Annotated in this window: 51 protein-coding genes, 1 tRNA gene and 1 pseudogene; 34 read left to right on the top strand and 19 right to left on the bottom strand. The window is 72.3% G+C overall.

Going from position 1 to position 46740, the window contains the following annotated elements:
- Positions 1 to 513, bottom strand: a pseudogene (locus ABD437_RS10830) (glycosyltransferase family 2 protein); the annotation flags it as partial.
- Positions 514 to 645: 132 nt separating this feature from the next.
- Between ABD437_RS10830 and ABD437_RS10825 the strand changes: the two are divergent.
- Genes ABD437_RS10825 through ABD437_RS10815 form a run of 3 tightly spaced genes read left to right on the top strand, consistent with a single transcriptional unit; the run spans position 646 to position 3823 of the window.
- A complete protein-coding gene (locus ABD437_RS10825) occupies positions 646 to 2112 on the top strand; it encodes a hypothetical protein (RefSeq protein WP_344648658.1) in 1467 nt (488 codons plus the stop codon).
- Entirely contained in the window at positions 2109 to 2798 is a 690-nt protein-coding gene (locus tag ABD437_RS10820) for a response regulator (protein ID WP_344648657.1), read from the top strand. Before ABD437_RS10825 ends, ABD437_RS10820 begins: the two co-directional genes overlap by 4 nt.
- A complete protein-coding gene (locus tag ABD437_RS10815; RefSeq protein WP_344648656.1) occupies positions 2798 to 3823 on the top strand; it encodes a sensor histidine kinase in 1026 nt (341 codons plus the stop codon). Before ABD437_RS10820 ends, ABD437_RS10815 begins: the two co-directional genes overlap by 1 nt.
- Here the strand turns inward: ABD437_RS10815 and ABD437_RS10810 are convergent.
- The 3 genes from ABD437_RS10810 to ABD437_RS10800 form a co-directional block, all read right to left on the bottom strand.
- On the bottom strand, positions 3820 to 4872 hold the full coding sequence (locus ABD437_RS10810; protein WP_344648655.1) for an NAD-dependent epimerase/dehydratase family protein: 1053 nt from the start codon (positions 4870 to 4872) through the stop codon (positions 3820 to 3822). The two genes, ABD437_RS10815 and ABD437_RS10810, sit on opposite strands and share 4 nt — an antisense overlap.
- Positions 4873 to 4946: 74 nt before the next feature.
- A complete protein-coding gene (locus tag ABD437_RS10805) occupies positions 4947 to 5294 on the bottom strand; it encodes a TraR/DksA family transcriptional regulator (protein ID WP_344648654.1) in 348 nt (115 codons plus the stop codon).
- Between the two features lie 2 nt (positions 5295 to 5296).
- Complete coding sequence (locus tag ABD437_RS10800) at positions 5297 to 5800, bottom strand: mycothiol transferase (RefSeq protein WP_344648653.1); 504 nt, start codon at positions 5798 to 5800, stop codon at positions 5297 to 5299.
- A 99-nt stretch (positions 5801 to 5899) separates the two neighbouring features.
- Between ABD437_RS10800 and ABD437_RS10795 the strand changes: the two genes are divergently transcribed.
- Positions 5900 to 6301: a DnaJ family domain-containing protein gene (locus tag ABD437_RS10795; RefSeq protein WP_344648652.1), complete on the top strand. Its 402-nt coding sequence runs from the start codon at positions 5900 to 5902 to the stop codon at positions 6299 to 6301.
- Between the two features lie 38 nt (positions 6302 to 6339).
- Here the strand turns inward: ABD437_RS10795 and htpG are convergent, their stop codons facing one another.
- The gene (gene htpG / locus ABD437_RS10790) at positions 6340 to 8151 is read right to left on the bottom strand and encodes a molecular chaperone HtpG (RefSeq protein ID WP_344648651.1); all 1812 of its coding nucleotides are present in this window, start codon (positions 8149 to 8151) and stop codon (positions 6340 to 6342) included.
- Between the two features lie 48 nt (positions 8152 to 8199).
- Here htpG and ABD437_RS10785 point away from each other — a divergent pair, with 48 nt between their 5' ends.
- From ABD437_RS10785 to ABD437_RS10765, 5 genes are all read left to right on the top strand, one after another.
- On the top strand, positions 8200 to 8853 hold the full coding sequence (locus tag ABD437_RS10785) for a TetR/AcrR family transcriptional regulator (protein ID WP_344648650.1): 654 nt from the start codon (positions 8200 to 8202) through the stop codon (positions 8851 to 8853).
- A 76-nt stretch (positions 8854 to 8929) separates the two neighbouring features.
- The gene (locus ABD437_RS10780; protein ID WP_344648649.1) at positions 8930 to 10096 is read left to right on the top strand and encodes a thiolase family protein; all 1167 of its coding nucleotides are present in this window, start codon (positions 8930 to 8932) and stop codon (positions 10094 to 10096) included.
- Between the two features lie 7 nt (positions 10097 to 10103).
- Positions 10104 to 10859 carry a 3-hydroxyacyl-CoA dehydrogenase gene (locus ABD437_RS10775; RefSeq protein ID WP_425558134.1) on the top strand — a complete coding sequence of 252 codons (756 nt, stop codon included), beginning with the start codon at positions 10104 to 10106 and terminating at the stop codon, positions 10857 to 10859.
- Positions 10856 to 11851, top strand: coding sequence for an NAD(P)H-dependent flavin oxidoreductase (locus ABD437_RS10770; protein ID WP_344648647.1), 996 nt, complete (start codon positions 10856 to 10858; stop codon positions 11849 to 11851). The genes ABD437_RS10775 and ABD437_RS10770 overlap by 4 nt, the downstream gene beginning before the upstream one ends.
- Complete coding sequence (locus ABD437_RS10765) at positions 11848 to 12621, top strand: enoyl-CoA hydratase (RefSeq protein WP_344648646.1); 774 nt, start codon at positions 11848 to 11850, stop codon at positions 12619 to 12621. The genes ABD437_RS10770 and ABD437_RS10765 overlap by 4 nt, the downstream gene beginning before the upstream one ends.
- Before the next feature lie 34 nt (positions 12622 to 12655).
- On the opposite strand, the gene ABD437_RS10760 is transcribed toward ABD437_RS10765, so the two are convergent.
- Positions 12656 to 13591, bottom strand: a complete 936-nt coding sequence (locus ABD437_RS10760; RefSeq protein WP_344648645.1) for an SMP-30/gluconolactonase/LRE family protein — start codon at positions 13589 to 13591, stop codon at positions 12656 to 12658.
- A gap of 39 nt (positions 13592 to 13630) precedes the next feature.
- Positions 13631 to 14605 (bottom strand): quinone oxidoreductase family protein, encoded by a 975-nt coding sequence (locus ABD437_RS10755; protein ID WP_344648644.1) that lies wholly within the window; start codon positions 14603 to 14605, stop codon positions 13631 to 13633.
- A gap of 87 nt (positions 14606 to 14692) precedes the next feature.
- Here ABD437_RS10755 and ABD437_RS10750 point away from each other — a divergent pair, with 87 nt between their 5' ends.
- From ABD437_RS10750 to amaB, 6 genes are all read left to right on the top strand, one after another.
- On the top strand, positions 14693 to 15274 hold the full coding sequence (locus ABD437_RS10750) for a TetR/AcrR family transcriptional regulator (protein ID WP_344648643.1): 582 nt from the start codon (positions 14693 to 14695) through the stop codon (positions 15272 to 15274).
- Between the two features lie 77 nt (positions 15275 to 15351).
- Positions 15352 to 16434 (top strand): RNA ligase RtcB family protein, encoded by a 1083-nt coding sequence (locus ABD437_RS10745; RefSeq protein WP_344648642.1) that lies wholly within the window; start codon positions 15352 to 15354, stop codon positions 16432 to 16434.
- A 26-nt stretch (positions 16435 to 16460) separates the two neighbouring features.
- Positions 16461 to 16913: an Lrp/AsnC family transcriptional regulator gene (locus tag ABD437_RS10740; RefSeq protein ID WP_344648641.1), complete on the top strand. Its 453-nt coding sequence runs from the start codon at positions 16461 to 16463 to the stop codon at positions 16911 to 16913.
- Positions 16914 to 16965: 52 nt separating this feature from the next.
- Positions 16966 to 18294: an L-lysine 6-transaminase gene (lat, locus tag ABD437_RS10735; protein ID WP_344648640.1), complete on the top strand. Its 1329-nt coding sequence runs from the start codon at positions 16966 to 16968 to the stop codon at positions 18292 to 18294.
- A complete protein-coding gene (hglS, locus tag ABD437_RS10730; protein ID WP_344648639.1) occupies positions 18294 to 19637 on the top strand; it encodes a 2-oxoadipate dioxygenase/decarboxylase in 1344 nt (447 codons plus the stop codon). The genes lat and hglS overlap by 1 nt, the downstream gene beginning before the upstream one ends.
- Positions 19634 to 21130 (top strand): L-piperidine-6-carboxylate dehydrogenase, encoded by a 1497-nt coding sequence (amaB, locus tag ABD437_RS10725; protein ID WP_344648638.1) that lies wholly within the window; start codon positions 19634 to 19636, stop codon positions 21128 to 21130. The genes hglS and amaB overlap by 4 nt, the downstream gene beginning before the upstream one ends.
- On the opposite strand, the gene ABD437_RS10720 is transcribed toward amaB, so the two are convergent.
- On the bottom strand, positions 21094 to 22185 hold the full coding sequence (locus ABD437_RS10720) for a class II histone deacetylase (protein WP_344648637.1): 1092 nt from the start codon (positions 22183 to 22185) through the stop codon (positions 21094 to 21096). The genes amaB and ABD437_RS10720 overlap by 37 nt on opposite strands.
- Before the next feature lie 71 nt (positions 22186 to 22256).
- Between ABD437_RS10720 and ABD437_RS10715 the strand changes: the two genes are divergently transcribed.
- Positions 22257 to 22631 (top strand): response regulator, encoded by a 375-nt coding sequence (locus ABD437_RS10715; RefSeq protein WP_344648636.1) that lies wholly within the window; start codon positions 22257 to 22259, stop codon positions 22629 to 22631.
- Positions 22628 to 24634, top strand: a complete 2007-nt coding sequence (locus ABD437_RS10710; RefSeq protein WP_344648635.1) for an ATP-binding protein — start codon at positions 22628 to 22630, stop codon at positions 24632 to 24634. Before ABD437_RS10715 ends, ABD437_RS10710 begins: the two co-directional genes overlap by 4 nt.
- A gap of 4 nt (positions 24635 to 24638) precedes the next feature.
- Here ABD437_RS10710 and ABD437_RS10705 read toward each other — a convergent pair whose 3' ends face one another.
- Positions 24639 to 24878: a hypothetical protein gene (locus ABD437_RS10705; RefSeq protein ID WP_344648634.1), complete on the bottom strand. Its 240-nt coding sequence runs from the start codon at positions 24876 to 24878 to the stop codon at positions 24639 to 24641.
- Between the two features lie 46 nt (positions 24879 to 24924).
- On the bottom strand, positions 24925 to 25857 hold the full coding sequence (locus ABD437_RS10700; RefSeq protein ID WP_344648633.1) for an EamA family transporter: 933 nt from the start codon (positions 25855 to 25857) through the stop codon (positions 24925 to 24927).
- A 46-nt stretch (positions 25858 to 25903) separates the two neighbouring features.
- Here ABD437_RS10700 and ABD437_RS10695 point away from each other — a divergent pair, with 46 nt between their 5' ends.
- Positions 25904 to 26395: a MarR family winged helix-turn-helix transcriptional regulator gene (locus ABD437_RS10695; RefSeq protein WP_344648632.1), complete on the top strand. Its 492-nt coding sequence runs from the start codon at positions 25904 to 25906 to the stop codon at positions 26393 to 26395.
- 39 nt (positions 26396 to 26434) lie between these two features.
- Here the strand turns inward: ABD437_RS10695 and ABD437_RS10690 are convergent, their stop codons facing one another.
- Positions 26435 to 27640, bottom strand: a complete 1206-nt coding sequence (locus ABD437_RS10690) for a glycoside hydrolase family 16 protein (RefSeq protein WP_344648631.1) — start codon at positions 27638 to 27640, stop codon at positions 26435 to 26437.
- Between the two features lie 185 nt (positions 27641 to 27825).
- Between ABD437_RS10690 and ABD437_RS10685 the strand changes: the two genes are divergently transcribed.
- Complete coding sequence (locus ABD437_RS10685) at positions 27826 to 28371, top strand: hypothetical protein (protein ID WP_344648630.1); 546 nt, start codon at positions 27826 to 27828, stop codon at positions 28369 to 28371.
- Here ABD437_RS10685 and ABD437_RS10680 read toward each other — a convergent pair.
- Together ABD437_RS10680 and ABD437_RS10675 are read right to left on the bottom strand one after the other, a co-directional pair.
- Complete coding sequence (locus tag ABD437_RS10680; RefSeq protein WP_344648629.1) at positions 28295 to 28909, bottom strand: DUF2238 domain-containing protein; 615 nt, start codon at positions 28907 to 28909, stop codon at positions 28295 to 28297. The two genes, ABD437_RS10685 and ABD437_RS10680, sit on opposite strands and share 77 nt — an antisense overlap.
- A 69-nt stretch (positions 28910 to 28978) precedes the next feature.
- Positions 28979 to 29737, bottom strand: coding sequence for an IclR family transcriptional regulator (locus tag ABD437_RS10675; protein WP_344648628.1), 759 nt, complete (start codon positions 29735 to 29737; stop codon positions 28979 to 28981).
- A 126-nt stretch (positions 29738 to 29863) separates the two neighbouring features.
- Between ABD437_RS10675 and ABD437_RS10670 the strand changes: the two genes are divergently transcribed.
- The 4 genes from ABD437_RS10670 to glpK (ABD437_RS10655) are packed head-to-tail and all read left to right on the top strand — an operon-like array spanning position 29864 to position 35538.
- A complete protein-coding gene (locus tag ABD437_RS10670; protein WP_344648627.1) occupies positions 29864 to 30709 on the top strand; it encodes an MIP/aquaporin family protein in 846 nt (281 codons plus the stop codon).
- Between the two features lie 18 nt (positions 30710 to 30727).
- Complete coding sequence (glpK, locus tag ABD437_RS10665) at positions 30728 to 32233, top strand: glycerol kinase GlpK (protein ID WP_344648626.1); 1506 nt, start codon at positions 30728 to 30730, stop codon at positions 32231 to 32233.
- A gap of 53 nt (positions 32234 to 32286) precedes the next feature.
- On the top strand, positions 32287 to 34002 hold the full coding sequence (locus ABD437_RS10660) for a glycerol-3-phosphate dehydrogenase/oxidase (protein WP_344648625.1): 1716 nt from the start codon (positions 32287 to 32289) through the stop codon (positions 34000 to 34002).
- A gap of 36 nt (positions 34003 to 34038) precedes the next feature.
- Complete coding sequence (glpK, locus tag ABD437_RS10655) at positions 34039 to 35538, top strand: glycerol kinase GlpK (protein WP_344648624.1); 1500 nt, start codon at positions 34039 to 34041, stop codon at positions 35536 to 35538.
- A 204-nt stretch (positions 35539 to 35742) separates the two neighbouring features.
- On the opposite strand, the gene ABD437_RS10645 is transcribed toward glpK (ABD437_RS10655), so the two are convergent.
- From ABD437_RS10645 to ABD437_RS10635, 3 genes are read right to left on the bottom strand one after another with little or no spacing between them, the layout of a single operon-like run.
- The gene (locus ABD437_RS10645; RefSeq protein WP_344648623.1) at positions 35743 to 36120 is read right to left on the bottom strand and encodes a carboxymuconolactone decarboxylase family protein; all 378 of its coding nucleotides are present in this window, start codon (positions 36118 to 36120) and stop codon (positions 35743 to 35745) included.
- A gap of 11 nt (positions 36121 to 36131) precedes the next feature.
- On the bottom strand, positions 36132 to 36647 hold the full coding sequence (locus ABD437_RS10640; protein WP_344648622.1) for a DUF4865 family protein: 516 nt from the start codon (positions 36645 to 36647) through the stop codon (positions 36132 to 36134).
- A complete protein-coding gene (locus tag ABD437_RS10635) occupies positions 36647 to 37207 on the bottom strand; it encodes a TetR/AcrR family transcriptional regulator (RefSeq protein ID WP_344648621.1) in 561 nt (186 codons plus the stop codon). Before ABD437_RS10635 ends, ABD437_RS10640 begins: the two co-directional genes overlap by 1 nt.
- Positions 37208 to 37260: 53 nt before the next feature.
- On the opposite strand from ABD437_RS10635, the gene ABD437_RS10630 reads away from it, so the two are divergent.
- From ABD437_RS10630 to ABD437_RS10610, 5 genes are read left to right on the top strand one after another with little or no spacing between them, the layout of a single operon-like run.
- A complete protein-coding gene (locus ABD437_RS10630; protein WP_344648620.1) occupies positions 37261 to 37572 on the top strand; it encodes a hypothetical protein in 312 nt (103 codons plus the stop codon).
- A complete protein-coding gene (locus tag ABD437_RS10625; protein WP_344648619.1) occupies positions 37554 to 38447 on the top strand; it encodes a S41 family peptidase in 894 nt (297 codons plus the stop codon). Before ABD437_RS10630 ends, ABD437_RS10625 begins: the two co-directional genes overlap by 19 nt.
- A complete protein-coding gene (locus tag ABD437_RS10620; protein ID WP_344648618.1) occupies positions 38444 to 38761 on the top strand; it encodes a hypothetical protein in 318 nt (105 codons plus the stop codon). The genes ABD437_RS10625 and ABD437_RS10620 overlap by 4 nt, the downstream gene beginning before the upstream one ends.
- 2 nt (positions 38762 to 38763) lie before the next feature.
- A complete protein-coding gene (locus tag ABD437_RS10615) occupies positions 38764 to 39144 on the top strand; it encodes an MmcQ/YjbR family DNA-binding protein (RefSeq protein WP_344648617.1) in 381 nt (126 codons plus the stop codon).
- An 18-nt stretch (positions 39145 to 39162) separates the two neighbouring features.
- Positions 39163 to 40818 (top strand): aminotransferase class V-fold PLP-dependent enzyme, encoded by a 1656-nt coding sequence (locus ABD437_RS10610; protein WP_344648616.1) that lies wholly within the window; start codon positions 39163 to 39165, stop codon positions 40816 to 40818.
- Here ABD437_RS10610 and ABD437_RS10605 read toward each other — a convergent pair.
- Complete coding sequence (locus ABD437_RS10605; protein WP_344648615.1) at positions 40815 to 41573, bottom strand: MOSC domain-containing protein; 759 nt, start codon at positions 41571 to 41573, stop codon at positions 40815 to 40817. The two genes, ABD437_RS10610 and ABD437_RS10605, sit on opposite strands and share 4 nt — an antisense overlap.
- An 18-nt stretch (positions 41574 to 41591) precedes the next feature.
- Here ABD437_RS10605 and ABD437_RS10600 point away from each other — a divergent pair, with 18 nt between their 5' ends.
- From ABD437_RS10600 to ABD437_RS10575, 6 genes are all read left to right on the top strand, one after another.
- Positions 41592 to 42416, top strand: a complete 825-nt coding sequence (locus ABD437_RS10600) for a helix-turn-helix domain-containing protein (RefSeq protein ID WP_344648614.1) — start codon at positions 41592 to 41594, stop codon at positions 42414 to 42416.
- Between the two features lie 4 nt (positions 42417 to 42420).
- The gene (locus tag ABD437_RS10595; protein WP_344648613.1) at positions 42421 to 42813 is read left to right on the top strand and encodes a VOC family protein; all 393 of its coding nucleotides are present in this window, start codon (positions 42421 to 42423) and stop codon (positions 42811 to 42813) included.
- A gap of 119 nt (positions 42814 to 42932) precedes the next feature.
- Entirely contained in the window at positions 42933 to 43205 is a 273-nt protein-coding gene (locus tag ABD437_RS10590) for a hypothetical protein (protein WP_344648612.1), read from the top strand.
- 83 nt (positions 43206 to 43288) lie between these two features.
- Entirely contained in the window at positions 43289 to 44365 is a 1077-nt protein-coding gene (locus ABD437_RS10585) for a TauD/TfdA family dioxygenase (RefSeq protein WP_344648611.1), read from the top strand.
- A gap of 390 nt (positions 44366 to 44755) precedes the next feature.
- Positions 44756 to 44828 (top strand) — tRNA-Gln (locus tag ABD437_RS10580).
- 18 nt (positions 44829 to 44846) lie between these two features.
- Complete coding sequence (locus tag ABD437_RS10575; RefSeq protein ID WP_344648610.1) at positions 44847 to 45029, top strand: hypothetical protein; 183 nt, start codon at positions 44847 to 44849, stop codon at positions 45027 to 45029.
- Between the two features lie 11 nt (positions 45030 to 45040).
- Here the strand turns inward: ABD437_RS10575 and ABD437_RS10570 are convergent, their stop codons facing one another.
- Positions 45041 to 45853, bottom strand: coding sequence for a carbohydrate ABC transporter permease (locus tag ABD437_RS10570; protein ID WP_344648609.1), 813 nt, complete (start codon positions 45851 to 45853; stop codon positions 45041 to 45043).
- Positions 45846 to 46740, bottom strand: an 895-nt coding sequence (locus tag ABD437_RS10565) for a carbohydrate ABC transporter permease (RefSeq protein WP_344648608.1), incomplete at its 5' end; no start/stop codon positions are given. The genes ABD437_RS10570 and ABD437_RS10565, both read right to left, overlap by 8 nt.

Here is a 46740-nt window from a genome sequence, read left to right as displayed (position 1 = left end):
CCGCGGGTCGGCCAGGTCCAGCGCGCGCAGCGCCGCCCGGCGTCCGGCCCGCATCGGGCCCAGGTCGTGCAGGCGCAGGCCGGTCCGCCGCCGCAGCCGCGCGGCCAGCGCCGCGTTGGCCCACCGGGCGTGCGCCGGCCACGCACCGCGCGCGGTGGGGCGGCGGCGCCCGAGCACCAGGTCGGCCTCGTCGCGCGCCACCGGGTCGGCGACCCGGGGCAGCTCGGCCGGGTCCAGCGAGCCGTCGGCGTCGCAGAAGCACACCACGTCCGCGGTGGACGCCACGAGCCCGGCGTGCGCGGCGGCGCCGTAGCCGCGGACGGGCACCGCGAGCACTGTCGCGCCGAGCGCGCGGGCCAGGTCGGCGGAACCGTCGGTGGAACCGTTGTCGGCCACGATCGCGCGGTAGCCGTCCGGGAGCCGCCCGAGCAGCCAGGGCAGCGAGAGCGCTTCGTTCAGGCAGGGGAAAACCACGTCGACCGCGACCGGCCGAGGAGTCCTTGGCTTCGACATCTGCCGACCGTAAAACCGCTCCGGCCTGCGAAGACCTTACGATCCGCGAACGTCGGCCGCAGTTCTTACGGTTCTCGAACGGGTGACGCGCTGCGCCCGGAACCGGCCCGGCGGCGGCCTAACGTCCGGTAGATGACCGTCTCCCTGCGCCGACCTCCACCGTCTCCCGACCGGCCCCGGGACCGTCACGACGACGGCGCCGAGCGGTCCGGGCCGGTCGCGATCGGCGCGGTCGTCGGCGCGGCGGTGGTGGTGGCCGGCGTCGCGCTCCGGGGCGCCTGGCTGAGTGCCCGCGGCGTCGACCTGCACCTCTCCGGTGGGCAGCCGCTGACCGGCCGGCTCGACGTCCGGTTGCCCCCGGCGCTGCTGCTGCCGGTGGTGGTCGGGGTCGGGTTGATCGTCGTCGGGCCGGTCGCCGCGGCCCGGTGGCGCTGGCCGGTCCTGCTGGCCGGTACCTGGGTCGCCGGTGCGGCCTGGGCGGTGTCGCTGGCGCTCGTCGACGGCGTCCGGGCGCTCGGGGCTCCGCTCACCACCCGCTGGGAGTACCTGCACGACGTCGACCGGGTGGGTGCGGTGCCGGAGTTCCTGCGCACGTTCACCGACCACGTCCTCGGCGGGTCGCCCGGCTTCCAGTGGGTGACGCACGTGTCCGGGCACCCGCCGGGCGCGCTGCTCGTGTTCGCCGGGCTCGACCGGCTCGGGCTGTCCGGCGCCGGCTGGGCGGGTGCGCTGTGCATCGCGGCCGGTGCGTCGGCCGCCCCGGCGGTGCTGGTGACCGTCCGGCACCTGGCCGACGGGGACGTCGCGCGCCGGGTCGCGCCGTTCGTCGTGCTCGCGCCGGCCGCGCTGTGGATCGCCACCTCGGCCGACGCGTTGTTCTGCGGCGTCACCAGCTGGGGGGTCGCGGCGCTGGCGAGCGCGGCGTCCGGTCGGGGGCGGGGCGCCGACCTCCGGGCGGCGGCCGGTGGGCTCGCGCTCGGGGTCGCGCTGTTCCTCTCCTACGGCCTCGTGCTGATCGGGGTGCTCGCGGTGGTCGTGGTCGTCGTGCGGCGGCGGGTGCGTCCGCTGGTGGTGGGCGGAACGGTCGTGGTGGCGGTCGTGGCCTCGTTCGCCGCGCTGGGGTTCTGGTGGTGGGACGGGTTCCTCACGGCCGCGGAGCGGGTCCGTGAAGGCTCGGCCTGGATCGACCGGCCCGCCGGCTACTTCGTCGCGGTGAACGTGGCCGCGGTCGCCGTGTGCGTCGGCCCCGCCACCGTCGCCGGTCTCGCGCTCCTGACCCGGAACGGTCTCGCGCGGGGGGTTTCGGCGCGGGGTGGTCCGGCGCCGGGTGGTCCGGCGCCGGGCAGGCTGCTGCGGAACGGTCTCGCGCGGGGGGTGCTGGCGCGGGCCGTGGTGTTGCCGGTGACCGCGGGTGGGCTGGTGCTGGCGGCCACCGCGAGCGGTCTCGCCAAAGGTGAGGTGGAGCGGATCTTCCTGCCGTTCGCGGTCTGGCTGCTGGTCGCGGCCGGTGCGCTGGCCCCGCGCGAACAGCGGCGCTGGCTGGCGGCCCAGGCCGCGGTCGCGCTCGTCGTCCAGCTGGGGTGGATGCTGAAGTGGTGAGCCGGGTTCTGGTGGTGGACGACGATCCGACGGTCAGCGAAGTCGTCGGGCGTTACCTGCGACGGGCCGGGTTCGTCGTCGACCTGGTCGGCGACGGCCCGGCGGCGCTGCGTGCGGCGGCCGCGGCGGCGCCGGACCTGGTGGTGCTGGACCTGATGCTCCCCGGCATGTCGGGGCTGGAGGTGTGCCGTCGCCTCCGGGCCGACGGGGACGTGCCGATCGTGATGCTCACCGCGCTCGGCGACGAGGCCGACCGCGTGGTGGGCCTCGAGACCGGCGCCGACGACTACGTCACGAAGCCGTTCTCGCCCCGCGAGCTGGCGCTGCGGGTGCAGTCGGTGCTGCGGCGCACCGGCGGCACCCGGGCCGGTGCGCCCGCACCGGAGCTCGAGGACGGCGACCTGCGCGTGAACCCGGCCGCGTACCTGGCGTTCCGCAACAACACGCAGCTGCCGCTGACCGTCCGCGAGTTCGACCTGCTGGTGCACTTCCTGCGCCACCCCGGCCGGGTGTTCACCCGCGCCGACCTGCTCGAGCAGGTCTGGGGCTGGACGGTCGGCGACCAGGCGACGGTCACCGTCCACGTCCGCAGGCTGCGCGAGAAGATCGAGGACGACCCGGCCCGTCCGGTCCGGATCGTCACCGCGTGGGGCGTCGGTTACCGCTACGACCGAACGGACCGCTGATGCGAGACGTCGTGATCATCTGTGTGCTGGCGCTGGGATCGTCCGGCGCGGTCGCGCTGTTCGGGCTGGCCGGGCTGCGTGTCCTCCGCGGCCGCTCGGTCACCGCGCACCTGGGTGTGCTGCTCGCGGTGACGGTGGCGTCGGTCGTCACCGGGGTCGTGGTCGTGGCCGACGCGATGTTCCTGAGCGCCCACGACCTCGGCGTGATGGGGATGGTGCTGACCGTGTCCGGGGTGGTCAGCCTCGGCTTCGCGCTGATCGCGGGGCGCCGGCTCGCCCGGGCCAGCGTCTGGGCGGCCGAGGCACGGGCACGGGAACAGGCGCTCGAACGCAGCCGCCGGGAGGTCGTCGCGTGGGTCTCGCACGACCTCCGCACCCCGCTGGCCGGGCTGCGCGCGATGGCCGAGGCGCTGGAGGACGGGATGGTCGAGCCCGAGGGGGTGCCCGGGTACCACCGGCGCATCCGGTTGGAGGCCGACCGGATCACCGCACTCGTCGACGATCTGTTCGAGCTGTCCCGGATCAACGCCGGAGCACTGCGGCTGACGCTCGACGCCGTGCCGCTCGGCGAGGTGGTCTCGGACGCCGTCGCGAGCGCGACCCCGGTGGCGCGGGCGAAGGGCGTGCGGCTGGTGGCCGACCACTCGTCCTACGGCGTGGTGCGGGGCAGCGAGCCGGAACTGGGGCGGGTGCTGGGCAACCTGCTGGTCAACGCGATCCGGCACACCCCGCAGGAAGGGATCGTGACCGTGGTGGGCGGGTCCGACGAGGGAACGGGCTGGGTCGCGGTGAGCGACGAGTGCGGCGGCATCCCGGCCGCGGACCTGCCCCGCGTGTTCGACACCGCGTTCCGGGGCGAGAGCGCGCGCACGCCGTCCGCGGCCGGGGATCCGCTGGGGTCGGGCGGCGGGCTGGGGCTCGCCATCGCCCGGGGGCTGGTCGAGGTCCACGGCGGACTGATCGCGGTCGACAACACCTCCAGCGGCTGTCAGTTCACCGTCCGCCTCCCGGCCGCCGCCGGCTAACCACGCAGCGGGGCCCGGGCGAAGCGGGTGACGCCCTCGGTGAACGGCACGGTGGCGACGAAGCCCAGCCGGGCGGCGGCGCGCGCGGGCGAGGCCAGCACGTGCCGGACGTCGCCGAGGCGGTAGTCGCCGGTCACCACCGGAGCGGGCCCGCCGAACGCGGTGGCCAGCGTGCGCGCCATGTCCCCGATCGACCGCGGCTCACCCGAGGCGACGTTGCACGGCAGTACCGTGCCGTCGGGAAGCGTCGAGAGCGCACGCAGCGCCGCGAGGTTCGCGGCGGCCACGTCGGTGACGTGCACGAAGTCGCGGAGCTGGGCGCCGTCCTCGAAGACGCGCGGCGCCTCGCCGCGTTCGAGCGCGGAGCGGAACAGCGACGCCACGCCGGCGTACGGGGTGTCCCGGGGCATCCGCGGGCCGTAGACGTTGTGGTAGCGCAGCGCCACGACCCGGGCCCCGGTGTCGCGGGCCCACGCGGCCGCGAGGTGCTCCTGCGCGACCTTCGTCGCCGCGTACACGCTGCGTGGATCCAGCCGGGCGTCCTCGTCCACCCGACCGGGTTCCAGCGCCTGCCCGCAGCGCGGACACGTCGGCTCGAAGCGGCCGGCCGACAGGTCGGACGCCGCCCGGGGCCCCGGTGCCGTCGTACCGTGCCGGGCGCAGCGGTAGCTGCCTTCCCCGTACACCACCATCGAGCTGGCCAGGACCAGCCGGCGCACGCCGTGCGCGGCCGCCGACGCCAGCACGACCGCCGTCCCGAGGTCGTTGTCGGCCGCGTACGCGGGCAGGTCGGCGACGTTCAGGCCCAGGCCGACCCGCGCGGCCTGGTGGACGACCGCGTCGACTCCGCGGAACGCCGCGGACATCGCGTCGGCGTCGCGGACGTCGGCCCGGACGACCTCGTAGCCGTCGAGCACCGCGGGCGCCCCGGCCGGATGCAGGTCCGGCGCGAGCGAGTCGACGACGACCGGGTCGTGCCCCGCCCGCGCCAGAGCTTCGACGACGTGTGATCCGATGAAACCGGCGCCGCCGGTGACGAGCACTCGCATGGCTCCGACCGTAGGACCCGTGTCCGCCCGCTCCGGCCGTCGGCGCCGGGCCGTAAGGGAACCGTGAGATCTGCTCAGCGCCCCGCCGCGGTGGCGCACGCGATGCAGAACGCGGTGGAGGGCCGGGCGGCCAGCCGCTCCGGGGCGATCGGGCCGCCGCAGGACTCGCAGCGGCCGTAGTCGCCGGCCGCGTGCCGGGCGAGGGCGCGGTCCAGCTCGTCGAGGCGGGAGCGCGCGGACGACAGCAGCGCGGCGGTGTGCGCGCGCTCGTACGCGATCGTGGCGCCTTCCGGGTCGTGCTCGTCGTCGGTGTTGCTCATCGCGGCGGCCTCGATGATGCCGTCCAGGTCGGCGCGGAGCGCGCTGATCTGGGCCGCGGTGTCCGCGCGCTCGTCGTTGAGCGCGCGGTGCACGTCGTCCACGGCTAGGGGAGCAGCCCGCGCACGTAGGCGGCCTGACCCACGTGCTGGGTGTCGTCGTCGTACACGCTCGCCAGGCGCACGCCGAGCGTGACCGGTGGGTCCCAGCGCTCGTCGACGACCCGGTCGAGGTCGGACTCCGCGAGCCCGCGCAGGTACTCGACGGTGCGGGCGTGCACCGCGTCGTAGTACTCGATCAGGGCCCGGTCGTTCTCCGGGCGCACGCCGGCCACCTGGGCGGCGGTGTGCGCGTAGCCGGTGTCGGACGGGTCGGACTTCACCCCGAACCGGGCGCCCCAGTTGCCGGTGACGTACACCTGGTCGCCGTCGAGCAGCTCGGACACGTGATGGTCCTGCACGCGGGTCAGGTGCCAGATCAGCCAGCCGATCGAGTTCGCTCCCTCGGCCGGTGCCCAGCGCAGCTGCTCGGCGGACAGGCCCTCGGCGGCTCCACGCACCAGCTCGGGCAGGCGGCCGAAGGACTCGATGAGAACCTCGTTGACGTTCATCAGATCGCGTGTTCCCCCCGTGCGGTTCGACTAATCGCCTCGGGTCGCCACGCGGGGCGGCCCGCGCGAGTGCGCCTGAGCCGCGGGCACACTGGAGGCATGTCACAACCCACGGGACCCATCGAGTCGTGGGTCGAGCGTCAGATCAGCGCCGCGATCGAGCGCGGCGAGTTCGACGACCTGCGCGGCGCGGGCAAACCGATCCCGGGCATCGACGATCCGCCCGACCCGCTGTGGTGGATCAAGCGCAAGATGAAGCGCGAGGGGCTGTCGGTCGTGCCGCCGTCGCTGGCGCTGCGCAAAGAGGTCGAGGACGCGCTGGACAAGGCGTACGCGGCCCGGAAGGAACAGGACATCTGGGACCTGCTGGAGCCGATCAACAAGAAGATCCGCGCCGCGATCCGGGTCGCGCCGGTCGGTCCCCCGCTCAACCTCATGCCGATCGACATCGACCGGGTGGTCCGCCGCTGGCAGGCGAGGGGCGACCACGAAGTGGGGTGATTCCCGCCGGAAATCACCCCACTTCGTTGGTGGTTCGCCTACAGCGTCTTCGTGAGCCGCTCCGCGAGCAGACGCGAGAAGCGCGCGGGATCCGAGAGCTCCCCGCCCTCCGCGAGCAGCGCCATCCCGTAGATCAGCTCGGCCGCCTCGGCGTCCCGGGTGCCGTCCGCGAACGCGTTCCGCAACCCCGTGACCAGCGGGTGGCCCGGGTTGAGCTCCAGGATCCGCTTCACCGACGGCAGCGGCTGCCCCATCGCGCGGAACATCTTCTCCAGCTGCGGCGTGAGGTCGTCCGAGTCACCGACCACGCACGCGGGGGAGTCCACCAGCCGGGTGGAGAGCCGCACCTCCTTGACCGACTCGGACAGCGCCGACGACATCCAGGTCAGGAAGTCCTCGAACTCCGCCGGGGTCTCCGCGGGCGCGTTCCCGAGATCCACCTGCCCCTTCGCCACCGACTTCAGCGGGATGCCGTCGTACTCGGTGATCTGGTCGACCCACACCTCGTCGACCGGGTCGGTGAGCACCAGCACCTCGTAGCCCTTGGCGCGGAACGCCTCCAGGTGCGGCGAGTTCTCGATCGTCGCCCGCGAGTCACCGGTGAGGTAGTAGATCTCGGTCTGCCCCTCCGGCCGCCGCTCGACGTACTCCCGCAGCGTCGTCAGCTTCTCCGGATCGGCGGTCGACGAGAACGACAGCAGGTCGAGGATGATCTCGCGGTTCGCCGCGTCCTCGATCAGGCCCTCCTTGAGCGCCCGCCCGAACTCGGCCCAGAACGTCGCGTACTTCTCCGGCGACAGCTCCTTGATCGTGCTCAGCACCTTGCGCACCAGGCGACGGCGCACGGCCTGGATCTGCCGGTCCTGCTGCAGGATCTCCCGCGAGACGTTCAGCGAGAGGTCGGCCGCGTCCACCACGCCCTTGACGAAGCGCAGGTAGGACGGCACCAGCGCTTCGCAGTCGGCCATGATGAACACGCGCTTGACGTAGAGCTGGACACCGCGCTGGGCGTCGCGCGAGTACAGGTCGAACGGCGCCCGGGACGGCAGGAACAGCAGCGCGTCGTACTCGAACGTGCCCTCGGCCTTCATGTGGATGGTCTCGAGGGGGTCGGTCCAGTCGTGGCTGACGTGCTTGTAGAACTCGCTGTACTCCTCGGCGGTGACCTCGCTGCGCGGCCGGGCCCAGAGCGCCTTCTGCGAGTTGACGGCCTCCCCGTCGAGGCGGATGGGCCACGCGATGAAGTCCGAGTACTTCTTCACGATCGAGCGCAGCACCGCCGGGTCGGCGTAGTCGTGCAGCTGGTCCTCGGTGTCGGCCGGTTTGAGGTGCAGCGTGACCGCGGTGCCCTGGGGGGCGTCGTCGACGTCGTCGATCGTGTAGGTGCCCTCGCCGGTCGACTCCCACCGGGTGCCGGTGGACTCGCCGGCCTTGCGGGTGACGAGCGTGACCCGGTCGGCCACCATGAACGACGAGTAGAACCCGACGCCGAACTGCCCGATCAGGTCCGCGGACTCCGAGGAGGACTCCCGCAGCTTGCGCAGCAGCTCCGCGGTGCCCGACTTCGCGATCGTGCCGATCAGCGACACGACCTCGTCGCGCGTCATGCCGATGCCGTTGTCGGTCACGGTCAGCGTCCGTGCGTCGGCGTCCGGGGTGAGCGTGACGTGCAGGTCGGAACGATCGACGTCGAGGTCGGAGTTGACCAGGCTCTCGATCCGGAGTTTGTCCAGCGCATCGGAGCCGTTCGAAATGAGTTCGCGCAGGAAGATGTCCTTGTTCGAGTAGATCGAATGGATCATCAGCTGCATGAGCTGCCGGGTCTCGGCTTGGAACTCGAGCGTCTCCACTACTTTCCCTTTCTCGTCGGGGTCGGACGGAATCGTATGCTCGACCGCATGTCCAGCACGCCGGATGCACCGCCGTCCTCCGCCAGCGCGGCGCGGCGACCGCAGGCCGAGCGCAGTCAGGAGACCCGCACGCGGATCCTCGACGCCGCGGTCGAGCTGCTCGTCGAGGAGGGCTACGCCCGCGCCAACACGCTGGCGATCCAGGCCAAGGCCGGGGTGTCCCGCGGCCGGTTGCTGCACCAGTTCCCCTCCAAGGAGGAGCTGCTGGTGGCCGCGGCGCACCACGTCTGGCAGAAGCGACGCTCGGCGTCGGCGTCGGGTGAGGCGCTGCCCGACGACCCGGAGGCACGCATCGACGTGGTCGTCGAGGGGCTCTGGCTGTCGTTCAACGAGCCCCAGTTCTGGGCCGCCACCGAGCTCTGGGTCGCCGCCCGCACCGAACCGGCGCTCGCGGACGTCATCCGCCCGGCCGAGCGTCGGCTGGGCCGGGAGATCTGGGCGTCGATGGACGGGCTGTTCGGGCCCGCGCTGACCGCGCACCCGATGTACCAGGTCGTGCGCCACACGCTGTTCACGAGCATGCGTGGCGTCGCGCTGACGTACGCGTTCGACAAGCGTGACCCGTCGACCGAGCCGAGCCTGGCCAACTGGAAGCAGCTCGCGAAGGCGATCCTGCTGAGCGACGTGGATCACTCCGCCTAATTTCCGGTCTACCTTGACTGTTTCTGTGCGCCGCGACGAAACTCGGTGGGAACGGAGCAGGCCAAAGGAGGCATCTGTGCGCGACGCGGTGATCGTGGAAGCTGTCCGAACCCCGTCCGGCAAGGGCAAGCCCGGGGGCGCGCTCTCCGGCATCCACCCGGTCGACCTGCTCTCCGGCGCGCTCACCGCGCTGCTCGAGCGCACCGGCATCGACCCCACCCAGATCGACGACGTGATCGGCGGCTGCGTCGGCCAGGCCGGCGAGCAGGCGCTGAACATCACCCGCAACGCGGTGCTCGGCGCCGGTCTGCCGGAGTCGATCCCGGCGACCACCATCGACCGGCAGTGCGGTTCCAGCCAGCAGGCCGCGCACTTCGCCGCGCAGGGCGTTCTCGCCGGCGCGTACGACGTGGTGATCGCCTGCGGCGTCGAGTCGATGAGCCGGGTGCCGATGGGCACGTCGGCGGCCGGGCAGAACCCGTTCGGCACCGGCGTGCCGAAGCGCTACCCCGAGGGCCTGGTCAACCAGGGCGTCTCGGCCGAGATCATCGCCGGCCGCTGGAAGTTCAGCCGCGAGCAGCTCGACGAGTACTCGGCGCAGTCGCACGCCCGGGCGGCGGCCGCAACTGCGGCCGGCGCGTTCGACCGGGAGATCATCCCGGTGGGCGAGTTCACCACCGACGAGACCGTGCGGGCTTCGACGACAGCGGAGAAGCTGGCCGGCCTCAAACCCAGCTTCTACCACGAGAAGCTCGCCGAGCGTTTCCCGGAGATCGGCTGGCACATCACGCCGGGCAACTCGTCGCCGCTCACCGACGGCGCGTCGGCCGTCCTCATCATGTCGGCCGAGAAGGCCGCGGAGCTCGGTCTCACGCCCCGCGCCCGGTTCCACTCGTTCGCCGTCGTCGGCGACGACCCGCTGCTGATGCTCACCGGCCCGATCCCGGCCACCAAGAAGATCCTGGCGAAGTCCGGGCTGAGCATCGACGACCTCGACGCCTACGAGGTCAACGAGGCGTTCGCGCCGGTGCCGCTGGCCTGGGCGCAGGAGCTCGGCGCCGACCCGGCGAAGCTGAACCCGCGCGGCGGGGCGATCGCGCTCGGCCACGCGCTCGGTTCGTCCGGCACCCGGTTGCTGACCACGCTGGTCAACCACCTGGAGGACACCGGCGGCCGGTACGGCCTGCAGACGATGTGCGAGGGCGGCGGCATGGCCAACGCGACGATCATCGAGCGGATCTGACGTGCGGCTGACCGGATCCGACGTCGCGCTGATCACCGGGGGTGCGTCCGGGCTGGGGCTCGCGACCGCCGAGAAGCTGGTCGCCGACGGGGCCAGGGTCGTGATCCTCGACCTGCCCGGCTCGGACGGGGCCGCGGTGGCCGAGAAGCTCGGCGGGGTCTTCGCGCCGGGTGACGTCACGTCCGAGTCGGACGTGGCCGGCGCCGTGCACGCGGCGGCCGAGATCGGCACGCTGCGTGCCGCGATCAACTGCGCCGGCATCGGCACCGCGATCAAGACCGTGGGCAAGGAGTACAAGCCCTTCCCGCTCGACGCGTTCCAGCGGGTCGTCCAGGTCAACCTGATCGGCACGTTCAACGTGATCCGGCTGGCCGCGGCGCGGATCGCGCAGGCCGAGGAAGTCGACGGCGAGCGCGGGGTCATCGTCAACACCGCCTCGGTCGCGGCGTTCGAGGGGCAGATCGGGCAGGCCGCGTACTCGGCGTCGAAGGGCGGCATCGTCGGCATGACGTTGCCGATCGCGCGTGACCTCGCGTCGCTCAAGATCCGGGTCAACACGATCGCCCCGGGTCTGTTCGACACCCCGCTGCTGGGCAGCCTGCCCGACACCGTGCGCGACGCGCTGGGCGCCCAGGTGCCGCACCCGTCGCGGCTCGGCTCCCCGGTCGAGTACGGGCTGCTCGCGTCGCAGATCATCGCGAACCCGATGCTCAACGGCGAGGTCATCCGCCTCGACGGGGCGATCCGGATGTCGCCCCGATGAGCGTGCTGACGACCCGCTTCACCGAGCTGTTCGGCGTCGAACACCCGGTGGTGCAGGGCGGGATGCAGTGGGTGGGGCGGGCCGAGCTCGCGGCCGCGGTGTCCGAGGCCGGCGGGCTCGGGCTCATCACCGCGCTCACCCAGCCGACGCCGGCCGACCTCGCCACCGAGATCGAGAAGGCGCGGGCGCTCACCGACAAGCCGTTCGGCGTCAACCTGACGATCCTGCCGACGATCACGCCACCGCCGTACGACGAGTACCGGCGGGTGATCGTGGACGCCGGCATCACGGTCGTCGAGACGGCGGGGTCCAATCCCGAGCCGCACATGGACCTGTTCAAAGAGCACGGCGTCAAGGTCCTGCACAAGTGCACGAGCGTGCGTCACGCGCTCAAAGCCCAGCGGATCGGTGTGGACGCGGTCTCGATCGACGGGTTCGAGTGCGCCGGTCACCCGGGTGAGGACGACATCCCGGGCCTGGTGCTGATCCCGGCCGCGGCCGACAAGCTGACGATCCCGTTCATCGCGTCCGGCGGGTTCGGCGACGCCCGGGGCCTGGTCGCCGCGCTGGCACTGGGCGCCGACGGCATCAACATGGGCAGCCGGTTCATGTGCACGGTCGAGTCACCGATCGACCAGGCCGTCAAACAGGCCATCGTCGACGCCGACGAGCGCGACACCGAGCTGATCTTCCGGCCGCTGCGCAACACCGCGCGGGTCGCGAGGAACGCGGTGAGCGTCGAGGTGGTCCGCATCCTGAACGAGGGCGGTCAGTTCGCCGACGTCCAGCACCTGGTGTCCGGCGCGCGCGGCCGGACCGTCTACGAGAACGGCGACGTCGAGGCCGGGATCTGGTCGGTCGGGATGGTGCAGGGCCTCATCCACGACATCCCGACCGCGGGTGACCTGGTCCGTCGTATCGTCACCGAGGCGGCCGAGATCATCCGGGGCCGTCTGGCATCACTCGTAACTCTCACCGGAGTGGCCTCATGAGTGACATCACGGTGAACCGCGACGGCGCAGTGCTGACCATCGCGATCAACCGCCCCGAGCGGTTGAACTCGGTGACCACCGACGTCCTGAACGACCTCGCCGACCTGATCCTCGAGGCCGGCGCGGATCCGGACGTGCGTGTCATCACGCTGACCGGCACCGGGCGCGCGTTCAGCGCCGGCGCGGACCTCAAGTCGGGCGCGACCGCGACCGGCAGGCCCGGCACCGACACGATCATGGCCGCCAACCGGCTGATCCGGGCCGTGCGTGACGCCCGTCAGCCGACCGTCGCGGTGGTCAACGGCCCGGCGGTCGGGGTCGGGTGTTCGCTCGCGCTCGCCGCGGACCTGGTGCTGGCCTCGTCGAACGCGTACTTCCTGCTGTCGTTCACGAGCATCGGCCTGATGCCCGACGGCGGCGCGACCGCGCTGGTGCCCACCGCGATCGGCCGGGCCAGGGCGATGGCGATGGCGCTGGTCCCGGAGCGGATCCCGGCGGCCGAGGCGGTCGCCTGGGGGCTGATCTACCAGGCCGTGGACGCCGAGGAGCTGGACGCGGCGGCCAAGGCGCTGACCGATCGGCTGTCGACCGGGGCGCCGCTGGCCCTCGCGGCGACCAAGAAGGCGGTCAACGCGGCGACGCTGACGTCGCTCGAGGGTGCGCTCGGGCGTGAGCTCGAGGGCCAGGGCCACCTGCTGCAGACGGCCGACCTCGCCGAAGCCGTCGTCGCGTTCGGAGAGAAACGCCCGCCGAAGTTCACCGGAGCGTGAGATCCGGGGCCGCCCGCGGGCGGCCCCGGATCGTTCACGGCAGGGGGACGCTGACCGCGGTGTACGGCGTGGCCGGGGTGGGCGTGGTGGTGAAGCGTGCGTTCGGGGTGTAGAGCCGGCCCCGGTAGAGCGCGAGCGTCGTCGGCACGTCGAAACGGGAGTCGGTGATCGCGCCGACCACCGTGCCGCGCGTTCCGTCCAGGTTCACCACCGCGATCGAGTTGTTCCGGTTCTGGACGACGAACAACGTCTGTCCGAGCGTCAGCAGACCGTCCCCGTTGGTCAGCGGGAACTCCTTGCCGTCCTTGGTCACCGCGATCTTCGTGGTCTTGCCGCTCGCGGCGTCGACGTGGAACAGCCCGCCGGTGTTCGACTGGACGACGATCAGGCCCCGCCCGTCCGGCGTCCGCGTGATGCCGTTGGCGTTGTTGCCCTCGCCGTAGACGATGTCGCCGGTCAGCGGGATCGTGCTGACGTCGGACCGGGTGGGCACGCCGCTGCGCGGGATCGCCACCCGGTAGAGCTGCTTCTGTCGCGAGTCGGTGAAGTACGCCGCCGTGCGGGTGAGCACCACGTCGTTGACGAACGTGTCGGTGGCGGTGGTCAGCCGCAGGTTCGCGAGCGTCTTCCCGGACTTCGTGTCGACGACCCGGGCCGTGCCGGCGGACTGCCCGGCGACGAACAGGCGGCCGCGCTGGTCGAGCTTGAGGCCGACCGACGCCGTGCCCGGGCCCTGCGCGATCACCGTCGAGCGACCGGTGCGCAGGTCGACGCGCAGGATGTCACCGTCGGCCAGCGAGCCGAGGTAGGCCACCGGTTCGCGCCCGATCGTGATGCCCTCGGGGCGGAAACCGGCCGGGAGCTGATAGGTGGTGGGGGAGGGGCTCGCGGGGGTCGCGGCCACCGGAGAAGCGGTGAGCGTGGCGGCCGTGACGCCGGTGAGCAGAGCTGCGGCGAGTTTGGCTTTCATGGGGCCACCTTAGCTACTACAAAGGTGTGTAGTAAGCGTTCACGGCACCAGCAGCACCCGCCCGAGCTGTCCCCGATCGTCGAGGATCCGATGCGCTCGCGCGGCGTCGGCGAGCGGCAACCGCGCATGCACGGCCGCGCGCAGGGCGTTGTCCTCGGCGAGTCGCGTCAGCTCGGCGATCGCGGCGCGCACCTGCTCGGGAGCCGCGGCCCACCAGGCCAGGTAGGAGAACCCGAGCACCGCTTTCAGGCCGAACAACGACCGGACCGGGACGTCGATCAGCTCGCCGCCGGCCGCGCCGTACACGACCGCCCGTCCGAACGGGGCCAGCACGTCGACGCTGTGCCGCAGGACGTCGCCGCCGATCGCGTCGACGACGAGGTCCACGCCGGTGGGGGCGGCGGCACGCACCTGCTCCGGCCAGCCGGGGTCGGTGTAGTCGACGCCGACGTGCGCCCCGAACGCCGTCGCGAAGTCCAGTTTGGAGGCGGTGCTCGCGGTGGCGATCACGGTGGCGCCCTGCCGCCGGGCCAGCTGCACGACGAGGTGCCCGATGCCGCCGGCCGCCGAGTGCACGAGCACGGTCTCGTGCGCGGCCAGCCGGCCGAGGCGGAGCACCCCGAGGGCCACCGGCGCGGTGCCGGCCAGCGTGGTCGCGGTCGCGTCGTCGACCCCGTCGGGGATCGGGACCAGCCGGCTCGCGTCGGCGAGCGTGTACTCGGCGTAGGCGTCCTCGGCGACCAGCGCCCCGACCCGCCGGCCCCCGAGTGACGGGTCGACGCCGGGGCCGACCGCGTCGACCACGCCGACGACGTCGCCGGTGGGGCGGCCGGGCAGCGGGCGGGCGAAGAGCGGGCCGCTGCTCGGACCGGCGCGGAACCGGGTGTCGACGAAGTTCGCGCCGATGACCTCGGCGCGTAGCCGGACCTGGCCCGCGGCCGGTTCCGGGACGGCGGCGTCTTCCAGGCGCAGCACCTCGGGGCCGCCGTGCTCGTAGTAGCGGACACGACGCATGGGGGCCTCCGAGGTAATCTGGACCGGCGGTCAAGTTCTTTGGACCGTACTGGACCGGCGGTCCAGTTGTCATTCGAGTGGAGGCGCATGGAACGGCGTGAACGGGCCGACGCGGCACGCAACCGGCGCGCGATCCTGACCGCGACCGAGGCGTTGCTCGCCCGTCAGCGGCCCGAGACGATCTCGATGGAGCTCGTCGCGGCCGAGGCCGGCGTCGGGAAAGGCACGGTGTTCCACCGGTTCGGCAGCCGGATGGGGCTGATGGTCGCGCTCGTGCAGGAGCGTGCGCTCGGGCTGCGGGAGGCGGTCGAGAACGGTCCGCCGCCGCTGGGCCCCGGTGCGCCGCCGGCCGAACGCCTACCGGCCTTTCTCGACGCCGTGGTCGACGTCGTCGTGCGCAACAAGAACCTGCTGGCCGCGCTGGGCCACGCCGAGGCGTCCGCGCCGCACGACCACGGTGACCTCGCCGAGCACCCGGTGTACCGGTTCTGGCACGCCCACGTGGCGTCGCTGCTGACCGGTGACGACCCCCGGACGCTGGCGCACGTGCTGCTGGCCGGGCTACGCAGCGGGCCGCTGGTCGCGATGATCGATCGGGGTGAGGAGGAGCGCGTGAAGCGTGCCCTGCGGGCGACCGCGTCGGCGCTGCTCGAGAAAACCGGTTGCTGACCTCTGCGAGCCTGGGGGCATGACGTACTGACGAACTTCCCCAGCGCCTCCGTCACCTCTTCCGGGAAGAACTCGTCGTGCCCACCACCGTCACCATTCTCGACTCCCCGCTCAGCTGGATCGAGTCCGACGCCCGCGCCCAGTGCGCGCAGGTCGCCGCGCTCGACGGCATGATCCACGTCGCCGGGATGCCGGACCTGCACCCCGGCAAGGGCGCCCCGATCGGCGCCGCGATGACGTCCTCGGTGCTCTACCCGTTCCTGGTCGGCTCTGACATCGGCTGCGGCATCGCGGTGTTCCCGCTGCGCCTCAAGCGCGCCGACCCGGAGAAGCTGGCCGCCCGCTTCCCCGACCTCGACCGCCCGGTCGAACCCGACGAGCCTCCACCGGGCGGCTGGACGGACGGGCTGGGAACGGTGGGGCGGGGTAACCACTTCGTCGAGCTGGCCGAGGTCGACGACGTGCTCGACGCCGAGCGCGCCGCCGCCTGCGGCCTGGGGAAGGGCAGCCACGTCCTGATCGTCCACAGCGGCTCCCGCGGCCTGGGCGAAGCCATCCTCCGCGCCCACACCGAGGTCCACGGCGCCGGGCCGGCCGCCGACCCGGCGGCCTACCTCGCCGCCCACGACGACGCCGTGCGGTGGGGTTCGCTCAACCGCCGGGTGCTCGCGGCCCGCGTCGCCGACGCGATCGGCGCCTCGCTCACCGAGCCGATCGTCGACGTCTGCCACAACTCGGTGGAGGTCCGCGACGGGCACTACCTGCACCGCAAGGGCGCCGCCCCCGGAGACGACCGCGACGTGCTGATCGCCGGCACCCGCGGCACGCACTCGTACCTGGTGGCCGCGCACGCCGGCCCGGACGCCGGGTACTCGGTCGCGCACGGCGCGGGCCGCAAGATGTCCCGCGCCGACGCCCTGCGCCGCGGCAAGGCCAAGCACACGGTGGAGGAGCTGCGCCGCCCGCGGAAGGGGTCGATAGTGGTGTGCGGCGACCGCCAGCTCCTCTTCGAGGAGGCGCCGAGCGCGTACAAGCGGATCGACCGCGTGGTCGGCGACCTCGTCGAGCACGGCCTGGCCACGCCGATCCTGACCACGCTGCCCGTCGTCACCTACAAGACCGCGGACGCCGCTCCCCGTCGGCGCACACCGCGCCGGTGAGCGTCGCACCCGGTACCGTCCGACCGGTGACCTCGCCACTCGAAGACGACGTCGACCGCACGCTGGTGGCCATGCTGGCCGCCGACGGTCGTGCCACGCTCTCGACGCTCGCGGCCGCGGCCGGGCTGTCGGTCTCGGCCACCCAGTCACGCGTGCGCCGGCTCGAACAGCGGGGGGTGATCCGCGGGTACGCCGCCGACGTCGACCCCGACGCGCTGGGCCTGCCGCTCGCGGCGTTCGTCAGCATCACGCCGCTCGACCCGGCCCAGCCCGACGAGGCGCCCACCCAGCTCGCCGCGCTCGACGCGGTGGAGGCGTGCTACTCGGTGGCCGGCGAGGCGAGCTACCTCCTGCTCGTCCGGGTGCCGTCGCCCCGGGCGCTGGAGGAGCTGCTCCGGGAGATCCGGATCGTCGCCAACGTCCGGACGCACACCACCGTCGTCCTACAAACGTTCTACGAAAGGCGCCCTCGCCCGTAAAATTTACGGTCCGGCCGTTGTGAAACCGTAAAGATCGTCTTAGCGTTGGCTCATGACCCAGATCGTGGACGCCCCCGGGACGGTCCGGCCGGGCACCGTACATGCCGTCATCGCCGAGCATCTCCTCGCCGACGGTTTCGACTTCGTACTCGACCTCGAGGCCTCGCACGGCTCCACGCTCGTGGACGCCCGCGACGGCCACGAGTACCTCGACCTGTTCACATTCTTCGCCTCGTCGGCGCTGGGGATGAACCACCCCGCGCTCGCCGACCCGGCCTTCCGCGCCGAACTGCTCCGCGCCGCCACCAACAAGCCGAGCAACTCCGACGTCTACACCGTCGAGATGGCGCAGTTCGTCGACACGTTCGCCGAGGTGCTCGGCGACGACCGGCTGCCGCACCTGTTCTTCATCGAGGGCGGCGGCCTCGCGGTCGAGAACGCGCTCAAGGTCGCGTTCGACTGGAAGAGCCGCTGGAACGAGGCGCACGGAATCGACCCCGCGCTCGGCACCCGCGTGCTGCACCTGGAACACGCGTTCCACGGCCGCACCGGCTACACGATGTCGCTGACGAACACCGACCCGAACAAGGTCGCGCGCTTCCCGAAGTTCGACTGGCCGCGGATCCCGGCGCCGTACGTCCGCGAGGACGCGGATCTGGACGCGCTCGAGGCGCAGTCGCTGGCCGCCGCGCGCGCCGCGTTCGAGGCCCACCCGCACGACATCGCCGCCGCGATCATGGAGCCGATCCAGGGCGAGGGCGGCGACCACCATTTCCGCCCGTCGTTCCTGCGGGCGCTGCGGGAGCTCTGCCACGAGTTCGACGCGCTGTTCATCCTCGACGAGGTGCAGACCGGCGTCGGCCTCACCGGCACCACGTGGGCGTTCCAGCAGCTCGACGTCGTCCCGGACATCGTGGCGTTCGGCAAGAAGACCCAGGTCTGCGGCATCATGGCCGGCGGCCGGGTGGACGAGGTCGCCGACAACGTGTTCGCGGTGAGCTCGCGCCTCAACTCCACCTGGGGCGGCAACCTCACCGACATGGTGCGGTCCCGCCGCATCCTCGAGGTCATCCGCGACGAGAAGCTCGTCGACCGGTCCGCGTCGCTCGGCGCGAGCCTGCTGGAGAAGCTCCGGGCGCTCGGTGAGAAGCACGCGTCGGTGAGCAACGTCCGCGGCCGGGGCCTGATGTGCGCCTTCACGCTGTCCGACGCGTCACTGCGCGACGCGTTGCTCGACGGCTTGCAGAAGGACGAGAGCGTGATGATGCTCGGGTGTGGCGCGCGGAGCGTCCGCTTCCGGCCCGCCCTCACGATCAGCGAGGCCGAGCTGGACGCCGGCGTCGCGGCGATCGACCGGGTGTTGGCACGTCTGGAGGCCTAGTGCGTCAGTGGGAGTTGCGGGCCGCGTTCGCCCGGTCGCTGTCGGAGATGTACGGCACCGAGGTGCCGGCCTACACCACGCTGCTGCGGGTGTCGTCCGAGGTCAACGCCGACGTGCTGGCGAAACGCGGCGCCGACGCCCAGCGGCTGGGCAGCATCGAACGGGTCACCGCCGAGCGGCACGGCGCGATCCGGGTCGGCACCGCGCGTGAGCTGCGTCAGGTCGGTCAGCTCTTCGCCGGGTTCGGGATGCACCCGGTCGGGTTCTACGACCTGCGGAACGCGTCGTCGTCGTCGGTGCCGGTGGTGTCGACCGCGTTCCGGCCGCTTCCGGCCGACGAGCTGGCCCGCAACCCGTTCCGGGTCTTCACGTCGGTGCTGGTCACCGACGACCGGCGGTTCTTCGACGCCGACCTGCAGTCGCGGCTGGAGACGTTCCTGGGGCGCCGGGAGCTGTTCCCGCCCCGGGTGCTCGAGCTCGCGGCGAGGGCCGAGTCCGACGGCGAACTGCCCGACGCGGAGGCCGCGGAACTGCTGGCCGGCGCCACCGCCTGTTTCGCCCTGTCCCCGGACCCGATCGACCGGGCCTGGTACGACGAGCTCGCGCGGATCTCCGCGGTGGCCGCCGACATCGGCGGGGTGACCTCCACCCACATCAACCACCTCACCCCGCGCGTGCTCGACATCGACGAGCTCTACCGCCGGATGAGCGACCTGGGCATCACGATGATCGACGAGATCCAGGGGCCACCGGCCTGGGACGGCCCGGACGTGCTGCTGCGCCAGACGTCGTTCCGTGCGCTCGCCGAGCCCCGGCGGTTCACCGACGGCCCGGGCGAACTGCGGGTCCGGTTCGGCGAGGTCGAGGCCCGCGGCATCGCGCTCACCGCCGCCGGGCGGGCACTCTACGACCGGCTCCTGGCCGAGGTGGACACCCGCCGCGCGTCGAGCGGCCGCCCGCGCACGGAGGTGGCGGCCGAGGTCTGGCGTGAGCACCTCCCGGCGACCGAGGAGGGCTTGGACCGGGCCGGGCTCGGCGCGTTCACCTACCGCGCGGTGCCCGGAGCGCCCCGCCCCGACAGCTCCGACGTCCACGAGTGGGTGCGTGCCGGCGCGGCCGTGCGTGAACCGATCGTCTACGAGGATTTCCTGCCCCGCTCGGCCGCCGGAATCTTCCAGTCCAACCTCACCGACGCCGGCCGGCGGGACGACGCCCACACCGGCGCCGCCCGCGACGCCGGCTGGATGAGCGACGCGCTCGGCCGCGACGTCGCCGATCCGATCGTCCGCAACGAAGAACTGACGCGCGCCTCGCTGCAGGCGCTCAACCTGGAGATCCCATGATCGACCTGCGCGAGAGCGCTCGGAACGCGTTGAAGGCCTGCGGCGTCGAGGACGCCGCCCTGACCGGCGGGCTGACCGTCCGCACCCCGCTCACCGGCGCCGAGCTGGCGAGCGTGCGCGAGAGCACCGACGTCGACGCGGCCGTCGCCGCCGCCCACGCCGCCTACCAGCAGTGGCGCACGGTGCCCGCGCCGGTGCGCGGTGCCCTGGTCAAGCGGCTCGGTCAGCTGATCGACGAGCACAAGGACGACCTGGCCACCCTGGTGACGCTGGAGGCGGGCAAGATCCGCTCCGAGGCGCTCGGCGAGGTGCAGGAGATGATCGACATCTGCGACTTCGCGGTCGGCCTGTCCCGGCAGCTCTACGGCCGGACGATGCCCTCCGAGCGCCCCGGCCACCGGCTCATGGAGACCTGGCACCCGCTCGGCGTCGTCGGCGTGATCTCGGCGTTCAACTTCCCGGTCGCGGTCTGGTCGTGGAACACCGCGGTGGCGCTGGTCTGCGGCGACGCGGTCGTCTGGAAGCCGTCGGAGAAGACGCCGCTGACCGCGCTGGCCTGTTCGGCGCTGCTCGACCGGGCCATCGCCGAGGCCGCCGCACCGGCCGACCTGCACCGGGTCGTCATCGGTGGCCGCGAGGTCGGCGAGGCCCTCGTCGACTCGCCGCTGGTGCCGCTGGTGAGCGCCACCGGATCCACCCGGATGGGCCGTGAGGTCGGCCCGCGGGTGGCCGCCCGGTTCGGCCGCACGCTGCTCGAGCTCGGCGGCAACAACGCCGCGGTCGTGACGCCGTCGGCCGACCTCGACCTCGCCACCCGCGCGATCGTGTTCGCCGCCGCCGGCACCGCCGGGCAGCGCTGCACGACGCTGCGCCGCCTGATCGTCCACGCGTCCGTGGCCGACGAGCTCGTCGGCAAGCTGACCACCGCGTACGCGAAGCTCCCGATCGGCAGCCCGCTCGACTCCGGCACGCTGGTCGGACCGCTCGTCGACCGGGCCGCGTTCGACGCGATGGCCGCCGCGCTCGACCAGGCCCGCGCCGACGGCGGCGAGGTGCTCGTCGGCGGCGGCCGGCGCGAGGTCGACGGCGACGGCTACTACGCCGAGCCGGCCGTCGTCCGCATGCCGTCCCAGACCGACATCGTACGCACCGAGACGTTCGCGCCGATCCTGTACGTGCTCACCTACGAGACGCTCGACGAGGCGATCGCGCTGCACAACGACGTGCCGCAGGGGCTGTCGTCCGGCATCTTCACCCGCGACCAGCAGGAGGCCGAGCGCTTCCTGGCCGCGGACGGCTCCGACTGCGGCATCGTGAACGTCAACATCGGTACGTCCGGTGCGGAGATCGGCGGCGCGTTCGGCGGCGAGAAGGAGACCGGCGGCGGCCGCGAGTCCGGCTCCGACGCCTGGCGCGCGTACATGCGCCGGGCCACCAACACGGTGAACGCGTCCGGTCAGCTGCTGCTGGCCCAGGACGTGTCGTTCCTCTGAGCCTTCGCGACCGCGTCGGCTTGATGGGGGAGCAGCCGCCCGCCGCCGTAGTTCTCGACGATCGGTAGGTACGGGTCTTCGACCCCGGTGCGGAGACCGCTGAGTTCCTCCACGACGGCCAACCCGCAGAACGGCACCGCGAACGGCGAGTACCCACCCTCGTGGACGAGTACCAGTCGCCCGTCGCAGTGCCGTTCCGCGGCGGCCCGCACCCGCCCGGTCATCCACCGGAACGACTCCGAACTCAGCATCTGACGCGCCAGCGGATCGAAGCCGTTCGCGTCGAACCCGCAGGCCACCAGGATCAGGTCGGGGGCGAACCGGTCCAGCGCCGGCTCGACGACGTCGGCGAACGCGGCCCGGTACGCGCCCTCCCCGGACCCGGCCGGCAGTGGCACGTTGACGATCGTGCCGACGTCGCTCACCGCCCCGGACCCCGGTGGGTACACGCCGTCCTGGTGGATCGAGATCGCCAGCACCGACTCGTCGTCGGCGAACGTGTCCTGGGTTCCGTTGCCGTGGTGCACGTCCCAGTCGACGATCGCGACCCGGCCGACGCCCAGCGCCGCCTGCGCGTGCCGTGCCGCGACCGCGATGTTGTTGAACAGGCAGAATCCCCGCCCGTGCTCCGGGGTGGCGTGGTGGCCGGGCGGCCGCACCAGCGCGTACGCGTTGTCCACGGTGCCACCGACGACCGCCTCGACCGCGGTGATCGCCCCACCGGCGGCCAGCAGCGCGATCTCGTAGGAGAACTCGCCGAACGGCGTCCCGCCGCCGAGGTTCCCGCCGCCGGACGCGGCCTGCCGCTCGATCCCGGCCACGTACGAGCGCCGGTGGACGCGGGTGAGCTCGGCGACGGTCGCCGGGCGCGGCGCGAGCACCGTCAGCTGTTCGAGCAGCCCCGACGCCGCGACCAGGTTCGCGAACCGGCGTTTCGTGTCGGGGCTCTCCACGTGCGTCATCGGCTCCACCCAGCGGCTCACCGGTAACGGCCCACCCGCCGTCCCGGTGTCGTGCCACATGTATCTCTCGCTCCACACCCACCCGGTCGCCATGACCCCAGCTTTGCTCAGGGCGTCCCGCGGGCGGCCGATGGGGGAGTGGGAACTGACGAGGGGCGGCGGGGATGGCGCGGTTGCTGGTGGTGGAGGACGAGCCGGACCTGCGCGACCTGCTCGTCCAGCGTTTCGAGGCCGCCGGCCACGAGGTCGTCCCGGTCGCCACCTGCGCGGCCGCCCTGCGCACCGTCGAGGCCGACGGCCCACCGGACGCCGCCGTGCTCGACGTCGACCTGCCCGGCCGGGACGGCGTCGACCTCCTCGGTGACCTGCGCGAACGCCACCCGGCGCTGCCCGCGCTGTTCATCACCGTGCTCTGGTCGGGTGAGCTGCTCGCCCGCATGAAAGCCACCGGCTGCCCCTACCTCACCAAACCCTTCGCCGCGCGCGACCTCCGCGCCGCCGTCGACGATCTGCTCAGCGGCGGAAACCCGCCCGGATGAGCTCGGCGCTCCGCTCGGTCGCGTTCGCGGCTCTGTTCGGGCTCGCCGCCGTCGCCGGGCGGCTCACGATCGTCGACGGCACGAGCCTGAGCCTGGTCTGGCCGGCCGCCGGCGTCTCGATCGTCTGGTTCGTGGCCCGCCGCGCGACCGCGCTGGACTGGGCCCTGCTCGTCGGCGTCACGCTCGCGGTCAACCTGTCCACGGGCGCCCCACCGGTGCTGGCGGCGGGGTTCGCGCTGGCCAACGTCGTCCAGATCGGTGTGTTTCTCGCGGTGTTCGGCCGGCTCCATCCGGACTGGCGCCGTGGCGGGGCCGATCCGCTGGCCACGCTGGCGGACCTGTGGCGCCTGATCGCGGCGGCGGTCACCGGCACGCTCGCCGGTGCGCTGGTCGGTCCCACGCTGGTCAGCTGGTACGCCGGGTCCTGGGACCGGCTCGGCGCACTCGTCTGGCTCAGCCGCAACGTCTCCAGCGTCCTGGCGATCGGCATCCTCGGGCTGCTGTTCCTCGGCCGACGCACCGACGAGCGGCTCAGCGCGTGGCGGTACGGGGAACTGGTGGCGCTCGCGGCCGGTTCGGCCGCCGCCTACGTGCTCGCGTTCGCGCAGTCGCACGGGCTCCCGCTCGCGTTCCCGCTGCTCCTGGTGACGGTGTGGGCCGGGAGCCGGTTCCCGGCGACGCTGGTGGCGCTGCACGGCGTCGCGGTGGGCACGGTGGCGGTTCTGTTCACCCTGCACGGGCAGGGTCCGTTCGCCACGATCGAGTCGTACCCGGTGCGGGCGCTGGTGACGCAGTCGTTCGTCGCGATGGTGGCGATGCTCGGAACGGTGCTGGCCCTCGGGCGCCACGAGCGCCGGGCGCTCACCCGCGAACTGGCCGAGACAGCCGCGGCCAGCGCGGCGCAGGCCAAGCTGCTCACCACGATCGTCGACTCGATCAGCGACGCGTTGATGGTCGTCGGCGCCGACGGCCGGATCCTGCTGCGCAACCCGGCCGCGCTGGAACTGTTCACCGGGTTGAGCCGCCGCGCGGAGTACGTGGGCGACAGCGACGAACTGGTGCTCACCGAACCCGGCGGTGGCCCGCTCGAGGTCTCCGACCTGCCGCACGCGCACGCGCTGGCCGGCCAGACCGTCGTCGGGCGGGACATCGGGGTGCGCCAGGTCTCCACCGGCGTCGAGCGCGTCCTCCAGGTCTCCGCCGCGCCGCTGCCGGACGAGGGCGCCGGCCGCCGAGCGGTGGTGGTCTACCACGACGTCACGGTGGACCGCAGGCACCGCGACGAGCTCACCGCGTTCGCCGGGGTCGTCGCGCACGACCTGCTCAACCCGCTCACCACCGTGGAAGGCTGGACCGAGGCGCTGGCCGACACGCTCGGCGACCACCCCGAGGCCCGCGACTGCATCACCCGCATCCGCCGCGGCTCCACCCGGATGCGTCACCTCATCAACGATCTGCTCGCCTACGCCACCGCCCGCGACGGCGCGCTCACCCCGACCCGGGTGTCGCTGGCCGACCTCGTCGCGGAGATCGCGTCCGCCCGCGCCGACCAGGCCACCGCCGCGGCCGCGCTGCCCCCGCGGTTCACCGTGGGTGCGCTGGACGACGTCGAGGCCGACCCGGTGCTGATCCGGCAGCTGCTGGAGAACCTGCTCGGCAACGCGGTCAAGTACACCGCGCCCGGCGTCGTGCCGCACGTGGAGGTCACCACCGACCGCGTCGGCGACCGGGTCCGGCTCACGATCTCCGACAACGGCATCGGCGTGCCGCCCGGCCAGCACGAGGCGATCTTCGGGAACTTCCACCGCGCGCACCGCGACGCCGGCTACACCGGCACCGGCCTGGGTCTGGCGATCTGCGCCCGGATCGTCGAGCGCCACGGCGGCACGATCGCCGCGTCCGACAATCCCGGCGGGGTGGGCACCCGGTTCGTCCTGACTCTCCCCGCGGCGGTGTCGGCCGCCGTCGACGTCCTGGTCGGGCCGAGCCGGGCGCGACCGTAGGACGTCAGCCGCGGGTGCGCCGGACCTTCACCGGAGCCTCGTCGTCGTCCGGGGTCTCCGTCGGCGCGGTGCGGTGTTCCTCGGCGAGGATCTCGAGCCGGGATTCGTGCGCGGAGGGGCGGTACATCTGATCGAACACGTCGAGAAGGGGTGCGCTGATGCCGCGCCTGCGGACCCGGGCGGCGAGCACGACGAGGCCGGCGATCACGCCGACGTAGCCCGCGGCGACCACGAGTGCTCCCACACCGGCTTCTGACGATCGAGCGCCCGCCGCGGTTCCCGAACCGTCGCTACCGCCGGGCGCTCGCGACGGTCACGGCCGCTGCGGCCGGCGGGGGCAGTGTCGCCGGCCGGGCGGCCGCTGGGGTGGGGCGGATCGCGGTGAGGACGGCGGCGAGGACGGTGACCACGCCCAGGGCCTGGACGGCGGTGAGCGCCTGCCCGAGGAGGAGCCAGCCGGCGAGCACCGCGACCACCGGGCTCAGCAGGCTGAGGAAGGACGTCGCACCGGCCGGAAGGGCCGCGAGGCCACGGAACCAGAGCCCGTACGCGAGCGCCGTACCGACCACCGCGAGGTAGGTGTACCCGCCGACCGCGGCCGCGTCCAGGGTGGGTGGTGCCCCCTCGACCGCGAACGCGACCGGAGCCAGCACCAGCCCTCCGGCGACGAGCTGCCACGCCGTACCGACCAGCGGGGGAGGCGCTTCCGCGCCCGTTCCCGACCAGCGCTTGGTGAGGACCAGGCCCAGTGCCATCGAGGCGGCGCCGCCCAGAGCGGCGGCCAGGCCCAGGGCGTCCAGGCGGGCCTGGGCGGTGAGGACCACCAGGGCCACCCCGGCGACGCCCGCCGCGCCGGCGGCGATCGTGCGGGGGCGGAGGCGTTCGCCCAGTGCGGGGACCGCGAGTGCGGCCACCAGCAGCGGCTGGACCGCACCGGCGATCGCGGCGACCCCGCCGGGCAGGCGGTACGCGGCGACGAACAGCAGGGCGAAGAACGCGCCGATGTTCAGGGTGCCCAGCACGATCGAGCGCCACCACCAGGAGCCTCGGGGCAGTACGCGGACGATCGCGAGCAGCAGCAGGCCCGCCGGGAGGGCACGGAGCACGCCGGCGAGCAGGGGACGACCGGCCGGGAGGAACTCGGTCGTGACCAGGTACGTGGTGCCCCAGGTCGCCGGGGCGGCGGCGGTCGCGATCAGCACGCGAGCTTGATTGCTAAGCACTTAGCAATAATAGCTAAGTGCTTAGGTAAATGGCTAGGGTGTGGGGGTGACCGATCATGTGGACCGGATCCTCGCGCAGTGGCGGCGCGAACGTCCCGACCTGGACGTGTCGCCGATGGCGGTGATCGGGCGGCTGAGCCGCGCGGCGGCGGCGGTGCACGGGCGGCTGGATCGCACGTTCGCCGCGCACGATCTGGACCGGGGCTCGTTCGACGTGCTCGCCACGCTGCTGCGTAACGGCCCTCCGCACCGGCTCACCCCGGCCCAGCTCGCGGCCGACGCGATGATCACGTCCGCCGCGGTGGCGCAGCGGTTGAATCGGCTGGAGTCGCGCGGTCTCGTCACGCGCGCCCCGAACCCCGACGACGGGCGGGGGAGTCTGGTCTCGCTCACCGCGGCCGGGAAGGCCGCGGTGGAGGCCACGTTGCCCGCGCATCTGGCGACCGAGCAGGAGTTGCTGGCCGACCTGTCGCCCGAGGAGCGCGAGACCTTGGCCGCCCTCCTCGCCCGCGTGTTCCACTCCGCCGACCCGAACTGACCCCCACCCGCCGGTCCCGCCCCGGACCGGCGGGTGGGGTCAGGGGGTTGGGCCGCCTGCCGGGTAGCGGAAGACTCGGATCCAGTCGATCAAGGCCGTGGCGGGCAGCTGGGGGGCCGGGCCCTCGATCGTCAGTTCCAGGGCCAACGTGTGGGGGCGGCGGAACGAGGCCCAGGCGGCGCCGGCCTCGGTGGCCCGGAGTTCCTGGGTGACCACGCCGTCCACGGACCAGCGTAGGTGGCCGTTCTCGCCGGGTTTCCAGTCCAGGGCGTAGACGTGCCAGTCGGTGGCGGTGCCGTTCGCGGGCAACGCCTGGGCTCGGCCGTACGCCAGGTCGGGCCGGCCGCCGTGGGCGAACTGGCGCACCAGCCCCGGTCGTTCGCCGGCCACCTCGGCGATGTCGATGCCGCCCGACTCGGGCCAGGCGACGCTCGCGGCGTCCGCGCCGATCGTGCGGAACGCCGGGCGCAGGCCCTGGCCCACGGGCAGTTTCATCCGGGCGGAGAAGTAGCCGCCCTGTTGCGACCAGGCGGCGGCGCCGTCGTTGCCCGACCGGTCGAGCATGCTGAGCCGGGTGGAGACCGGGCCGGGGGCCGCGGTCAGGGCCAGGCGGCCGAGGCCGTCGAGGCGGGCCTGGTCGAGGGAGTATCCGGGGTCGCCTCGGGAGTCGTCGAACCACATCGCGGTGGCGAGGCCGTAGTTGGGGCCGGCGCCGGCCGGGCCGCTGAACTCCTGGCGGAAGGTCACCGGGTTGGTCCGGACGGTCAGGTACCTCGGTGGGGTGAGTGCCGTCCAGTGGCCGGCGATCCGGACCGCGGCGGCGATCAGGTAGTCGCCCGGTGGGAACGTGCGTGGGCCGGTGGTGACGGTGTATCCGCTGGTCGGGATCGTGGCCGGTCGGGCTCCGGGGAAGTCGAAGTGTGCGCCGTCGGAGTCGCGGACCGCGACCGTCAGCGCCTCGACCGTGACCGGTGCCGACGAGGCGTGCAGGCGCACGGTGGCCGCGACCGCCTGGCCCGATTCCGCGGTCGCCGGCACGTCCAGCCGGTCCAGCGTCAGCCCGGTCGACGCCGCCGTCCGCGCCGACCACTCCGGGAACGCCCGGCTCCCACGCAGCTCATCACGCGACCCGCCCGCAGCCACCGCCGAGGCCGCTTCGTGCGTGCCGGCCGCCGCCGGTGGGGAAGTCAGCGCGGCCAGGGCCAGCCCCACCGCGGTGACCGCGCCGATGCCTCGTCGGTTCATCCCGGCACTCCCTCTCCGAACGACCTGCTGGTGGCAAGCAGCGTCATACCGCACTGAAAGGGGGTAATTCGCGCGGCGCGCGCGAGCTGGGAGAATGCTGCGAACTTTATGCTGGTTCACTCAATTACCCGGTAAATCTGGCGTGTCGATCGCTCGCTGCAACAAGAGCGACTTTGAGTGTCGTCATGCGTCTTCATCACCGAACGGGCATCATCGGCGCGCTCGTCGTCGGGCTCCTGCTCCCCGCCGTGCCGAGCGAGGCGATCGACCGCCCGGCGTTCAACCGGTACTCCGCCGCCCAGCTCGCACAGCAGATCCTCGCGCTGCGGTCCGCGGGCCGGATCCGCATCCACGACTACTCCGCGAACAAGGCCGCCGACCGCCGGGACCGGTCGCTGGCCAGCCAGCAGCTGGCCGACATCGCCGCGGGCAAGCGGGCGAACCTGTCCCGGCGCTGCCACCGCGGTCGCCTGATTCGGATCCGCCCCGACATCCGGATCCTGCGCTTCCTCGCCGACCTGGGGACGAGCTCCGGCGGTTACACGATCAACGTCCTGTTCGGGCAGTGCCACTCGCGCCGTTCGCTGCACTACCTCGGGCGCGCGGTCGACCTGCGGTGCGGCCTGCGGGTCACCAGGGCCGACGTCACAGCGGTCACGTGGGGAGTGAAGCGAAACCTGGAGACGTGTCGTCGGAACGCGCACTGGCACTACTCCGTCGGAGGACGATGAGCACCAGCACCGCCACCCCCGCGCCACACGTCCCCAGCGTCATGTCGCCGAGCGTGTCCTCGTAGGCGGTGTCGAGCTCGGTGCCGTGCCGGATGAACGCGTACCACTCACCGAGCTCCCAGAGCAGCGCGAGCAGCGCCCCGCCGCCGATCACGACCACGGCCCTGGCCCAGGCCGGGCGCAGCGCGTCCACCTCCAGGACCAGGGCGAGGCCCAGGCACAGCAGGAACCAGTTGACGAAGTGGTTCGCGTCGTCCCACCACGAGATCGAGTCGTAGAGGTCGAGCGTGTTGCCGGTGACGTCGATCAGGAACGGGGTCATCGTCAACGTGAAGCCGGCGATCGGGGGACGCGTGCCCCGTTTCGCCAACCACCACCACACCGGGACGACGAGCATCATCAGCGGGTAGAGCACGAGGCGGGCGCCGAAGCCCTTGCCGGCGAACTGCGGCAGGTCACTGGCCACGCTCGCGACGACCAGCTGCGCGATGGTGGCGACCAGCACCACCACGGGCCCGGCCCACTTCTTCAGGTGCATTGCGGCAGTGTGCACGACCGGGCGGAGAGGCGGCCGGGCACCCTCCCGGTTCGCCGCAGAGCGTAGGAATCAGTCGTTCGCGAGGTCGCGGGAGACCGCGCGGGCCGCGTCTCGCACGCGGTTGACCAGGGTGTTCCTCGGCCGGAGGCCGGGGTCGCAGACGCCGTCGACGGCGCCGCTGACGCCGATCGCGCCGACCACCAGACCGCCGTGCCCGCGGATCGGCACCGCGATGCCGGCCTGGCCGACGGTCATCTCCTCGACCTCGGCGGCCCAGCCGCGGCGGCGGACCTGGTCGAGCGTGGCGCGCAGGACGTCCGGGTCGGTGATCGTGCGGTGCGAGTACGGCGGCAGGCCCTGGGCCAGCACCACCGACGCGGTCGGCGCGTAGGCGAGCAGCGCCTTGCCCAGCGCGGTGGCGTGCGCGGGGAGGGAGGAGCCGACGTCGAGCCGCTGCTGGGTGTCGTCGGGCCGGAACACGTGGTGGACGACGACGACCGCGCCGGCCTGCAGCGCCCCGATGCGGACCGCGAAACCGGTGCGCGCGGCCAGCGGATCGGCCCAGTTGATCGCGTGCGAACGCAGCTCGTTGAGGTCGAGCGGGCCGCCGCCGAGGTCGAGCAGCGAGCTGCCGACGCGGTACTTGCCGCCGGAGCCGTCCTGGTCGACGAAACCGACCCGGTGCAGTGTCCGTAACAAACCGTGCGTCGTGCCCTTGGCCAGGCCGAGCGCCTCGGCGATCTCGGTGACGCCCAGCGGGCCGGGCGCGCCGCCCAGGAGGCGCAGGATCGCCGCGGCCCGCTCGATGGACTGCACGGAGCCGGGCACGTCCCCAAAAGTATCGGTTCGACAATGTCGAACACACGCCATTGAGACCGATAGCGGTGCTTTCTAACTTCGGGAATGCGCCGGGACGGCCACTGTCGGCTCCCGGCCCCAGCCCCGGGAGGTCCCATGGCGGAACGGTTGAAGATCCCGAAGGTTCCCGGCACGGTCGGCGAGATGGCGGCGGAGTTCGCCGGAACGTTGATCCTGATTCTGTTCGGATGTGGTGTGGTCGCTCAGGTGGTGGCCGGCGAGCTCGGCGACCACGACAGCATCGCCTGGGCGTGGGGGTTCGGCGTGACGCTCGGCGTGTTCGTGGCCGGGCGGATCAGCGGCGCCCACCTGAACCCGGCGGTGACGATCGCGCTCGCGGTGTTCAAGGGCTTCTCCTGGCGCAAGGTGCCGGCGTTCATCGCCGCGCAGACGCTCGGCGCGTTCGTCGCCGCGCTGCTCGTGCGCTGGAACTACAGCGAGGTGCTGGCGAAGGTCGACCCGGGCAACACGATCAAGACCCAGGGCGTGTTCTCGACGCTGCCGGGCAACGGCGCGCTGCCGGTGTCGGAGTGGGGCGCGTTCCGTGACCAGGTCATCGGCACCGCGATCCTGCTGTTCGTCATCCTCGCGCTGACCGACCTGCGCAACAACCCGCCGCTGGCGAACCTGACGCCGTTGATCATCGGGTTCCTCGTGGTCGCGATCGGCATGGCCTGGGGCACCGACGCCGGGTACGCGATCAACCCGGCCCGTGACTTCGGCCCGCGTCTGGCCTCGTACCTGACGGGGTACGAAACAGCGTGGAGCGATCAGTACGGAAATCTGTATTTCTGGGTGCCGATCATCGCCCCGATCATCGGTGCTCTTGTCGGTGCCGCACTCTACGGTCTGCTCATCGGTCGGTTCCTGCCGTCGGACGAGCCCCAGGAGCCCGGTGAGCTGCCGTCGGCCGACGCCCGCGCCACCGAGAAGATTGCTTGATTCCGAGGAGAGAAACGCATGCCTGATTTCGTCGGCGCAGTCGATCAGGGCACGACCAGCACCCGGTTCATGGTCTTCGACCACGGTGGCAACGAGGTCGGCCGTCACCAGCTCGAGCACGAGCAGATCCTGCCGCAGGCCGGCTGGGTCGAGCACAACCCGGTGGAGATCTGGGAGCGCACCGCCTCGGTCATCCGGACCGCGATGAACAACCTCAACCTGTCCGCGTCCGACCTGGCCGCGCTCGGCATCACCAACCAGCGCGAGACCACCGTCGTCTGGGACAAGCGCACCGGCCGTCCGTACTACAACGCGATCGTCTGGCAGGACACCCGCACCGACCGCATCGCGTCGGCGCTCGACCGCGACGAGCGGGGCCAGACCATCCGGCAGAAGGCCGGCCTGCCCCCGGCCACGTACTTCTCCGGCGGCAAGATCCAGTGGATCCTGGAGAACGTCGAGGGGGTCCGCGAGGCCGCCGAGGCCGGCCACGCGATCTTCGGCAACACCGACACGTGGTTGATCTGGAACCTCACCGGCGGAGCGCACGTCACCGACGTGACGAACGCGAGCCGCACGATGCTGATGAACCTCGAGACGCTCGACTGGGACGACGAACTGCTGTCGTTCTTCGACATCCCGCGCTCGATGCTGCCGGAGATCCGGCCCTCGTCGGACCCGAACGGCTACGGTTCGCTGGAGGCCGGCGGCCCGTTCCGGGGTGACGTCCCGCTCACCGGTGACCTCGGCGACCAGCAGGCGGCCACCGTCGGGCAGGTGTGTTTCGCGCCCGGCGAGGCCAAGAACACCTACGGCACCGGCAACTTCCTGCTGCTCAACACCGGCACCGAGCTGGTGCGTTCGGAGCACGGGCTGTTGACGACGGTCTGCTACAAGTTCGGCGACCAGGCCCCGGTCTACGCGCTGGAGGGCTCGATCGCGGTCACCGGCTCGGCCGTGCAGTGGCTGCGTGACCAGCTCGGCATCATCAGCGGCGCGTCGCAGAGCGAGGCGCTGGCCCGTCAGGTCGACGACAACGGCGGCGTGTACTTCGTGCCGGCGTTCTCCGGACTGTTCGCACCGTACTGGCGGTCGGACGCGCGGGGCGCGATCGTCGGGCTCTCGCGGTACAACACCAACGCGCACCTGGCCCGGGCCACGCTCGAGTCGATCTGCTACCAGAGCCGCGACGTCTCCGAGGCGATGGCGCAGGACTCCGGCGTCACGCTGGACGTGTTGAAAGTGGACGGTGGGGTAACCGCCAACAGCCTGTGCATGCAGCTGCAGGCCGACATCCTCGGCGTGCCGGTCAGCCGCCCGGTGGTGGCCGAGACCACCGCGCTCGGTGCGGCCTACGCGGCCGGGCTCGCGGTCGGGTTCTGGAAGAACACCGACGAGCTGCGTGAGAACTGGAACGAGTCGGAGCGCTGGCAGCCGAGCTGGAGCGAGGAACGGCGCACCGAGGGGTACGCGAAGTGGCGCAAGGCGGTCGAGCGGACGCTCGACTGGGTGGACGTCGACTGACGGTTTTTCTCGGCGGGGCGGCGTTCGCCGCCCCGCCCACGGACGGAGGACGTATGGACACCGGGCGGCTTTCACCGGAGGCTCGGGAGGCGGCGCTGAGCGCGCTCGCCGACGGTGACGAACTGGACGTCGTCGTGGTCGGGGGTGGCGTGGTGGGAGCCGGGGCCGCGCTCGACGCGGTGACCCGTGGCCTCTCGGTGGCACTCGTCGAGGCACGTGACTTCGCGAGCGGAACGTCCAGCCGGTCGAGCAAACTGATCCACGGTGGCCTGCGCTACCTGGAGATGCTCGACTTCGGGCTGGTGCGCGAGGCGTTACACGAGCGCGGTCTGCTGGTGCAGCGCCTGGCGCCGCACCTGGTGCGGCCGGTGCGGTTCCTCTACCCGCTCAAGCACCGCGGGTGGGAGCGGCTCTACGCCGGCAGCGGGGTGGCGCTCTACGACGTGCTCAGCATGTCCAGCGCCGGGCGGGGGTTGCCGCACCACCGGCACCTGACCCGTCGCGGCGCGCTGCGGGTCGCGCCGTCGCTGCGCAAGGACGCGCTGGTCGGGGCGTTGCAGTACTACGACGCCCAGGTCGACGACGCGCGCCATACGATGTTCCTGGCCCGCACCGCGGCGGCGTACGGGGCGAAGGTGCTCTCGCGCGCCCGGGTCGTTGGTTTCCTGCGCGAGTCCGAGCGGGTCACCGGCGTGACGGTGCGCGACCTGGAACACGACCGGGAGTTCACGATCCGGGCCAAGCAGGTCATCAACGCGACCGGCGTCTGGACCGACGACACCCAGGCGATGGTGGGGGAGCGCGGCCAGTTCCACGTCCGCGCGTCCAAGGGCATCCACCTGCTGGTGCCGCGCGACCGCATCCAGTCCTCCACCGGGTTGATCCTGCGTACCGCGTCGTCGGTGCTGTTCGTCATCCCGTGGGGCCGGCACTGGATCATCGGCACCACCGACACCGACTGGGCGCTGGACAAGGCCCACCCGGCGGCGTCCAGCCGTGACATCGAGTACCTGCTCGACGAGGTCAACAAGGTGCTGGTCACGCCGCTGACCAAGCAGGACGTGGTCGGCGTCTACGCGGGGCTGCGTCCGCTGCTGGCCGGGGAGTCCGAGTCGACCTCGCAGCTCTCCCGGGAACACACGGTGGCCTCGCCGCAGCCGGGGCTGGTCGTGGTGGCCGGCGGCAAGTACACGACGTACCGGGTGATGGCCCGCGACGCCGTCGACGCGGCCGTGCACGCGCTGGACCGGGGTGCGCCGAAGTCGTGCACCGACACGGTGCCGCTGCTCGGGGCCGAGGGGTTCCGCGCGCTGCGTAATCAGCGGGCGACGCTCGCGGCCCGGTCCGGGCTCCACGTGGCCCGCATCGAGCACCTGCTCAGCCGGTACGGGTCGCTGTTGAACGAGCTGCTGGAGCTGATGGCCGAGGACCCGTCGCTGCGCTCGCCGCTGGAGGGCGCCGAGGACTACCTGCGGGTCGAGATCGCGTACGCGGCGTCGCACGAGGGTGCGCGGCACCTGGAGGACGCGCTGACCCGCCGCACCCGCATCTCGATCGAGGTGCCCGACCGCGGGGTGGCCGCGGCCCGGCCGGCGGCGGAGCTGATGGCCGCGGTGCTCGGGTGGAGCGCCGAACAGGTCGATCGTGAGGTAGAGCATTATTTGCGACGTGTCGAGGCTGAACGTGCGTCGCAGGACCAACCGGACGACGAGACCGCCGATGCGAAGCGGCTGGGGGCCGAAGACGTGGTTCCCCTGATCACCGGGTAATAGGATCGTCACTGCGGCGACCGGGAGGAGGCCGACATGGTTTCGCGGTACGTGATCGCGATCGACCAGGGGACGACCTCCACCCGCTGCATCGTGTTCGACCAGGCCGGGCGGCTGGTGTCGGTGTCCCAGCGCGAGCACCGCCAGCTCTACCCCAAGCCCGGCTGGGTCGAGCACGACGCGGCGGAGATCTGGCGCAACGTGCAGCGCATCGTGCCCCGGGCGGTGGCCGAGGCCGGTATCGACGCCTCACAGGTCGTCGGCATCGGCATCGCCAACCAGCGGGAGACCTGCGTGCTCTGGGAGCGCTCCTCGGGGCGCCCCATCGGGCAGGCGCTCGTCTGGCAGGACACCCGGGCCGACGGGCTGGTGGACGAGCTGGCGTCGCACGCCGACGCGAAGGACGTCGAGGCGCGGTGCGGGTTACCGCTCGCCACGTACTTCTCGGCCCCGAAACTGCGCTGGCAGCTCGACCACGTGCCCGGTCTGCGGGAGCGGGCCGAGCGCGGCGAGGTGCTGTTCGGCACGATGGAGACCTGGCTGATCTGGAACCTCACCGGCGGGGTGCACGTCACCGACGTCACCAACGCCAGCCGCACGATGCTGATGGACCTGCGGACGCTGCAGTGGAGCCCCGCGCAGCTCGAGTTCTTCGACATCCCCGCGGCGATGCTGCCGGAGATCCGGTCGTCGGCCGAGGTCTACGGGGTGTGCACGTCGGTGCTGCCCGGGGTGTCGATCACCGCCGCGCTGGGCGATCAGCAGGCCGCGTTGTTCGGGCAGGTGTGCTTCGCGCCCGGCGACGCGAAGTGCACCTACGGCACGGGTTCGTTCCTGCTGCTCAACACCGGGGCCGAGGTGGTGCAGTCCACCCACGGCCTGCTCTCGACGGTCGGCTACCAGATCGGCGGTTCGCCGGCGACGTACGCGCTCGAAGGCTCGATCGCGATCACCGGGTCGCTGGTGCAGTGGTTCCGCGACTCGCTCGGGTTGATCAGCACCGCACCGGAGATCGAGACGCTGGCGCGCACGGTCGAGGACAACGGCGGCTGCTACATCGTGCCGGCGTTCTCGGGCCTGTTCGCGCCGTACTGGCGAAGCGAGGCCCGGGGCGTGATCGTCGGGCTGACCTCGTACATCACGAAGGGGCACCTGGCCCGGGCGGTGCTCGAGGCCACCGGCTGGCAGACCCGCGAGGTCGTCGACGCGATGAACGCCGACTCCGGGCTCCACCTGCGCACGCTGCGCGTCGACGGTGGGATGACGTCGGACAACCTGCTGATGCAGTTCCTCGCCGACGTGCTCGACGTGCCGGTCGTGCGGCCGATGGTGGCCGAGACCGTGTCGCTGGGGGCGGCCTACGCGGCCGGCCTGGCCGTCGGGTACTGGGCCGACCTGGCGACGCTGCGTCAGAACTGGCACCGCGCGGCCGAGTGGCGCCCGGCGATGGCCGCCGACCGCCGGGCCGAGGAGTACGACAACTGGCAGCGCGCCGTCGAGCGCACGTTCGGCTGGATCAAACCGCACGCCAGCTGAGTGCGCGGGCCGGGTTGGTGACGGTGATAGCGTCGGCCACCGCGCCGCCCGCCTCGTGGTGCACCGCGATCGGGGCCCCCGGTGGCGGAGTGGGCGTGTGCCGCCGCCACCAGCGTCCGGTGGGAGTGCGCGTCGACCCGGTGGTAGCCACTGGCCACCTTGACCAGTCGCCGGGGTCGACGTCGCCGAGGACGGTGCGGACCGTCACCGGTCGAGCACCGGCGCCGCGGCACGCAGGCCGGCCAGTGCCTTCGGCACCCCGACGTACGGCGCGAGGTGGACGAACACCTCGACGATCTCGGCCGGGGTCATGCCGATCCGCAGGCTGGTCTCGACGTGGCCGGCCAGCTGCGGCTCCACGCCGCCGAGCGCGGTCAGCGCGGCGAGGTTGGCGACCTGCCGGTCACGCAGGCTCAGCCCGGGGCGCTGGTACGTTCCTCCGAACAGGACGGTGACCAGCCAGTCCGGGAAGCCGGGTGCGCGTTTCTCCAGGCCCTCGAGCAGCTCGGTGCGGTACCGCTCGTCCTGCAGTTCGGCGAGCAGCGCGTAGCCGGCGTCGCGATCGAGGATGGCGTCTTCCATGGTGTTCGCTCCTAGGAGATCTCGTCGAGACCGGGTGTGCTCAGGTGGAGCACCTCGTAGCGGGTGCCGGGGTGGGTGCCGCCGAGCGTGAAGTGCGTCAGCACCCAGTTGTGGGTGTCGATGACCAGGGCGGCCGAGTGGACGTCCGGACCGGGGACGAGCTCGTCGATCGCGCGCCGGATCACGTCCGAGGGGTCGCCGTCGGGCAGGTGGACGTCCAGCCGGGTGGCGGTCCGCGCCTCGGCCGCGGGACCGCGTGCGAACGCGAGGCCGGTCCACTGCCGCACCGGGGGCCGCCCGAAGTCGCGGATGATGTTCGCGAAGCCACCGTCCCAGAGGAACCGGTTCATCCCCGCCACGTCGTTCCAGAGGTAGAACGGCGCGTAGGCGTGCTCGCGGATCAGGTAGGCCTTGAGGCCCAGGCCGGGGAAGTGGTCGAGCGCGGAGCCGCGGGTGGCCACCCGGTGGCGGATGATGCCCATGTCGTAGTCGGTGGGCAGCGGTATCTCGTACTGCATCGCGTGCATCAGCGCCGCCCTCCGAGCAGCGTCAGCGCGCCCTCGACGGCGCGGGTGAACAGCGCCGGATCGTCGGCGGACCGGGCCAGCACGTAGCCGCCCTGCACCACGGCCACCAGGGCGGCCGCGACGTCGTCGGGAACCAGCTCGGGCCTGAACTCGCCGGCCGCGACGCCCTCGGCGATCAGCCCGCTGATGCGGCCGCGGAGCCAGCTCAGGGTCTCCTCGAGCGGCTCGCGCAGCTCCGGGTTCGCGACGACGTCCGGATCCTGGGTGAGGCGGCCGACCCGGCACCCGCGCAGCACGTCCCGGTCGCGCCGCAGGTACGCGGCGATCCGGTCGTACGCCGACCCCGGGCCGGCGAACTTCTCCTCGGCCAGCGCCCGGAGCTCGGTGGCGCTGCGGTCGATCGCGGCCCGCGCGAGGTCGGGTTTTCCGGTGAAGTGGTGGTACATGCTGCCCTGCCCGGCCCCGGCCCGCTGCTGGATCGCTTTCGGACTGGTGCCGACGTAGCCCCGCTCCCAGAGCAGCTCCTGCGTACTGGTGATCAGGCGTTCCGCGGCGTCCATGCGGTCACCGTACATACTAGTAGGTACAGAGTGCAGGCGAATACGATGGGGCGGTGACGATTCCCACGGACCGGCTGTTCGACGGGTGGTGCCCGGATCCGGCGCACCCGCGGCTCGAGGAGTCGATCAACCCGGTCAGCGAACGGGACGCCGGCTGGTGCGCGGAGTGCCAGGCCTGGTGGGCGCCGGACCCGTCGTGGGCGCTGGGGATCGAGTCGGTCGACCTCACCGTGCCCGGTCGCGGCGGCGACTTCACGCTCTGGCGCGTCGACGCGGGGGAGCTGAACGCCAGCCGGGGCGGGGTTCCGGCGGTGCTCGCGCGCTACCGCGACCAGACGCTGACCGGGTGGGGCGAGACCGAGTGACGGTCGTCGAGCAGGTGGCCGCGCTGGTCGACGACCACTACGTGTTTCCCGACGTCGCAGCGGAGATCAGCGCGGTACTGCGCCGCCGTCTCGACGAGGGCGCCTACGCCGGCCCGGAGCTCGCGGAGCTGGCCGCGCGGGTGACCGCGGACCTGCAGTCGGTCAACGGCGACCGGCACACCCGGCTGGTGTTCCACGCCGACGAGCTCCCGGCCGACCACGGGGACGACGCGGCGGACGCGGTACGCCGCGGCGCGCTCGCGGCGGAGTGGGCCGGGGGTGTCACCCGCGCCGAACGGCTCGACGGGAACGTCGCCGTGGTGGAGCTCGCGCCGATCCTGTTCGCGCCCGGCGCGGCCGGTGAGATCGTGGGGGCCGCGCTGACCTGGGCGCAGCACGCGTCCGCGCTGATCCTCGATCTGCGTCGCTGCCGGGGCGGTGACCCGTGGATGGTCGCGCTGCTCTGCGGTTACCTGTTCGACGACGAACCCGTGCACGTCAACAGCCAGCGTGACCGGTACGGGGCCGTCACCCAGTTCTGGACCAGCCCGGCGTTACCGGGGCGGCGCTTCGGCCGGAGCCGGCCGGTGGCCGTGCTCACCGGTGCCGACACGTTCTCGTCGGCCGAGGAGCTGGCCTACGACCTGCAGCAGCTGGGCCGCGCCGAGGTGATCGGGGAGCGCACACCCGGCGGCGCCCACAACCGGCGGGCGTTCCGGGTGCACCCGCACCTGGAGGCCACGATCTCGGTGTCGGCGTCGGTCAACCCGGTGACCGGCACGAACTGGGAGGGCGTCGGGGTGGTGCCCGACGTCGAGGTGACGGCGTCCGACGCGCTCGACGTCGCCCACCGGCGCCTTAGGGTGGCGCCATGACGCCGGACGAGTGCTTCGACGACATCCTCGACGAACTGGCCCCCGAGGGGGTGCACACCGCCGCGATGTTCGGGAGCCGGGCGCTCAAGCGGGAGACGAAGGTCTTCGCGGTGGTGCACACCGAGGACGCGGTGTTCCGGCTGGGGCGCGGCACCCCGACCCACGCCGACGCGCTCGCGCTCGACGGGGCCGAGCTGTTCGACCCGTCCGGGCGGGGCCGCCCGATGAAGGACTGGGTGCGCGTGCCGGCCGAGCACACCGACCACTGGCTGCCGTTCGCCCGGGCCGCGCTGGCGTACCTGCGCGGAGCCTGACCGTGGCCACCTGGGACGACGTGCGCCGGATCGCGCTCGCGCTGCCGGAGAGCAGCGAGGCGACCTCCTACGGTCAGCCGGCCTGGAAGGTGCGCGGCAAGACGTTCGTCTGGGACCGGTCGGAGCGCACCGACGACCCGTCGCCGGTCCTCGGCGCGCGGGTCGCCGACGAGGGGGCCAAGGCCGCCCTGATCGCCGACGACCCGGGCGTCTACTTCACGATTCCGCACTTCGACGGCTACGCGGCCGTGCTCGTCCGGCTCGACGCGATCCCGCTCGACGAGCTGACCGAGCTGATCACCGAGGCCTGGCTCCTCCGCGCCCCGAAGCGCGTGGCCGCCGCCTACGCTTGCGCGCACGGGATAGAAAGGAGTCCTACTTAATTACGGAGAAGAGTTCGAATGCGCGCGCCGGCGGCTCCTGCCCTGTCCGATGTCCCTACTCGACGGTCCGGGAACCTCCTGGAGCGCATCCGGACCGGCCGCATCGGAACCGGCCAGACGATCGACGGCCCGTTCGGCCCGCGCCGCATCACCTATGCCGACGACACCGCCACCGGCCAGGCGCTGGACTTCGTCGAGGACTTCATCCGGGACCAGGTGCTGGTGCGCTACGCGAACACGCACAGCGAGGCGTCCGCCACCGGGGCGCAGACCACCGCGCTGCGTAACGAGGCCCGGTCGATCATCCACCGCGGCGTCGGCGCCGGGCGTGAGCACGTGGTGCTCTTCTGCGGGTCCGGGGTCACGGCCGCGGTGGCCAAGCTCGTTGGGATACTCGGGTTGCGCGTCCCGTCGCACCCGCGCCCGGTGGTGTTCGTCGGGCCGTACGAGCACCACTCCAACGAGCTGCCGTGGCGCGAATCGATCGCCGACGTCGTTCCGATCGCGCCGGACCGCACCGGACACATCGACCTCGACGCGCTGCGCGACGCGCTGGCCGCCCACGCCGACCGTCCGCTGCGGATCGGGAGCTTCTCCGCGGCCTCGAACGTCACCGGGCTGCGTACCGACACCGCGGCGGTCTCGGCGCTGCTGCGGAAGTACGGCGCCCTGTCGGTGTGGGACTACGCGACGGCCGGCCCGTACCTGCCGATCTCGATGCACGACAAGGACGCCGTCTTCCTCTCGCCGCACAAGTTCGTCGGCGGACCGCAGACCCCCGGGGTGCTCGTCGTCGACACGCGGTTGATCACCGCACCGGCGCCGGTCGACCCGGGCGGTGGCACCGTGCTGTACGTGACCCCGACCGACCACCGGTACGTGTCCGATCCGGTCGCCCGGGAAGAAGGGGGCACACCGGCGATCGTCGAATCGATCCGGGCCGGGCTCGTCTTCGCGGTCAAGGACGCCGTCGGCACGGACGTCATCGAGGAGCGCGAGCGGGAGCTCTGGCAGCGGGTGCGGCGGCGCTGGTCGGCCGAGGAGCGCGTCGAGCTGCTCGGCGACCCGGACGCCGACCGGCTGCCGATCGTCTCGTTCCAGCTCCGGACCGACACCGGCCGGTACCTGCACCACGGGTTCGTCGCGGTCCTGCTCAACGACCTGTTCGGCATCCAGGCCCGCAGCGGTTGCTCCTGCGCGGGCCCGTACGGACATCGCCTGCTGGGCATCGACGACGCGCTGTCGCGCCGGTTCACCGAGCAGCTCGCCGCGGGCTGGGAGGGCATCAAGCCCGGCTGGACCCGGCTGAACTTCCACTACGCCGCCTCGGACGACGACGTCGACTACCTGATCGAGGCGGTGCTGCTGGTGGCCCGCCACGGAGCGCGGCTGCTGGCCGAGTACCGCTTCGACGCCCGGACCGGTCACTGGGCCCACCGGGGGCACGCGCCGTCCCGGGTGCGCCTGGCCGACCTGCGGTTCGGCGCGGACGGCCGGATCACGGCGCCACCGGCCCCGCCGACGACGCCGGAGAGCGCGCGCCCCGGCTACCTGGAGCAGGCCCGCCGCATCCTGACCACGCACCCGGAGCCCACCGACGGGCCCGTCCCCGACCTCCCGGCGGCCTTCGAGGAGCTGCGCTGGTTCCTGCTCCCGGCCGCCTGCGTGCGCTAGGTGTACTCGGCCGGGACCAGCTCGTCGCCGACGCTGATCTCGCCGGGCTCCACCACGTCGGCGTACACCCCGAAGTGGATGCCGCGCCCGAGCTCGCCCGTCGTCACCCCGCGGTAGCCCTTGATCAGGTGCAACGTCTTCAGGTCGGTGGCGCCGCCGTCGGGGTGGCGGGTCGTGGCCGCGCACCGGGGCACCGGCCCGCCGACCCGCAGCACCACCGACCCGGCCCGGAACGCGGCACCGGACCAGCCGTCCTCGGCGTGCGGCGCGCCCCCGGCGAACTCCACCGACATCCGGAAACGCCGCGAATCCACCGACGCCACCCCGGCCCGGGAGGCCAGCTCACCCACCGACGCGTCGCCGAGCAGCGTCAGCGCGTGCACGTCGCAGCCGCCGTTCGGCTCGTCGGCGTGCACCAGCCGCACGGGCTGACCGGCCAGGCCGCTGAAGTAGGCCGACCACGGCCCGAGCACCTCGTGCGCCGCGACCTGCTTGAGGCCGTAGAAGTCGGCGTCCACCGCCGGCCCGAGCTCGATCGGCGCGCGCACCCCGGACACGTCCAGGACCCCGGGCGACCAGGACGCCCGCGCCCCGAGGAACGCCCCGGTGCGCGAGGCCGAGAACAGCTTGTCGGCCGCGTCGACCAGGAAGAACTGCCGGTCACCGACGATGCCGGTGGGCGTCACCGCGACCGTGGCCGGGTGCGTCGCGCGCAGGCCTTTCACCGGGACGACGGTTAGCCGGTTCACGTGCACGGGCTTAGCGTAGTCAGCATGATCGACGAGGCGGTGCAAGCCCGACCCGCCCCGGCGTTGCGGCCCTACGTCGCCTGGTACTCCGGGTACCGGCAGGTCGGCATCGCCCCGGGGCGCCACCGCGGCCTGCCCTCGCCCTACCTCACGCTCGTCGTGACGATCGACGAGCCGCTCGTCGTCGAGGCCCACCCCGACCCGGCCCAGCCCGGCGGCGAGTACACGACGCTCCTCGGCGGGCTGCACACCGTGCCGGCGCTGATCACGCACGGCGGACGGCAGTCGGGGGTGCAGCTCGCGCTCCGGCCGCTGGGGGCGCGTGCGCTGCTCGGGCTGCCGGCCGGCGAGCTCGGCCACCTCGACGTCCGCGGCGAGGACGTGCTCGGCCCGGTCGCCACCGAGCTGCACGAACGCCTCCGGGCCGCCCCGACCTGGCCGGCGCGATTCGCCGCGGTCGACGCCGTCTTCCTGAGACTCTGCCGGCCCGGGAACGCGCCGCTCCCCGAGATCGGCGCGGCCTGGCGTCTGCTCACCGGCGGCGCGCACACGGTCGCCGCGGCCGCGGACGCCGTCGGCTGGAGCGTCCGGCGCCTCTCCGACCGTTTCGGCACCGAACTCGGCGTCTCGCCGAAAACCGCGGCGAAGATCGCCCGCTTCGACCGCGCGCGTCGCGCCCTGCTGACGACCGGCCACGGCCTCGCCGACGTGGCCGTCGCCCACGGCTACTACGACCAGGCGCACCTGGCGCGCGACTTCCGCGACCTCGCCGGGGCGCCCCCCAGCCAGTGGCTGGCCGAGGAGCGCCGATTCGTCCAAGCCCACCCGGACGACGACGGGGAAAGCTGACGTCATGACCCAGACCGTGTGGCCCACCCTCCGCGCTCGCGACGCCCGAGCGCTCATCGACTTCCTGGTCAGCGCCTTCGGCTTCGAGGAGGTGGTGGCGTACGCCGGCGACGACGGCGTCATTCAGCACGCCGAGCTGGCCTGGCCCGGCGGCGGCGGAATCATGCTCGGCCAGGAGCGGGACGACCCGGACAACCCGTGGAAGCTCCCACCGGGCACGTTCGGCGCGTACGTGGTGACGAGCACCCCCGACGCGGTGCACGAGCGGGCCGCCGCGGCCGGCGCCGAGATCGTGAAGAAGCCGTACGACACCGATCACGGTTCCCGTGACTTCGCCGCCCGCGACCCCGAGGGCAACCTCTGGTCGTTCGGCACCTACCCCGGCCACCCGCACTGAGGCCGAGTCGGCGGCGCATCCGGCGCCGCCGACTCAAACTCCGATGTATTGACTTGTCACCATTAGGTCGTTCTTACTCAGCGTGGGGATGCCGTATTCACGGTCCGCTGGGGGACGGCGTGAGAATACTTCTGGGGCTCAGTGTGCTCGTCGTGGCGGCGGTGGCGGCCGACCGCGTACTCGCGGTGACCGGGATGCCGTTACCGGTCTACCTGGCGATCGTTCTCGGGCTCGCGCTCGTCGCCCCGTTCGGCGTCCGGCGCTGGCACCTGCGCCATCCCGACCGCTGCGAGTACTGCCGCGGCCGCGGTTCGACGACGTTCGTCGCCGCGCGCCGCTTACGCACGCGGATGTGCTCGTTCTGTCACGGCAGCGGCCGCGTGAGTATCTGACGCGGCATTTTGTTTCCCCCGCACATTTACGTGCTGTCCATCCCACTCATACCCTGACGTCCGGTCGGCGGAAGGGAAACGACATGACTTCGACGACGCTCTCCCCGGTTACCGGACCGTCCGCGTGGCGCGGTGACCAGTTACAACACGACCGCAGCTGGATCTACCACCTCAACGAGGCCGAGATCGCCGAGCTCGAGGCGGTCGGACGCCGGTTCGTCCTCGACGACCCCGACCTCCGCACCGTGACTCGGGAGGACTACCCGCTGCCGGTGTGCGCGCCGGCGATCGAGCAGTGGGGGCACGACATGTCGCGCGGGCGCGGCTTCGTGCTCATTCGCGGACTGCAGACCGAGCTCTACTCCGACGCCCTGAGCGGCGCGATCTTCTACCTGACCGGGCTGCACCTCGGTTCGCCGATGCAGCAGAACGGCATGGGCGACCTGATCGACCACGTGGTCGCCACCTCGGACAAGACGATGGACGACCCGACGGCCAAATCCTCCCGGGTCCGCGACAAGCTGGTGTTCCACTCCGACAGCTCGGACGCGGTGGCGCTGTTCTGCCTGCGGCCGGCCAAGCAGGGCGGGGCCTCGAGCCTGGTGTCGGGCGCGCAGATCTACAACGAGATCGTGGCGCGGCGCCCCGACCTCGCGCCGCTGCTGCTCGAGCCGGTGCACTGGGACTGGCGCCGGCAGGACGCCAACGCGCCGTCGAACACGTACGTGTCGCCGATCGTCAGCATCGTGGACGGTGTGTGCAGCATCTACGCCGGTTCGACGTACATCCTGACCGCGCAGGACTATCCCGGGGTTCCTCCGCTGACTCCCGCGCACCTCGAAGTCATCGAGATGTTCGACGCGATCACCTACGAGCCCGGGATGGCGCTGGACATGGACTTCCAGCCCGGGGACATCCAGTGGGTGTCGAACTTCGCGGCGCTGCACTCGCGGACCGAGTTCACCGACTACCCGGAGTGGCAGCGGCGCCGTCACCTGCTGCGGCTGTGGGACGAGCGTGACCGGGACCGACCCCGGGTGCCGAACTTCGGCAAGCCGGTCGTGGCCCGGGACTCCAAGCGTGCCGACGACCTCGCCACGATTCCCGACGTCGGCCAGTTCTCGGTGAGGACCGCGGTGATCCCGCGCCCCGTCGCCTGATCCCGGCCCCGTCCGCGGCGCCCCGGAAATTCACTTTCCGGGGCGTCGTCGTGTTCGTACTCTGGTCCTCGTGATGATTCAGGTGTTGCCGCAAGGACAGTGGCGGGAGTAGCGCGCGGGTAGCCGCGTCAGAGCCTCCTCGCCGCCCTCCGGAGTTCCCCGGAACGGGCGGTTTTTTGATTCTCGAGAGGCCGTCGCGGGCCGCGCGATCGCGCGAGCGACGGCCCCCACCAGCGCGTGGCCCCGGGCTCATCACCCGGAGAGCGCCGCCGGGCTCGTTGCGCCTCGGCCGCGCCACCCGCGCTGGTGCCGGCCGGCGGGCCCGCTACCCCGCCGGCCGGCCCGACCTCGGCCGCCGTCGCTCCGCCGAAGCGACGGCGATCCGGACCGTGCGGGCTGGTGTAACCAGGCAGCACGACCGGCTCTGAACCGGTCAGTGGAGGTTCGAATCCTCCGCCCGCAGCAGCGCTAGGGTCGAGCGGTGACCACCGATGCCGAGTTGGCGGCCACCGCGACGCGGGTCGACAGGGGCGGCGGCGATGTCGCCACCGAGGCCGACCTCCTCGGCCGGGCCGCCGGCTGCGTGGTCACCGGCCTGCGGGGCGAACCACGGTACGAGGGGTCCGGCGGCCTCGTGGCCATGATCGGCGGCCGAGCCGGCTGAACAGCGGTGCGTCAGCCCTTGGTGCCGGTCAGGGCGATGCCCTCGACGAACTGACGTTGCAGAACGACGAACACCGCGATCACCGGCAGGGACGCCAGCAGGGAACCGGCCATCAGCAGGGGGTAGTCGGTCAGGAACTGGCCCTGCATCGAGGCCAGCCCGGCGGACAGCGTCATCTTCTCGGGGTCGTTGTTGACCACCAGGGGCCAGAAGAAGTCGTTCCAGGACCAGATCGTCGTGAGGATGCCGAGCGCGATCATGCCCGGCCGGGCCAGCGGCACCATCACCGACCACCAGATGCGTAGCGGGTTCGCGCCGTCGAGGCGGGCGGCCTCGTCCAGCTCGGCGGGCAGGCCGAGGAAGAACTGACGCAGCAGGAACGTGCCGAACGCGCTGAACAGGCCGGGCACGATCAGCGCCGGCAGGCTGTTGAGCCAGCCCAGGTCGGCGATGATCTCGTACTGCGGAATGATGAACAGCTGCGGCGGCACCATCAGCACCGACAGGAACAGTCCGAACAGCACGGTGCGCCCCGGGAAACGCAGTCGCGCGAACGCGTACGCGGCGAGCGAGCACATCAGCACCTGCCCGAGCGCGCGGGCCGCGACCATCACGACCGTGTTCAGGAACTGGGACCCGAACGGCACCAGGTCGAACACCTTCGTGTAGTTGCTCCACTGCCCGTCGGGCACGATCGTCGGCGGCACCGACGTGGCGTGCTCCAGCGTCTTGAGGGACGTCAGGAACTGCCAGACGAACGGCGCGACCATCGCCAACGCGCCGATCGTCAACAGGAAATGGACCAACCCGAGCTTCTTAGTCATACGTCACCCACCGCTTCTGCAGGCGGAACTGCACCGCGGTCAGCGCGACGATCAGCGCGAGCAGGATCATCGCGATCGCGGCGCCGTAACCCTTGTCGTTGTTCTGGAACGCCTCGGCGTAGAAGAGGTAGACGATCGTCTCCATGCTCTCGAAGGCCGGGTTCGCGCGCGACGCCTGGTTCGAGCCGCCGGCGAGCACGTAGACCAGGTCGAACAGCTGCAGCGACCCGATCACCGACACCACCGAGACGAAGAAGATCGTCGGGGAGAGCAGCGGCACCGTGATGCGGAAGAACTGCTGGATCGGCCCGGCGCCGTCGATCTCCGCGGCTTCGTAGTAATGCCGGGGGATACCGCGAACCGCGGCGATGAAGATGACCAGGTTGTAGCCCAGCCCCATCCAGATCCCGACGATCACCATCGCGATCAGCGCGGTGCGCGAATCGGCGATCCAGTGCGGACCCTCGATGCCCACCAGCGACAGCAGGTAGTTCAGGATCCCGAAGTCGCCGCTGTAGATCCAGCGCCAGATCATCGCGACCGCGACCGGCGTCGTCACGACCGGCAGGAAGAAGAACGTGCGGTAGATCGCGACGCCACGTAACCCGGGGCGGGACAGCAGCGCGGCGATCACGACCGCGATCGGGATGCCGATCAGCCCCAGCGCGGTGTACGCGAGCGTGTTGACCAGCGACCGGCCCACCTCCGGGTCGCTGATCAGCTCCCGGTAGTTCTCCAGGCCCACCCACTCCGACGGGCCACCGAACGGGCCGGCCTCGGTGAACGAGAGGTACGCGGTCTGCAGCACCGGCCACAGGTAGAACACCGCCAGGCCGAGGCCGGTCGGGGCGATCAGCGCGTACCCCCAGAGCGCCTCCCGCCAGTCC

Origin of the sequence: Cryptosporangium japonicum (genome assembly GCF_039524755.1) — a bacterium.
Lineage (GTDB): Bacteria > Actinomycetota > Actinomycetes > Mycobacteriales > Cryptosporangiaceae > Cryptosporangium > Cryptosporangium japonicum.
The sequence above is the reverse complement of the archived record's forward strand: the minus strand, read 5'-3'. Positions and strand labels throughout refer to the sequence as shown.

Coding starts and splice junctions, on each gene's coding strand:
- amaB (WP_344648638.1), top strand. CDS start 19,634: ATGATCGACCTGCGCGAGAGCGCTCGGAACGCGTTGAAGGCCTGCGGC.
- ABD437_RS10825 (WP_344648658.1), top strand. CDS start 646: ATGACCGTCTCCCTGCGCCGACCTCCACCGTCTCCCGACCGGCCCCGG.
- ABD437_RS10585 (WP_344648611.1), top strand. CDS start 43,289: ATGACTTCGACGACGCTCTCCCCGGTTACCGGACCGTCCGCGTGGCGC.
- ABD437_RS10755 (WP_344648644.1), bottom strand. CDS start 14,605: ATGCGTCGTGTCCGCTACTACGAGCACGGCGGCCCCGAGGTGCTGCGC.
- ABD437_RS10715 (WP_344648636.1), top strand. CDS start 22,257: ATGGCGCGGTTGCTGGTGGTGGAGGACGAGCCGGACCTGCGCGACCTG.
- ABD437_RS10610 (WP_344648616.1), top strand. CDS start 39,163: ATGCGCGCGCCGGCGGCTCCTGCCCTGTCCGATGTCCCTACTCGACGG.
- lat (WP_344648640.1), top strand. CDS start 16,966: ATGACCCAGATCGTGGACGCCCCCGGGACGGTCCGGCCGGGCACCGTA.
- ABD437_RS10710 (WP_344648635.1), top strand. CDS start 22,628: ATGAGCTCGGCGCTCCGCTCGGTCGCGTTCGCGGCTCTGTTCGGGCTC.
- ABD437_RS10670 (WP_344648627.1), top strand. CDS start 29,864: ATGGCGGAACGGTTGAAGATCCCGAAGGTTCCCGGCACGGTCGGCGAG.
- ABD437_RS10635 (WP_344648621.1), bottom strand. CDS start 37,207: ATGGACGCCGCGGAACGCCTGATCACCAGTACGCAGGAGCTGCTCTGG.
- ABD437_RS10690 (WP_344648631.1), bottom strand. CDS start 27,640: ATGAACCGACGAGGCATCGGCGCGGTCACCGCGGTGGGGCTGGCCCTG.
- ABD437_RS10720 (WP_344648637.1), bottom strand. CDS start 22,185: ATGGCGACCGGGTGGGTGTGGAGCGAGAGATACATGTGGCACGACACC.
- ABD437_RS10660 (WP_344648625.1), top strand. CDS start 32,287: ATGGACACCGGGCGGCTTTCACCGGAGGCTCGGGAGGCGGCGCTGAGC.
- ABD437_RS10795 (WP_344648652.1), top strand. CDS start 5,900: ATGTCACAACCCACGGGACCCATCGAGTCGTGGGTCGAGCGTCAGATC.
- ABD437_RS10640 (WP_344648622.1), bottom strand. CDS start 36,647: ATGCACGCGATGCAGTACGAGATACCGCTGCCCACCGACTACGACATG.
- ABD437_RS10800 (WP_344648653.1), bottom strand. CDS start 5,800: ATGAACGTCAACGAGGTTCTCATCGAGTCCTTCGGCCGCCTGCCCGAG.
- ABD437_RS10685 (WP_344648630.1), top strand. CDS start 27,826: ATGCGTCTTCATCACCGAACGGGCATCATCGGCGCGCTCGTCGTCGGG.
- ABD437_RS10680 (WP_344648629.1), bottom strand. CDS start 28,909: ATGCACCTGAAGAAGTGGGCCGGGCCCGTGGTGGTGCTGGTCGCCACC.
- ABD437_RS10595 (WP_344648613.1), top strand. CDS start 42,421: ATGACCCAGACCGTGTGGCCCACCCTCCGCGCTCGCGACGCCCGAGCG.
- ABD437_RS10600 (WP_344648614.1), top strand. CDS start 41,592: ATGATCGACGAGGCGGTGCAAGCCCGACCCGCCCCGGCGTTGCGGCCC.
- ABD437_RS10815 (WP_344648656.1), top strand. CDS start 2,798: ATGCGAGACGTCGTGATCATCTGTGTGCTGGCGCTGGGATCGTCCGGC.
- ABD437_RS10570 (WP_344648609.1), bottom strand. CDS start 45,853: ATGACTAAGAAGCTCGGGTTGGTCCATTTCCTGTTGACGATCGGCGCG.
- ABD437_RS10760 (WP_344648645.1), bottom strand. CDS start 13,591: ATGAAAGCCAAACTCGCCGCAGCTCTGCTCACCGGCGTCACGGCCGCC.
- ABD437_RS10750 (WP_344648643.1), top strand. CDS start 14,693: ATGGAACGGCGTGAACGGGCCGACGCGGCACGCAACCGGCGCGCGATC.
- glpK (WP_344648626.1), top strand. CDS start 30,728: ATGCCTGATTTCGTCGGCGCAGTCGATCAGGGCACGACCAGCACCCGG.
- ABD437_RS10765 (WP_344648646.1), top strand. CDS start 11,848: ATGAGTGACATCACGGTGAACCGCGACGGCGCAGTGCTGACCATCGCG.
- ABD437_RS10770 (WP_344648647.1), top strand. CDS start 10,856: ATGAGCGTGCTGACGACCCGCTTCACCGAGCTGTTCGGCGTCGAACAC.
- ABD437_RS10645 (WP_344648623.1), bottom strand. CDS start 36,120: ATGGAAGACGCCATCCTCGATCGCGACGCCGGCTACGCGCTGCTCGCC.
- ABD437_RS10810 (WP_344648655.1), bottom strand. CDS start 4,872: ATGCGAGTGCTCGTCACCGGCGGCGCCGGTTTCATCGGATCACACGTC.
- ABD437_RS10620 (WP_344648618.1), top strand. CDS start 38,444: ATGACGCCGGACGAGTGCTTCGACGACATCCTCGACGAACTGGCCCCC.
- glpK (WP_344648624.1), top strand. CDS start 34,039: ATGGTTTCGCGGTACGTGATCGCGATCGACCAGGGGACGACCTCCACC.
- ABD437_RS10785 (WP_344648650.1), top strand. CDS start 8,200: ATGTCCAGCACGCCGGATGCACCGCCGTCCTCCGCCAGCGCGGCGCGG.